The sequence below is a fragment of the Paraburkholderia sp. BCC1876 genome (assembly GCF_902833695.1).
Taxonomy (GTDB): Bacteria; Pseudomonadota; Gammaproteobacteria; order Burkholderiales; family Burkholderiaceae; genus Paraburkholderia.
In genome coordinates this window covers 1-54535 of record NZ_CADFGI010000005.1, presented here as the reverse complement: position 1 = coordinate 54535, position 54535 = coordinate 1, and the positions used below count along the sequence as shown (strand labels likewise).

Annotated in this window: 58 protein-coding genes (1 of these 58 cut by a window edge); 31 read left to right on the top strand and 27 right to left on the bottom strand. The window is 63.7% G+C overall.

Going from position 1 to position 54535, the window contains the following annotated elements; all coding sequences use genetic code 11:
- The 4 genes in view from HWY05_RS19220 to HWY05_RS19205 are tightly spaced (at most 13 nt apart) and all read right to left on the bottom strand, a layout consistent with a single transcriptional unit that may run on beyond the window.
- Positions 1 to 755, bottom strand: the start of a protein-coding gene (locus HWY05_RS19220) for an iron ABC transporter permease (RefSeq protein ID WP_176059243.1). 949 nt of this gene lie to the left of the window's left edge; only the first 755 of its 1704 coding nucleotides appear in the window; its start codon is at positions 753 to 755; its stop codon lies beyond the left edge, outside the window.
- Positions 755 to 1729 (bottom strand): ABC transporter substrate-binding protein, encoded by a 975-nt coding sequence (locus HWY05_RS19215; RefSeq protein WP_176059242.1) that lies wholly within the window; start codon positions 1727 to 1729, stop codon positions 755 to 757. Before HWY05_RS19215 ends, HWY05_RS19220 begins: the two co-directional genes overlap by 1 nt.
- A 13-nt stretch (positions 1730 to 1742) precedes the next feature.
- Entirely contained in the window at positions 1743 to 2423 is a 681-nt protein-coding gene (locus tag HWY05_RS19210; protein ID WP_176059241.1) for an ABC transporter ATP-binding protein, read from the bottom strand.
- Positions 2424 to 2433: 10 nt separating this feature from the next.
- Complete coding sequence (locus HWY05_RS19205; protein WP_035556305.1) at positions 2434 to 3579, bottom strand: porin; 1146 nt, start codon at positions 3577 to 3579, stop codon at positions 2434 to 2436.
- Positions 3580 to 3825: 246 nt separating this feature from the next.
- On the opposite strand from HWY05_RS19205, the gene HWY05_RS19200 reads away from it, so the two are divergent.
- Both HWY05_RS19200 and HWY05_RS19195 read left to right on the top strand, forming a co-directional pair.
- Positions 3826 to 4842, top strand: coding sequence for a beta-propeller fold lactonase family protein (locus HWY05_RS19200; RefSeq protein ID WP_035562989.1), 1017 nt, complete (start codon positions 3826 to 3828; stop codon positions 4840 to 4842).
- A 68-nt stretch (positions 4843 to 4910) separates the two neighbouring features.
- Positions 4911 to 5918, top strand: a complete 1008-nt coding sequence (locus HWY05_RS19195) for a sterol desaturase family protein (protein ID WP_176059240.1) — start codon at positions 4911 to 4913, stop codon at positions 5916 to 5918.
- A gap of 90 nt (positions 5919 to 6008) precedes the next feature.
- On the opposite strand, the gene HWY05_RS19190 is transcribed toward HWY05_RS19195, so the two are convergent.
- The gene (locus HWY05_RS19190) at positions 6009 to 6806 is read right to left on the bottom strand and encodes a helix-turn-helix transcriptional regulator (protein ID WP_176059239.1); all 798 of its coding nucleotides are present in this window, start codon (positions 6804 to 6806) and stop codon (positions 6009 to 6011) included.
- 97 nt (positions 6807 to 6903) lie between these two features.
- On the opposite strand from HWY05_RS19190, the gene HWY05_RS19185 reads away from it, so the two are divergent.
- From HWY05_RS19185 to HWY05_RS19165, 5 genes are all read left to right on the top strand, one after another.
- Positions 6904 to 7215, top strand: coding sequence for a hypothetical protein (locus HWY05_RS19185; RefSeq protein ID WP_244133358.1), 312 nt, complete (start codon positions 6904 to 6906; stop codon positions 7213 to 7215).
- Positions 7212 to 8165, top strand: coding sequence for a zinc-binding alcohol dehydrogenase family protein (locus tag HWY05_RS19180; RefSeq protein WP_176059238.1), 954 nt, complete (start codon positions 7212 to 7214; stop codon positions 8163 to 8165). The genes HWY05_RS19185 and HWY05_RS19180 overlap by 4 nt, the downstream gene beginning before the upstream one ends.
- 143 nt (positions 8166 to 8308) lie before the next feature.
- Positions 8309 to 8770: a VOC family protein gene (locus tag HWY05_RS19175; protein WP_035556315.1), complete on the top strand. Its 462-nt coding sequence runs from the start codon at positions 8309 to 8311 to the stop codon at positions 8768 to 8770.
- A 3-nt stretch (positions 8771 to 8773) separates the two neighbouring features.
- A complete protein-coding gene (locus HWY05_RS19170; protein WP_035556317.1) occupies positions 8774 to 9130 on the top strand; it encodes a metalloregulator ArsR/SmtB family transcription factor in 357 nt (118 codons plus the stop codon).
- Positions 9127 to 9633 (top strand): SRPBCC family protein, encoded by a 507-nt coding sequence (locus HWY05_RS19165; RefSeq protein ID WP_176059237.1) that lies wholly within the window; start codon positions 9127 to 9129, stop codon positions 9631 to 9633. The genes HWY05_RS19170 and HWY05_RS19165 overlap by 4 nt, the downstream gene beginning before the upstream one ends.
- Here the strand turns inward: HWY05_RS19165 and HWY05_RS19160 are convergent.
- Together HWY05_RS19160 and HWY05_RS19155 are read right to left on the bottom strand one after the other, a co-directional pair.
- Entirely contained in the window at positions 9616 to 9876 is a 261-nt protein-coding gene (locus HWY05_RS19160; protein ID WP_176059236.1) for a hypothetical protein, read from the bottom strand. The two genes, HWY05_RS19165 and HWY05_RS19160, sit on opposite strands and share 18 nt — an antisense overlap.
- Before the next feature lie 23 nt (positions 9877 to 9899).
- The gene (locus tag HWY05_RS19155) at positions 9900 to 10547 is read right to left on the bottom strand and encodes a VTT domain-containing protein (RefSeq protein WP_035556322.1); all 648 of its coding nucleotides are present in this window, start codon (positions 10545 to 10547) and stop codon (positions 9900 to 9902) included.
- Between the two features lie 138 nt (positions 10548 to 10685).
- Between HWY05_RS19155 and HWY05_RS19150 the strand changes: the two genes are divergently transcribed.
- Positions 10686 to 11213, top strand: a complete 528-nt coding sequence (locus HWY05_RS19150; protein ID WP_176059235.1) for a GNAT family N-acetyltransferase — start codon at positions 10686 to 10688, stop codon at positions 11211 to 11213.
- 168 nt (positions 11214 to 11381) lie between these two features.
- Here the strand turns inward: HWY05_RS19150 and HWY05_RS19145 are convergent, their stop codons facing one another.
- From HWY05_RS19145 to HWY05_RS19135, 3 genes are all read right to left on the bottom strand, one after another.
- Entirely contained in the window at positions 11382 to 12443 is a 1062-nt protein-coding gene (locus tag HWY05_RS19145; protein WP_035556325.1) for an alkene reductase, read from the bottom strand.
- A gap of 83 nt (positions 12444 to 12526) precedes the next feature.
- Positions 12527 to 12844 carry a helix-turn-helix transcriptional regulator gene (locus HWY05_RS19140; protein ID WP_035562994.1) on the bottom strand — a complete coding sequence of 106 codons (318 nt, stop codon included), beginning with the start codon at positions 12842 to 12844 and terminating at the stop codon, positions 12527 to 12529.
- A 168-nt stretch (positions 12845 to 13012) separates the two neighbouring features.
- Entirely contained in the window at positions 13013 to 13327 is a 315-nt protein-coding gene (locus HWY05_RS19135) for a DUF6566 family protein (RefSeq protein ID WP_176059234.1), read from the bottom strand.
- A gap of 178 nt (positions 13328 to 13505) precedes the next feature.
- Here HWY05_RS19135 and HWY05_RS19130 point away from each other — a divergent pair, with 178 nt between their 5' ends.
- Positions 13506 to 13886 carry a TraR/DksA family transcriptional regulator gene (locus tag HWY05_RS19130; protein ID WP_035556328.1) on the top strand — a complete coding sequence of 127 codons (381 nt, stop codon included), beginning with the start codon at positions 13506 to 13508 and terminating at the stop codon, positions 13884 to 13886.
- Positions 13887 to 13959: 73 nt separating this feature from the next.
- On the opposite strand, the gene HWY05_RS19125 is transcribed toward HWY05_RS19130, so the two are convergent.
- Entirely contained in the window at positions 13960 to 14634 is a 675-nt protein-coding gene (locus HWY05_RS19125; protein WP_035556331.1) for an HAD family hydrolase, read from the bottom strand.
- A 236-nt stretch (positions 14635 to 14870) separates the two neighbouring features.
- Here HWY05_RS19125 and HWY05_RS19120 point away from each other — a divergent pair, with 236 nt between their 5' ends.
- Positions 14871 to 16259 carry a cytochrome ubiquinol oxidase subunit I gene (locus HWY05_RS19120; RefSeq protein WP_035556334.1) on the top strand — a complete coding sequence of 463 codons (1389 nt, stop codon included), beginning with the start codon at positions 14871 to 14873 and terminating at the stop codon, positions 16257 to 16259.
- A 4-nt stretch (positions 16260 to 16263) separates the two neighbouring features.
- Positions 16264 to 17271: a cytochrome d ubiquinol oxidase subunit II gene (gene cydB, locus HWY05_RS19115; RefSeq protein WP_035556336.1), complete on the top strand. Its 1008-nt coding sequence runs from the start codon at positions 16264 to 16266 to the stop codon at positions 17269 to 17271.
- Positions 17272 to 17361: 90 nt separating this feature from the next.
- Here the strand turns inward: cydB and HWY05_RS19110 are convergent, their stop codons facing one another.
- Both HWY05_RS19110 and HWY05_RS19105 read right to left on the bottom strand, forming a co-directional pair.
- On the bottom strand, positions 17362 to 18165 hold the full coding sequence (locus tag HWY05_RS19110; protein ID WP_035556339.1) for a family 1 encapsulin nanocompartment shell protein: 804 nt from the start codon (positions 18163 to 18165) through the stop codon (positions 17362 to 17364).
- Complete coding sequence (locus tag HWY05_RS19105; protein ID WP_051980735.1) at positions 18162 to 19253, bottom strand: Dyp-type peroxidase; 1092 nt, start codon at positions 19251 to 19253, stop codon at positions 18162 to 18164. The genes HWY05_RS19110 and HWY05_RS19105 overlap by 4 nt, the downstream gene beginning before the upstream one ends.
- Positions 19254 to 19463: 210 nt before the next feature.
- Here HWY05_RS19105 and HWY05_RS19100 point away from each other — a divergent pair, with 210 nt between their 5' ends.
- Complete coding sequence (locus HWY05_RS19100) at positions 19464 to 19904, top strand: ester cyclase (protein ID WP_035556340.1); 441 nt, start codon at positions 19464 to 19466, stop codon at positions 19902 to 19904.
- Positions 19905 to 19993: 89 nt separating this feature from the next.
- On the opposite strand, the gene HWY05_RS19095 is transcribed toward HWY05_RS19100, so the two are convergent.
- The 4 genes from HWY05_RS19095 to HWY05_RS19080 form a co-directional block, all read right to left on the bottom strand.
- Complete coding sequence (locus HWY05_RS19095) at positions 19994 to 20152, bottom strand: hypothetical protein (protein ID WP_176059233.1); 159 nt, start codon at positions 20150 to 20152, stop codon at positions 19994 to 19996.
- 190 nt (positions 20153 to 20342) lie between these two features.
- The gene (locus HWY05_RS19090) at positions 20343 to 22349 is read right to left on the bottom strand and encodes a bifunctional DedA family/phosphatase PAP2 family protein (protein ID WP_176059232.1); all 2007 of its coding nucleotides are present in this window, start codon (positions 22347 to 22349) and stop codon (positions 20343 to 20345) included.
- Between the two features lie 124 nt (positions 22350 to 22473).
- Entirely contained in the window at positions 22474 to 23208 is a 735-nt protein-coding gene (locus HWY05_RS19085; protein WP_176059231.1) for a glycine zipper 2TM domain-containing protein, read from the bottom strand.
- A gap of 113 nt (positions 23209 to 23321) precedes the next feature.
- Entirely contained in the window at positions 23322 to 23966 is a 645-nt protein-coding gene (locus tag HWY05_RS19080) for an HD domain-containing protein (protein ID WP_035556347.1), read from the bottom strand.
- A 711-nt stretch (positions 23967 to 24677) separates the two neighbouring features.
- Between HWY05_RS19080 and HWY05_RS19075 the strand changes: the two genes are divergently transcribed.
- The gene (locus tag HWY05_RS19075) at positions 24678 to 25154 is read left to right on the top strand and encodes an OsmC family protein (RefSeq protein ID WP_176059230.1); all 477 of its coding nucleotides are present in this window, start codon (positions 24678 to 24680) and stop codon (positions 25152 to 25154) included.
- Between the two features lie 98 nt (positions 25155 to 25252).
- Here HWY05_RS19075 and HWY05_RS19070 read toward each other — a convergent pair whose 3' ends face one another.
- On the bottom strand, positions 25253 to 26911 hold the full coding sequence (locus HWY05_RS19070; protein ID WP_035556352.1) for an NRAMP family divalent metal transporter: 1659 nt from the start codon (positions 26909 to 26911) through the stop codon (positions 25253 to 25255).
- Between the two features lie 131 nt (positions 26912 to 27042).
- Positions 27043 to 27198: a hypothetical protein gene (locus HWY05_RS19065; protein ID WP_156126702.1), complete on the bottom strand. Its 156-nt coding sequence runs from the start codon at positions 27196 to 27198 to the stop codon at positions 27043 to 27045.
- 1140 nt (positions 27199 to 28338) lie between these two features.
- On the opposite strand from HWY05_RS19065, the gene HWY05_RS19060 reads away from it, so the two are divergent.
- Complete coding sequence (locus HWY05_RS19060) at positions 28339 to 29919, top strand: carbohydrate porin (protein ID WP_244146648.1); 1581 nt, start codon at positions 28339 to 28341, stop codon at positions 29917 to 29919.
- Positions 29920 to 29958: 39 nt separating this feature from the next.
- On the opposite strand, the gene HWY05_RS19055 is transcribed toward HWY05_RS19060, so the two are convergent.
- Both HWY05_RS19055 and HWY05_RS19050 read right to left on the bottom strand, forming a co-directional pair.
- Positions 29959 to 30192, bottom strand: coding sequence for a hypothetical protein (locus tag HWY05_RS19055; RefSeq protein ID WP_035556356.1), 234 nt, complete (start codon positions 30190 to 30192; stop codon positions 29959 to 29961).
- A gap of 73 nt (positions 30193 to 30265) precedes the next feature.
- Entirely contained in the window at positions 30266 to 30733 is a 468-nt protein-coding gene (locus HWY05_RS19050) for an Lrp/AsnC family transcriptional regulator (RefSeq protein ID WP_035556359.1), read from the bottom strand.
- Between the two features lie 154 nt (positions 30734 to 30887).
- Here HWY05_RS19050 and HWY05_RS19045 point away from each other — a divergent pair, with 154 nt between their 5' ends.
- A complete protein-coding gene (locus HWY05_RS19045) occupies positions 30888 to 31529 on the top strand; it encodes a LysE family translocator (RefSeq protein ID WP_176059229.1) in 642 nt (213 codons plus the stop codon).
- 98 nt (positions 31530 to 31627) lie between these two features.
- Here the strand turns inward: HWY05_RS19045 and HWY05_RS19040 are convergent, their stop codons facing one another.
- Together HWY05_RS19040 and HWY05_RS19035 are read right to left on the bottom strand one after the other, a co-directional pair.
- Positions 31628 to 31801, bottom strand: coding sequence for a DUF1289 domain-containing protein (locus HWY05_RS19040; protein ID WP_176059228.1), 174 nt, complete (start codon positions 31799 to 31801; stop codon positions 31628 to 31630).
- Between the two features lie 172 nt (positions 31802 to 31973).
- Positions 31974 to 32483 (bottom strand): DUF1993 domain-containing protein, encoded by a 510-nt coding sequence (locus HWY05_RS19035; RefSeq protein ID WP_176059227.1) that lies wholly within the window; start codon positions 32481 to 32483, stop codon positions 31974 to 31976.
- A gap of 314 nt (positions 32484 to 32797) precedes the next feature.
- On the opposite strand from HWY05_RS19035, the gene HWY05_RS19030 reads away from it, so the two are divergent.
- From HWY05_RS19030 to HWY05_RS19005, 6 genes are all read left to right on the top strand, one after another.
- The gene (locus tag HWY05_RS19030) at positions 32798 to 34357 is read left to right on the top strand and encodes a S53 family peptidase (protein ID WP_176059226.1); all 1560 of its coding nucleotides are present in this window, start codon (positions 32798 to 32800) and stop codon (positions 34355 to 34357) included.
- A 51-nt stretch (positions 34358 to 34408) separates the two neighbouring features.
- Complete coding sequence (locus tag HWY05_RS19025) at positions 34409 to 36064, top strand: peptidase S1 (protein ID WP_176059225.1); 1656 nt, start codon at positions 34409 to 34411, stop codon at positions 36062 to 36064.
- Between the two features lie 154 nt (positions 36065 to 36218).
- Complete coding sequence (locus tag HWY05_RS19020; protein WP_176059224.1) at positions 36219 to 36875, top strand: hypothetical protein; 657 nt, start codon at positions 36219 to 36221, stop codon at positions 36873 to 36875.
- 120 nt (positions 36876 to 36995) lie between these two features.
- The gene (locus tag HWY05_RS19015; protein WP_035556373.1) at positions 36996 to 37346 is read left to right on the top strand and encodes a hypothetical protein; all 351 of its coding nucleotides are present in this window, start codon (positions 36996 to 36998) and stop codon (positions 37344 to 37346) included.
- Between the two features lie 286 nt (positions 37347 to 37632).
- Positions 37633 to 37791, top strand: a complete 159-nt coding sequence (locus HWY05_RS19010; protein ID WP_176059223.1) for a hypothetical protein — start codon at positions 37633 to 37635, stop codon at positions 37789 to 37791.
- Positions 37792 to 37796: 5 nt separating this feature from the next.
- A complete protein-coding gene (locus HWY05_RS19005) occupies positions 37797 to 38063 on the top strand; it encodes an RNA-binding protein (RefSeq protein WP_035556375.1) in 267 nt (88 codons plus the stop codon).
- Between the two features lie 226 nt (positions 38064 to 38289).
- Here HWY05_RS19005 and nadE read toward each other — a convergent pair whose 3' ends face one another.
- Entirely contained in the window at positions 38290 to 39150 is an 861-nt protein-coding gene (gene nadE / locus HWY05_RS19000) for an ammonia-dependent NAD(+) synthetase (RefSeq protein WP_176059222.1), read from the bottom strand.
- Positions 39151 to 39340: 190 nt separating this feature from the next.
- Here nadE and HWY05_RS18995 point away from each other — a divergent pair, with 190 nt between their 5' ends.
- On the top strand, positions 39341 to 40483 hold the full coding sequence (locus HWY05_RS18995; RefSeq protein WP_244146647.1) for a L,D-transpeptidase: 1143 nt from the start codon (positions 39341 to 39343) through the stop codon (positions 40481 to 40483).
- Positions 40484 to 40610: 127 nt separating this feature from the next.
- Here the strand turns inward: HWY05_RS18995 and HWY05_RS18990 are convergent, their stop codons facing one another.
- Both HWY05_RS18990 and HWY05_RS18985 read right to left on the bottom strand, forming a co-directional pair.
- Positions 40611 to 41483 carry a DMT family transporter gene (locus HWY05_RS18990; protein ID WP_176059221.1) on the bottom strand — a complete coding sequence of 291 codons (873 nt, stop codon included), beginning with the start codon at positions 41481 to 41483 and terminating at the stop codon, positions 40611 to 40613.
- Positions 41484 to 41619: 136 nt separating this feature from the next.
- Positions 41620 to 43179, bottom strand: coding sequence for an AarF/UbiB family protein (locus HWY05_RS18985; protein WP_035556384.1), 1560 nt, complete (start codon positions 43177 to 43179; stop codon positions 41620 to 41622).
- Between the two features lie 175 nt (positions 43180 to 43354).
- On the opposite strand from HWY05_RS18985, the gene HWY05_RS18980 reads away from it, so the two are divergent.
- The gene (locus HWY05_RS18980) at positions 43355 to 44110 is read left to right on the top strand and encodes a DeoR/GlpR family DNA-binding transcription regulator (protein ID WP_176059220.1); all 756 of its coding nucleotides are present in this window, start codon (positions 43355 to 43357) and stop codon (positions 44108 to 44110) included.
- Between the two features lie 11 nt (positions 44111 to 44121).
- Here the strand turns inward: HWY05_RS18980 and HWY05_RS18975 are convergent, their stop codons facing one another.
- The gene (locus tag HWY05_RS18975; RefSeq protein ID WP_176059219.1) at positions 44122 to 45285 is read right to left on the bottom strand and encodes a 2-aminoethylphosphonate--pyruvate transaminase; all 1164 of its coding nucleotides are present in this window, start codon (positions 45283 to 45285) and stop codon (positions 44122 to 44124) included.
- 333 nt (positions 45286 to 45618) lie between these two features.
- On the opposite strand from HWY05_RS18975, the gene phnS reads away from it, so the two are divergent.
- From phnS to HWY05_RS18935, 8 genes are all read left to right on the top strand, one after another.
- On the top strand, positions 45619 to 46710 hold the full coding sequence (gene phnS / locus HWY05_RS18970; protein WP_035556390.1) for a 2-aminoethylphosphonate ABC transporter substrate-binding protein: 1092 nt from the start codon (positions 45619 to 45621) through the stop codon (positions 46708 to 46710).
- A 146-nt stretch (positions 46711 to 46856) separates the two neighbouring features.
- Complete coding sequence (gene phnT, locus HWY05_RS18965; protein WP_035563002.1) at positions 46857 to 47957, top strand: 2-aminoethylphosphonate ABC transport system ATP-binding subunit PhnT; 1101 nt, start codon at positions 46857 to 46859, stop codon at positions 47955 to 47957.
- Positions 47935 to 48891, top strand: a complete 957-nt coding sequence (phnU, locus tag HWY05_RS18960) for a 2-aminoethylphosphonate ABC transporter permease subunit (protein ID WP_035556392.1) — start codon at positions 47935 to 47937, stop codon at positions 48889 to 48891. Before phnT ends, phnU begins: the two co-directional genes overlap by 23 nt.
- Positions 48881 to 49744 carry a 2-aminoethylphosphonate ABC transport system, membrane component PhnV gene (phnV, locus tag HWY05_RS18955; protein WP_176059218.1) on the top strand — a complete coding sequence of 288 codons (864 nt, stop codon included), beginning with the start codon at positions 48881 to 48883 and terminating at the stop codon, positions 49742 to 49744. The genes phnU and phnV overlap by 11 nt, the downstream gene beginning before the upstream one ends.
- 76 nt (positions 49745 to 49820) lie before the next feature.
- Complete coding sequence (locus HWY05_RS18950) at positions 49821 to 50567, top strand: phosphonate utilization associated transcriptional regulator (protein WP_035556393.1); 747 nt, start codon at positions 49821 to 49823, stop codon at positions 50565 to 50567.
- A gap of 54 nt (positions 50568 to 50621) precedes the next feature.
- Complete coding sequence (phnA, locus tag HWY05_RS18945) at positions 50622 to 51923, top strand: phosphonoacetate hydrolase (protein WP_176059217.1); 1302 nt, start codon at positions 50622 to 50624, stop codon at positions 51921 to 51923.
- Complete coding sequence (gene phnY, locus HWY05_RS18940; RefSeq protein ID WP_176059216.1) at positions 51920 to 53371, top strand: phosphonoacetaldehyde dehydrogenase; 1452 nt, start codon at positions 51920 to 51922, stop codon at positions 53369 to 53371. The genes phnA and phnY overlap by 4 nt, the downstream gene beginning before the upstream one ends.
- A 4-nt stretch (positions 53372 to 53375) precedes the next feature.
- Complete coding sequence (locus HWY05_RS18935; RefSeq protein ID WP_176059215.1) at positions 53376 to 53936, top strand: phosphonate degradation HD-domain oxygenase; 561 nt, start codon at positions 53376 to 53378, stop codon at positions 53934 to 53936.
- Positions 53937 to 54535: the final 599 nt, after the last annotated feature.

The following is a 54535-nucleotide window of genomic DNA, read 5'->3' as shown; positions in this document are numbered from 1 at the left end:
TCGGAGAAGCGTTCTTCGATCGACGTCACCATCAAACTGAAACCGGCACGCGAACCGAGCGCGGACGGCACGCCGAATTCTTCGATCGCCATCGTGAAGGTCAGCAATGCGCTGGCGGCGATGGCGGGCAGCATCAACGGCAACGTGATGCGCGCGAAACTGCGCCACGGGTCCGCGCCGAACACGCGCGCCACGTCGGCGAGGCGTCCGCCCAACGCGGCCAGCGTGCGCGACACCGAAAAGTAGACGACCGGAAACACGCCGAGCGTCATGGCCGCGACCACGCCGTTGAATGAGAACAGAAAGCGGCCGAGATTCACGCCGGTCAACTGTTCGAGATAGCCGCTCGGTTGCAGCAGCAAAATCCAGCCGAACGCCGCGAGGTACGGTGGAATCAGAAACGGCGCGAGAAACAGCAGATCCCACAGACGCGCGCCCGGCAGCCGGAACAAACCACGCACGACGCCAAGCGGCAAACCGAGCGCCACGCTGGCGAATGCGACGCTCACGCCGAAGCGCACCGTATTGCCGAGCAAGGGGAGGGTATCGTCGCGCACCAGCGCCGCGCCGAATGCGCTAAACGGATGCGCGAACGAGCCGCGGTTGAGCAACGGAAAGATCGCCTGCAACACGACGAAGCCGATCGGCAACGCGATCAGCACGGCGAGCGCGGCGAGCAGCGGCGTCAGCAGCCAGGCCGAACCGCCGCGCGGCGCACCGCTGGGCGGCGCGGCGCGCAACATCACGCGGGCCATTAGTGATCGCCGAACAGCGCATTGAAACGCGCGAGCACTTCGGCACGCGTCTTGGTGTTCGAGCCGTCGTCCTGCGGCAGCAGCTTCAGATCTTTCAGCGGCGGACGGGTGCCGGCGATATCGTCGCGCGCCGGAATCAGCCATGCGTCGGCGACCAGCTTCTGACCTTCGTCGGACAACACGTAGTCGATGAACGCGCGTGCTTCGTTCTGCACGTGCGAGGTCTTGAGGATCATCATGGGGCGCGGCGCGATCACCGTGCCGCTGCTCGGAAAGATCACCTTGACCGATTCGCCGTTCGAGGCCGCGCCGTACGCCACGTAATCGACCGCGCCGAATACCGCCGACTTCGCGCCTTGCAACACGGGGTTGATGGCCTGCGCATTCGGACCGAGCACGACCATGCCGTTCTTGTGCAGGCTGTCGAAGAGTGACCACGCGGATTCACCCAGGCGATCCTGCAAGCCGAGCAGCAGATCGAGCGACGCACCCGAGAGCGCCGGATTCGGCGTGGTCACCTGATTGCGATAGGCGGGTGCCGCGAGATCGCGCCAGTCGTGCGGCTCCGGCTTGCCGGTGCGCGTATTCCACACGATACCAAGCGCGGAGATGCCTTGCGCGACATACGCGGGGCCTTTGAACATGGGCGATACGTGCGCGGCATTCGGGCTCTGATAGTCGAGCAGCCAGCCGCGTTTTTCCAGGTCCTGCGCGGTGTCCCACGAAGCGGAGATCAACACGTCCGCATGCGGATTGCTCGCCTCGGCTTCGAGACGCGCCATCACCTTGCCGGTGGTGGCCTGGAACAGATCGACCTTGACGCCCGTCTTGCGTTCGAAACCGAGCGCCAGTTTCTTGCTGAGGTTGCCAGGTCCAGCGGTATAGACGGTAATAGAAGCAGCTTCGGCTGAGGCAGTGCCCAGCCCGAGGGTCAACGACATGGTGAGAATAACGAAGAAAATTGACTTGAACATTGTAGCGATTCCTTTACCGGTGAAGGACGCTTTCCACGCGCCCGTGTGCGAGCGTGACGATCGTATGGGCGAGGGCTTCGGCTTCCTTGCGCTCGTGGGTCACGTACACCGCGGTGGTGCCGAGTTGCGCGAGCAGGCCGCCAATCTCGTCGCACAGATTCGCGCGCAACTGGCTGTCGAGATTCGACAGCGGCTCGTCGAACAGCAGGATGCGCGGCTCGGCGACGATCGCGCGGGCCAGCGCGATGCGCTGCTGCTGGCCGCCCGACAACGCCGACGGACGCCGCGCGCCCATCCCGTCGAGACCCACGCGCGCGAGCGCCGCGGCGACCCGCTCGCCGCGTTCGCGCCGGCCGACGCCGCGCATTTCCAGCGGAAACGACACGTTGCCGGCCACCGTCATATGCGGCCACAGCGCATAGTCCTGAAACACCATGCCAAGACCACGCGACTCGGGCGGCACACAGGTCGCCGCATCGGCGACGGTTTCGTCGCCGAACATCACGCGGCCCGCGTCCGGTTTCAGCAGCCCGGCCAGCAGCTTGAGCAGCGTGCTCTTGCCGCAGCCGGACGGTCCGAGCAGCGCGAGCGTGGTGCCCGCCGGCACGTCGAGATCGACGCCGTCGAGTACGGCCTGCGCGCCGAAAGTCTGACGAAGTCCGCGCACGCGGATCGATACGCTCGCGCTATCCATCCTGCCGTCCTCAGAACGTGTGGCGAATGCCGGCCATCAGGCCGACCTGGTTCTTGCCTGCCACCACGTCCGTGGCGAAACCGTTCAGGCCGAGATTCGAGCCGTTGCGGTTCAGCGCATACGCGAGGTTCAGGTACAGATCGGTGCGCTTGGACAGGAAGTAATCCGCGTCGACCTGGAACGACCACGGATCGCGCGACGTGCCATAGAAGTTCTGGTACATCGCCGTGCTCGACAGGTTCAGCGCGGCGCTCGCGTGGTAGGTCGCGCCGAGCCAGTAGAGGCTGGTCGCTTCGACCGGTCCGGTGGAGAGCGTGCTCAGGTGGATCGCTTTCGAATTCAGGTAGCGGTAGCCGCCGAACAGATCCGTGGAAGCCAGCGCATAGCGCACGCCGACGCCGATACGCCGGTCGACGTTGCCTTCGTAACCGCCTGCCTTGGTGGTGTGCGCTGCGGTCGGACTGGTGCTGCCGCCGTTTTTCTGGTCGTACGCGATGGCGGCGCTGAGCGGGCCGCTCTTGTAGCGCAGGCCGGCTTCGATCACGCGCGCGTTGCGTGTGTCGCCCGCCGGTTGCGCGCCGTACGTGACATTGTCGTAACCGAGGCTGTACTGGACGAGCGCGGTGACCGGGCCGAAATGATGTTCATAGCGGACCGTGTTGTCGAGCCGGTCGGAGAACGCCGGGTCCTGCATCTTGATCGCGTAGACCGCGTTGCCGAGCGGGTTGTAGAGGCTCATCCAGTCGAGGAACAGGCCGCCTTGACGACCCAGCGACAGCGAGCCGTAAGTGGTGTCCGACAGGCCCACGTACGCGAGCCGGCCGAATTCGCGGCCGCCTTGCAGCAGTGCGCCGCTGTCGACGTTGAAGCCGCTTTCCAGCCGGAAGAAGGTCTTCGCGCCGCCGCCGAGATCTTCGGTGCCGGTCAGGCCCCAGCGCGAGCCCGACAGATTGCCGGAGGTCAGGCGCGTGACGTCGTGCGTCTGGCCCTTGGTGGCCGAAGCATTGTTGAGAAATTCGACACCGGTGTCGATGATGCCGTACAGCGTGACGGAAGAAGAGGAAGAAGCTTCTGAGGCGGCGAAACTGGTGTTCGACTGACAGACGGAAACGGCCAGACAGCAGCCGACCGCCGCGATGCGGTAGGAGTGGTTCACGGATTGTGTCCTCTTTGGGATTAAGTTTGAGCCGTGAATGTAAGCTGGGCTTAAGTCAAATGAATGACAGCGTAACGTCCGGCATTTTTTCCGGTGTTTCCTGTGGCGAATGTCCGATTCGTGTCATCGGCGAGCCGGGTTGTCACGTTATGAAGGGGCAGCCGTGCTTGCCGTCGTTGTCACTCCGACGCTCGCCAGTCTGCCCCTCATTCCCATCGGTTCTTTTTCGCGCGCGAAATTCATCACATGTCATTTCCTCTTTCAACGATCACGACGATTTCCAAAGCAGGCGTGCGCGCCGCGCTGCTGTGCGGCCTGTTCGCGAGCGGGTTCGCGCAGGCCGCGGACAACGTCATCGTGCTCGATTCCGGCGAAGCGAAACTCTCGCTCGTCGACGAAGCCACCCACCAGGTGATCGGCACCGAGCCGACCGGCAAGGAGCCGCACCATCTGATGATCACGCCCGACGGCCGCTCGCTGATCGTGGCCGATTCGGTGTCCAACGACCTGATGTTTCTCGACCCGCACACGGGCAAAGTGCAGCGCCGCGTCGAAGATATCGAAGACCCGTATCAACTGGGCTTTTCGCCCGATCACAAGTGGTTTGTGACGGCCGGTTTGCGGCTGGATCGCGTTGATGTGTATCGCTACGACGGTCAGAACGTGTCGCTCGCGAAGCGCGTGCCGCTGTCGAAAACGCCGAGCCACATGACGTTTTCGTCGGATAGCCGCACGGTGTTCGTTACGCTGCAGGACACCGGCGAAGTCGCCGCGATCGATCTCGCGACGCAAACGGTGCTGTGGAAGCTGCATATCGGCAACACGCCGGCCGGTTTGTGGATGACGCCCGGCGATCGCTATCTTTTGATCGGTATGACGGGTGAAGACGACGTGGCCGTGGTCGACTGGCACAAGCAGCAGCTCGTGAAAAAGATCCCGACCGGCCGTGGCGCGCACAATTTCCGCAATCTCGACGACGGTCAGCACATCGCGGTGTCGAACCGCGTGGAGAGCACGATCAGCATTCTCGATTACAACACGCTGACGAAAGTGGGCGACATTACCGGTCTGATGCCCGGACCCGACGACATGGAGTTGTCCGCCGATCGCCGCTACCTGTGGGTGACGTTCCGTTTTGCGAAGCACGTGGGCATTATTGATCTGACGACGCGAAAACTTATCGACACGATTGCTGTCGGACGTTCGCCGCATGGCCTGTATTTCGCGAATCGCGCGCCGGTCACCGCGCCGAATCCGGATTGAGGCTGGAGGCCCACTGAGGCGTTAAGCTTCCGCTTTCATTACAGCACCTGTTTTCCAGAGGTTTTTCGATGATTCACGACATCCTCGCGCTGCTCGACAACGGCATCTCGGCGCTGCAAACGCTGCTGTATGTCGACGTCGTGCAGCCGTTCTTCTTCAAGTTCGGCTTGATGGGCTATGACGAAGACACGTACGACGCACTGTACTGGGTGATCATCGGCGTGCTCGAAATCGTCGTGACGTATGCCGCGTTGCGGCCGCTCGAAGCGTTGCGGCCGATCGAGACCTGGCAGGATCGCAAGGCGCTGCGCGCCGACGTGATCTACACGTGGATCGCCAAGCTCGGCATCATCAATATCGCGGTCTTTTTCATGCTCACGCCGGCGTTCAATCACTGGCAAAGCCTGATGGCGATCTACAACGTGCCGAATATCGACGTCGATAGTTTGTGGCCCGGCGTGACCGATCAGCCGGTGGTGTCGTTCCTGATCTATCTGATCGTGCTCGACTTCTTCGGCTACTGGTATCACCGCTGGCAGCACCGTTTCGGCGTGTGGTGGGAATTGCACGCGGTGCATCACAGCCAGCAGCAGATGTCGCTGTGGGCCGACGACCGCAACCACTTTCTCGACGACATCATCCAGGCCGCGTTTTTTGCGGCGATTTCGCTGTTTATCGGCGTGCAGCCGACGCAGTTCGTCGTGCTGGTCGCCGTCGGCAATTTCATGCAGAGCGTGCAGCACGTCAATGCGCGTTTGCCGTATGGATGGCTGCTGGAGCGCGTGATCGTCAGTCCGATTTTTCATCGCCGGCATCACGCGGTGGGGTATGGGCACGAAGGCACGCGTTATGGATGCAACTTCGGCGTGCTGTTTCCGTGGTGGGACATGATGTTCCGCACTGTCTCCTGGAATGCTACCGTCGAGCCGACCGGCATTCGCGATCAGTTGCCCGTGCCGCATGGCGCCGGCCGTTCGTATGGCACGGGGTTGATCGCGCAGCAGTGGTATGCGTTCGGCCGTATCGTGCAGCGTTTGCGCGGTCAGCGGAACTATGCTGGTGGGGCGGCTGAATAAGCTTGATAGGCGGATGAATGATTGACGGGGTAAGTCGCCGAATCCGCGTGGCTCACTCCCGCACTACCTCGCCGACACACCTGATGCTGATTAACCCGGCGACGACTCTCGCGCTTCGGCCGCCAGATAGCGCCCAGGTGTCGTGCCCATCGCGCGGCGAAACATGTCGATAAACGCGCTGACGTTGTCGTAGCCGAGTTCGAGCGCGATCGTCGTGACGGGCATGCCGTCCGCGACAAGTTCAAGCGCACGCAGCAGGCGCGCCTGCTGCCGCCACTGCGCGAACGTCATACCGGTCTCCGCCACGAAACGACGGCTCAGCGTGCGTGGCGCAAGACCCGCCCACACGGCCCATTCATCAAGCCGGCGATTGTCGGACAGATCGCCGACCAGCGTGTCCGTGAGACGCACGAGCCTGGCGTCGTCAGGCCGCGGCAAATCCAGCGATTCCTCTTTCGACGCCGCGAGTTCGTCGACGATGACCTCCGCGATGCGCGTTTGCGCGTCGTCGAGTTCGACGCCCGGCCAACTCGCCACGCGCCGGACGGCTTCGCGCAGCAACGGCGTGGTTTTGATCGCGCGCGGCTCGCGCGGCAGTTGCTCGCAGCGCTGCTCGGTAATGAACACGCTCCAGCCGGAAAACGGTCCATAGGAGCGCACCGAGTGCTCGTAATGCGGCGGAATCCAGATGGCGTGGATCGCGGGCACGACCCATTGCTGTCGGTCGAGGCCCACCGAGACGAGCCCGCTCAACGCCCCCATCAGTTGCCCACGCGCATGACTATGCGAGGACGTCGAACGCGCCTCGGTTTGCGTCAGTTCGGCCGCGGCGAGGAAAGGACCGGCCGGCGAGGTGACGAGATCCGGGCGAATCAAAGGTTGGATCATGGCCTGAATACCGTATTGATTGGCCTTTATACCGGAGACTGGCCGCTTTTGCACGCCTACACTGGATTCCATTGTGACCAGCAAGGAGTGCAGTGCGATGCGAGCTGAACAGGTTCTTCCCGATTCAATCAATCAGACCGAGATGGGCGGTACGACGATCCGCAAGGGCACCGTCGCGGCTTTTCTCGCCAATGCGCGTGTGTGGACCGATCCCAACGCGAGCGAAGCGGCGTACGCCGAGGCCGAAACCGATATGGTCGATGCGCTGCCTGCGTTGCACCTTCTCGGTTTGTTCAACGTGTTCGAGATTCGCGATCACGCGTTGCGCGAGTGGGTTCAGGTGCGGCAGCGCGCGCTTCAATCCCAAGCTTCAGCACACTCCCAGGCTAACAGCAAGGAAGCATCATGAAAGCAGCCATTGTCAAAGCGGCGGGCGAGGCGCCCGTCTACGCGGATTTCGCTCGACCCGAAGCGTCGAGCGGATTGAGTGTCGTCGATGTGACGGCGTCCGCGCTCAGTCACGTCACCCGTTCCAGGGCGGCGGGCTCGCATTATTCGTCGACGGGCGGCTTTCCGTTCGTTGCCGGCGTGGACGGCACCGGTCGACTGAGCGACGGACGGCGCGTCTATTTCTTCAAGCCGCAGGCGCCGTTCGGTGCGATGGCGGAACACAGCCTCGTCGCGGACACGCATTGCATTATGTTGCCCGATACGCTCGACGACGTCACGGCCGCGGCAATCGCGATTCCGGGCATGTCGTCGTGGGCGGCGCTCGTCGAGCGGGCGGGTTTCGTGGCGGGCGAAACCGTGTTGATCAACGGTGCAACGGGCACCTCGGGACGGTTGGCCGTGCAGATCGCGAAGCACCTTGGCGCGGCGCGAATCATCGCGACGGGGCGTAATGCTGCTTCGCTGGAAGCGCTCAAGCTCATCGGCGCCGATGACACGATTTCGCTCGATCAGGACGAAGCCAGCCTGAGCCGCGCGTTCGAAGCGGTGTTTCGCGACAGCGTGGACGTGGTGCTGGATTATCTGTGGGGCGCGAGTGCGCGGTCGTTGTTGATCGCGGCGGCGAAAGCATCGGAGGACGATCACCCGGTGCGCTTCGTTCAGATCGGCGCGATTAGCGGCGCGGAGATCGCGTTGCCGGCGGCCGTGCTGCGTTCGGCGGATATCAGGTTGGTAGGCAGCGGGATTGGCAGCGTTCCTTTGGCGCATTTGTTCGGGGCGCTGAAAGCGGTGTTCGCGGCAGTGGGGCCTGCCGGCTTGCAGGTGACGACTCAAACGGTGCCGCTGGCGGAGTTGGGCGCGCATTGGGGGCATCCGGATAGTGCTTGCCGGACGGTATTTGTGCCGTAGGAGGAGGGGGTACAACGCCTCGCTGCACGTTCACCTTTGTCTTTGTCATGACCGAACGCGATCGCTCATGTCGTCCTTGCCTTGTCGGTTTATTTAACTATAGTGTGAAATATTAACCGTAGGGTTTATCAAAGGAGGCAATCATGAGCGAATCGTTTGAACGTCCTTCGTTGGGGGCGTCGGTGTACTACCAGGACGCGTTTGCCGCGCTCGACTGGCTCGAAAAAGCCTTTGGCTTCGAGCGGCAGATGGTCATTACGGACAACGATGGCCAGTTGGCCCACTCGGAAATGCGTTTCGGCGACAGCTACGTGATGATCTGCCGCGAATGGTCGGAAGATGCGGCGAGCCCGGCGTCGATCGGCGGCAAGAATACGCAGTCGGTGCATGTGCAATTACGTGACGGTATCGACGAGCACTGTGCTCGCTCGCGCGCTGCGGGGGCGGTGATTACGCGTGAGTTGGCCGATCAGTTTTACGGCGACCGCGTGTATGCGGCTCGCGATCCGGAGGGGCATATCTGGAGCTTTGGGCAGACCGTGCACGAGGTGTCGCGTGAAGAAGCCGAGCGTGTCAGCGGGTTGAAAATCGAAGGCTGGGTGTAACGCATGGGACTGCCCGCGAGTGTCTCGCTCGATCGCACGCTGGCCGCGCTGGCCGATCCGAACCGTCGTCACGTGGTCGATCTGTTGAGCCGGCAACCCATGCGCGCCGGCGAACTCGCGCAGGCCACCGGCCTCTCGCCGCAAGCGATGAGCCGGCACTTGCGCGTACTGCGTTCGAGTGAGTTGATAGAAGAATCGCGCGGCGGCGACAGCGTCGACGCGCGCGTGCGGCTTTATGTATTGCGATCGACGCCGATGAACGAATTGAAAACGTGGCTCGAGCAGACCGAGGCATTGTGGTCGGAGCAACTGTTGTCGTTCAAGGCGCACGTTGAGGCGCACGTTGAGGCGCAGGGATGAGTTCGCGCGTGCAGGTGTCGCTGCGCGTTGCCGCTGCGCCGTCGCGTGCGTTCGAGGTATTCACGCGCGATATCGGCCGATGGTGGCGGCCTAACGGGCTGTTTCAATTCACGCCGCAAGGGGCGGGGGTGTTGTCGTTCGAACCGGCTGAGGAGGGTGGCGGCGACCATGGACGTCTGGTCGAAACACAGCCGGACGGCAGCGTGTTCGAGGTAGGCCGCATCACTGTGTGGGAGCCGGGCGAACGTTTGGCATTCGGCTGGCGGCAGGCGAGTTTTTCCGCTGCGCAGCACACGCATGTCGAGGTGCGTTTCGAAGCGGTGGGCGACGAGACACGGGTGACGGTCGAGCATCGTGGCTGGGATACGGTGCCGCAGGACCATGTGGCGCGCCATCATTTTCCCGAGCGGGTGTTTCTATTGCGGCACGGGGAGTGGTGGCAGGTTTTGTTAGGCGCGTTGCGTGCGGAAGTGGGGGATGGGGTGCTACCGCCGGCGCTTTAGGAGAGCGGAGCCGAGCCACACGATGAGCGCTGAAAGGGCGAAGCTTAGAGCGAGCAGCAGGCCTGCTATCACGCTTTCATGGCCTTCTACGCCGACTGTGCCAAACAGATGGAACAGAGGGGCAAGCGCCTGATACCCGCTCTCGCTGTATAGCCACGCGAGCAGGGCATTGATTTGCGTGATGCCGAGGAAAACGGGTACGGTCAAAGCGATTGCCGACAGGCAGCGGGCTAGAGGTTTCATCGTACGTCCACAGTGCCCAAAAACTAGCGGGCGCGCCAGCGCCGATTAACGAACCGCCACACCGCACTCACCAGCAACGACCCGACGCCAAGCCCCACACCCAGCAACACGATCGAACTCATATGATCGCGCACCAGCGGCACATTGCCGAACAGATAACCGGCGGCCACCAGCGACACGATCCACAGCGCCGCGCCCGCGCTGACGAACGACAGAAAACGCGCGAACGTCATGCGCGAAACGCCCGCGACGAACGGCGCGAAGGTGCGCACCACCGCAATGAACGGCGACAGCAGAAACGTCAGCCCGCCACGCGCTTCGTAAAACACATGCGCCTTGCGCAACGCGTTCTTGTCGAGCCAGCGATAGTCGGCGGTATAAACCTTTTCACCGATCGCGCGGCCAATCGCATAGTCGACGACGCTGCCGGCCACCGTGGCCGCGAACAGCACGGGGATCACGAGCCAGACGTTCAGCGCGCCGGTCGCCGCGAGTCCGCCGCAAATGAAAATCAGCGGATCGCCGGGTAAAAAGAACAGCGGCAGAAAACCGATCTCGACGAATATCACCAGAAACAGCATCGCGTAAACGGCGGTGCCGTATTGCACGATCAGACCGCTCAGGTGCTGGTCGAAGTGCAGGGCGACCTGCAACACATGCATCAGATCCATCTCGGGGCGCGGGGAAATTGGGATGTTCGGGAGTGTAGCCCGGTGGCGGCGCGGATACCTGTCTATTTCCTTGGAGAGATGTCAATATCGCTCAGTGTCATGCGCAAATAAAACCTGAAACAAACCTGCGAAACCTTTATGCCACAAGCTTCCGCCGTTACCTTTCGTTTTGCCGCGCCGCCCGATGCGAACGCGATTCGAGCCATCGAATTCGAAGCGGGCCAGCGTTTCGCCAGCGTCGGCTTGACGGGCATTGCCGATGCCCCGCCGATGGATATCGAGCGTGTCGAGAGCAAGATCGCCGCGCGCGAGATCATCGTCGCCGTGGATGCCGATGCGACACGCGTCGGATTCGTCATGTTCGAGCCGCAAGCCACACGCATCTATATTCAGGAGCTCGATGTGCTCACGTCGCATGCGGGGCAGCGTATCGGCGCGGCGTTGATCGAGCAGGTCGCGCAACACGCATTGGACCGGCAACTCACGCAATTGATTCTGTCCACGTATCGCGAGGTGCCGTGGAACGCGCCGTACTATCGACGGCTCGGGTTTCGCGATATCGAAGCAGCGGAACTCGATGCCCATCTGATCGAGCGGCGCGACGCGCATATCGCGCGTGGGCTCGACGAATCGAAGCGCGTGTTCATGCGGCGCGATCTGGCGTGAGTCGGTGCGAATCCGGCATGCGGCCGGCCGGCGCAAAGAAAAACGCGGCGGATGTGACCGTTACTTTCCGGTCCCATCCGCCGCGTTGTTTTACCGCTTGCTACAGCGAGCGCGCTGCCATGCAGCAGGCGCTCATTTCCCCACTTTTTTCAACGCTTTTTCCAACGCTCATTCCACCGTTTCCAGCGCCGGATAATCCACATACCCGGTTTCACCGCGCGCATAGTACGTCGACGGATTCGGCTGGTTCAGCGGCGCATCCGTTTCGAAGCGGCGCACCAGATCCGGATTCGCGATGAACAGTTGGCCCCAGGCCACCGCGTCTGCTTCACCCGCGTCGAGCACGTGTTGCGCGCTTTCCTTGGTGAACTTTTCGTTCGCGATGTATGGGCCGCCGAATGCCTGCTTCAGTTGCGGGCCGAGGCGGTCGTCGCCGAGCGCTTCACGAGCGGCGATGAACGCGATCTTGCGCTTGCCGAGTTCGCGAGCCACATAACCGAACGTAGCGGCCGGATCGGAGTCGCCCATGTCGTGCGCGTCGCGGCGCGGCGCAAGGTGCACGCCCACGCGATTCGCGCCCCACACGTCGATGCACGCATCGGTGACTTCGAGCAGCAGACGCGCGCGGTTTTCGATCGGGCCACCGTAGGCGTCGGTGCGCTGGTTCGTGCTGTCCTGCAGGAACTGATCGAGCAGATAGCCGTTCGCGCCGTGCACTTCAACGCCGTCGAAACCGGCCGTCTTCGCGTTCTCGGCGCCCTTGCGGTACGCATCGACCAGACCGGCGATTTCGTCGAGCTCCAGCGCGCGGGGCGTCACGAACGGACGTTCCGGACGCACCAGGCTCACATGCCCTTGCGCAGCGATCGCGCTCGGCGCAACCGGCAATTCGCCGTTCAGGAACACCGGGTCCGAAATACGGCCAACGTGCCACAGTTGCAAAAAGATCTTGCCGCCGGCGGCATGCACGGCATTCGTGACGAGCTTCCAGCCTTCAACCTGTTCCTGCGACCAGATGCCCGGCGTGTCGGCGTAACCCACGCCTTGCGGAGTGACCGAGGTGGCTTCGCTGATGATCAGGCCGGCGCTCGCGCGCTCGGCGTAATAACGCGCCATCAACGCGTTCGGCACGCGGATTTCTTCAGCGCGCTGACGCGTCAGCGGCGCCATGATGATGCGGTTCGACAGCGTGATATCGCCAATATGCAGCGGATCGAAAAGAGTCGGCATAACAGTTCACCTTCGGCAACGAGCTTGTGGCCCCGCCTTAAAAAATACGTGATGAAAAAAGCGTGCTGACGCGAATGAAGCCCTCAAAGCTGCTCGTTCATATGCTCGAGAAAGGCCTGAATGACGGGCTCATTGCGTTTGAAAAACACCCACTGACCAACCCGCTTCGACGTGACGAGCCCCGCGCGCTGTAAGGCCGCGAGGTGCGCCGACACGGTGGACTGCGACAGACCGCAGCGGGCGTCGATCTTGCCGGCGCATACGCCGTGGTCGAGCGGCAACTCCTGATCGGCGAAATGCGCGTACGGTTCCCGCAGCCAGCCGAGAATCTCCCGGCGTAACGGGTTGGCCAGCGCTTTGTGAATCGCGTCGATGTCGGGTGTCGTTCGGGTCGGTTTCATGGTTGTCAACAACACGCAGGCGTGGAACGCCGGTTGGCGCCCATGCATCTGCATCGCTACAAGACGAATCATATATCGTATTTTGACGATATGCTTGAAGACACTACTCTCTATGTGGGCGATAGGTGCGGGCAGGGCTTCAACGGCGCGCAAGCGCCGACGCAACTACTACGCAATGAACTTGCCGCTACGCGCTTCTTCGGCGTCGCGGAACCAGGTTTCCGCGTGAGAGCGATCGGACACCCACGAACGCGCTTGCGGCGTATTGAACTCGCGATCGATGAACCGGCGTCCCCATTCGATCCCATCTCTCGCCGCTTCTTCTTCGGTGAGCCATTGGGGTTGAATCGTCGCCGGACGAATATCGACGACGGTTCGCGCGCCGTGACTCACGCTCACACTCGTGACCCACGCGCCGAGCCTGTTTGTCTCGGGGTGGACGATGATTTTGAACTCGCCGTAAGAAACAGCGCTTGCCGGCATTGCGTTCTCCTTTAGCCGCTCTCTGCTTATAGATTAGTTGAAACGGTACGCCGCGCGAAGGGTCAAAAAGGCAGGAGGCCGGTTTCTACATTAATCTGAAGAAGCCGACACGCGTGCAACGCCAACGCGGGCAACGCGGACAAAGCCGGACAACGCAATCAAGCCAAGGGAGCGAATTATGGCCGACCAACAGAGCGACTTGAGTGAAGAGTTCATCGCGCAGCAGCGCACGCGCCTTATGGCGCTACGCCGGCAACTACTAGGCGGTGAAGAGAACACCACTGCGGACGAGCGCACGGCTCACGAGGAGCACGGCGACGAAGCCGAAGAATACGAAGACGACGCGCAGGACATGGCGCAGAACGAGATCACCCAGTCGCTGCACGATGTGAACGACCACCGCGTCGCCGATATAGAACGCGCGCTGCAGAAGATCGACGAAGGCACCTACGGTCTGTCCGACGACAGCGGCGAGCCGATCCCGAAGGCCCGGCTCGAAGTCATGCCCGAAGCGATCCTGACCGTGGCGGAGCAGAGTCGCCGCGAAGCGGGCCAGTGAGCGCGTTTCAACGCGACTCACCGTGGTTTTTGCTGCGTCCAGAAGCAAATTGCCGCGGGCCAATCAGGGCCTGTCAGGGTCTCGCGGCAACCTCATCCAGATGTTCCAGCAGATCGGCAGGATCGTCGTAAACGCGCAACGCGCCGGCACGTTCCAGTTCCTCCGTGCCATATCCTCCCGACAACACACCCACGCCGAGTGCGCGGCAGCGCTTGGCGGCCAGCATGTCCCAGATACTGTCGCCGACCACCACGCTTTGCTCGACCGGCACGCCGAGCCGGATCGCCGCGGCAATGAACAGATCCGGGTCAGGCTTCGCGTATTTGACGTCGTCGCGTGTGACGACCACGGCTTTGGCCGGGTCGACGCCGAGCGCCTCCAGATTGACCGCCGCGGTTTCCATCCGGCCGCTGGTTGCCACTGCCCAAGGCGTACCGGCTTTCGTCAGCGCGGCGAGCAACTCGCGTGCCCCCGGCAGCGGACAGACCTGATCGCGTAAGCGCCGATACGAAGCGGCGTGCGCCTGGCGCAGCCGTTCCTGGAGTTCCGGACTGATCTCCTTGTGCGTTTCGCGCAGCAACTGATTGGTGAACAGGCCGCCGCTCATGCCGATCTTGCGGTGAATTCGCCAGACCGACAGCGGAATGCCTTCGCTATCGAGCGCTTCTTTCCACGCCAGCACATGCTGATAAACGCTATCGACGAGCGTGCCGTCGAGATCGAACAGGAATGAGGTTTGAATTCGCATCGTGAGCTCCCAGGGCAATTCGGTGCGGAGATCATAGCAAGCCGGTGTGATGTCATGCGCTCGCGGATGCAACAGGCGGGCAGGTCGCCGGGCTAAAAAAATGCCCCTGAAAAGGCCCGGGCCGCCGCGTTCCGTCGCCAATGGCAGCCTACGCGCCACGCAATAGAACATCAGGTGATAATCAGGGCTCCCGTCGTTACGCAAAAGCCGTTGCCACCCGGAGCCGCCGATCCATCATGGAACTCTTCGATGCTTTCCATCTCGCCAGGCTGCAGTTTGCGTTCACCGTATCGTTTCATATTATCTTTCCCGCGATCAGCATCGGCATGGCGAGCTTTCTCGCGGTGCTGGAGGGGCGCTGGCTGCTGACCGGCGACGTCGTTTATAAAGACATGTTCCTGTTCTGGTCGAAGATCTTCGCGGTCGGCTTCGGCATGGGCGTCGTGTCCGGCGTGGTGATGGCTTACGAGTTCGGTACCAACTGGAGCGGGTTCTCTTCGTTCGCCGGCAACATCACGGGGCCGCTGCTGACCTACGAAGTGCTGACGGCGTTCTTTCTCGAAGCCGGCTTTCTCGGCGTCATGCTGTTCGGCTGGCAGCGCGTCGGTCCGCGCGGGCACTTCTTTGCCACGCTGATGGTCGCGCTCGGCACGCTCATTTCGACCTTCTGGATTCTCGCGTCGAACAGCTTCATGCAGACGCCGCAAGGCTTCGCCATCGAGAACGGCCGGATCGTGCCGGTCGACTGGTTCAAGGTGATTTTCAACCCGTCGTTTCCGTATCGTCTCGCGCATATGACGATCGCCGCGTTTATCGTCGCGGCCTTTATCGTCGCGGCTTGCGGCGCGTGGCATCTGCTGCGTGGCCGGCGCGACGGCCCGATCACGCGCAGTTTTTCGATGGCGCTGTGGATTCTGCTTCTGCTCGCGCCGGTGCAGATTTTCGTCGGCGACGCGCACGGCCTCAACACGCGCCAATATCAGCCGGCCAAGATCGCGGCGATCGAAGGGCTGTGGCAAACCGAGAAGGGCGGCACCGCGCTCAATCTGGTCGGCCTGCCCGACATGGACGCGGAAGTCACGCGCTACACGCTGCAAATACCGCACCTGGGCAGCCTGATTCTGACCCATAGCTGGGACGGCGAAATTCGCGGACTGAAGGAGTTTCCCGCTAAAGACCGCCCGTATTCGCCGATCATTTTCTGGACCTTCCGGATCATGGCGGGTCTCGGCATGCTGATGCTGCTGACCGCGCTGCTGGGGCTGTTTCTGCGGGTGCGCGGCCAGTTGTATGAGACCCGCTGGTTTCAGGTGCTGGTGCTGTGCATGGGACCGTCGGGCCTCGTCGCGCTGCTGGCCGGATGGATCACGACCGAAGTCGGCCGCCAGCCCTGGACGGTCTACGGCGTGTTCCGCACCGAAGACTCGCTGTCGCCGATCAGCGCGCAGCAGGCCGGCGTGTCGTTGCTGATCTTCGTGCTGGTGTACTTCCTCGTGTTCGGCATGGGCGTCTACTACATGCTGAAGATGATGGCCCGCGGACCGGAGGCGCAGGTCGACAGTCCGCCGTCCGTCAAGCATCCGGTATTGCGGAATCGTCCGCTCGACGCGCTGAAAGGAGAGTGACGCCATGCAAATCGATCTTCCCGTCGTGTGGGCTGCGATCATCGGCTTCGGCGTGTTTCTCTACGTGATGCTGGACGGTTTCGATCTCGGCATCGGCCTGCTGTTTCCGTTCTTCGAACAGAAAGCCGACCGGCAAGTGATGCTCAATACCATCGCGCCGGTCTGGGACGGCAACGAGACCTTTCTCGTACTCGGCGGCGCCGGACTCTACGGTGCGTTCCCGGTGGTCTATTCGACGCTGTTGCCGGCGAACTATCTGCCGCTGATCCTGATGGTGGTGGGCCTGATCTTTCGCGGCGCGGCCTTTGAACTGCGCGCGCGCGCCACGCGCACGCAGCATGCGTGGGATCTGGCGTTCATGGCCGGTTCGGCGTTGGCGGGTTTTTGCCAGGGCATCGTGCTGGGATCGCTGCTGCAAGGGATCAAGATCGTCGACGGCCGGTTTGCCGGCGATCCGTTCGACTGGTTGTCGCCGTTCAGCCTGTTGTGCGGCATCGGTGTGCTGACCACTTATGCGACGCTCGGCTGCGGCTGGCTGATCCTGAAGACCGACGGCGACCTGCAGCGCCGCATGCGCGAAGTGATGCGGCCGCTCGTGAGCGTGCTGCTGGGGGCCATGGCGGTAGTCAGTCTGTGGACCGTGATCGGTTTGCCGGCGGTCGCGCACCGCTGGTTCGGCAGCGGCAAGCTCGGCTGGTTTCTGCCGGTGCCGATCCTGGTGGTGGCCTGCGTCTGGGGGATTTTTCGCACGCTGCGGCTACGGCATGAAGCGACGCCGTTCCTGCTCACGCTCGCGCTGTGTTTTCTCGGCTACAGCGGCTTGCTGATCAGTATCTGGCCGAACATCGTGCCGCCTTCGCTGACCATCTGGGAAGCCTCGTCGAGCCATTCGAGCCAGTTGTTTACGCTGGTCGGCACGGTGATCGTGCTGCCGGTCATTCTCGTCTACAACCTGATGCAGTACCGCGTATTCCGCGGCAAGGTGCGCGAGGGTGATGCCGGTTATCACTGAGTGGTTTGACACCTGACGCCATCGCCGCGTGTGCGGAACACGCGGCGATGGACCAGGCGACTGACTACAGTCGCGGTTTATTTAGCCTGACTACTCAGCCTGACTCAACGTCACCGACGCTTCGCTCGTCAGCATCAGGAAGGTCAGCGTTTCGCGCAGATAGAGGCGCACCGTCGTATCGGTATGGCTCACATAACCGATCGACACATCTTCGCCGAGATGCAGTTCGAAGTCGCCGCCGCGCATGGACAGCACGCTGCCGCCCGCGAGTGCCGGCGCCCAGATGATCTCGCCGTTCACGATCCGCTTGATGTGTTCGAGGATTGGATAGCCCTGGTCGCGTGCTTCGCCGAGCGCCGTGTAGGCATCGGCGCCGAGCAGCACGGAATAGGGACCGTCCACGCCGGCCAGCCGCAGCTGTTCGAGCGCTTCGCCGATCGCGTTCGGATAATCGCTGATGTCGGCCGGTAGCGCGAGCAGCGGATTCGACGAGCCTTCGCGCAGTCCGCCGATACCCGCCGCCTGATAGCCGTCGAAGATCGCCCGGTCTTCGGCATAGGCGAGCTGCCTGGCCGCTTCTTTCGCGGGTTGCCAGTCGGCGTCTTTCGCGCCGCGCAGCACGCTGTCGATCGCTTCGCGCTGCAGTTCGAACGGCACGGTCAGTTCGACCAGACTTTTGACTTCGGCCAGTTTCGCCACCACGCCGTCCTGCGGCGCGCCGATCGTGGTCTGATGCCCGGTGCCGACGCCGGACAGTTCCGTGCCGCCCGGACCCTTGACGTCGACCACCCGGCGGCCGGCTACGCTGCGTTTGAAGGTGCGCGCCACTTCCTCTTCGAGTTGCGACCAGGCGGCGCGGGAGATGGGGGCCAGCTCGCGATGCAGATTGTTCATGTTGGGCGATTCCCTTGAGTGATTCCCTTGAGTGAGCCAATATTCAGCGAGCCTTCGTGATGCGGCTCGGTGGATGAAGACGTGTCCGGCGGCGTGTCGACCGCCGCGGCGGCTTGCGGCTCGCGGTCCGCGAGTTCGTCGAGCATGGTGGCCGACGGAACGAAGTACAGGCTGCCGGTCGTCGCGCGGCTGTAGTCGAGCAGCCGGTCGTAATTGCCCGGCGGACGGCCGACGAACATGTTCTCCAGCATCTGCTCGATCGGCGCGGGCGAACGCGCATAGCCGATGAAATACGTGCCGAATTCGCCCGAACCAGGGCGGCCGAACGACATGTTGTCGCGCAGGATTTTCACTTCCTTGCCGTTCTCGGTCAGCGTGGTCAGCGAGCTGTGCGAGCGGGACGGTTTCACCGAATCGTCGAGCTCGATATCCGACAGTTTCTTGCGGCCGATGATCAGTTCCTGAGTCTCGACGGGCAGCGCGTTCCAGCCCGCCATGTCGTGCAGGTACTTCTGCACCAGCACATAGCTGCCGCTCTCGAAGTCCGGGTCTTCGTCGCCGATGAGGGTGAACTGCACCGCCTCGCGGCCCGCCGGATTTTCCGTGCCGTCCACAAAGCCCACCAGATCGCGCATATCGAAGTAGCGGAAGCCGTGTACTTCGTCGACCACGGTTACGGCGTCGCCGAGCGGCGCCAGCAACTGGGTGGCGAGCTCGAAACACAGGTCCATGTGTTCGGCGCGAATGTGCAGCAGGATGTCGCCCGGCGTCGCGATGGCCCGGCGCTCGCCCGTGCCGAATTCGCGGAACGGATGCAGGCGGGCGGGGCGCGGCTCGCCGAATAGCATGTCCCATGCGTCGGAGCCGAAGCCGCACACGCACGAGAGGTCGCCGGACGGCACGCGCTTGCCGACGGCGCGCACCAGCGCGGCGACGTCGCCGGTCCACGCGCGCACTTTTTCCACGGCGTCGCTGTCGCTGGAAAGAGTGGCGACCAGGAAGATCGCGCTACGGGTGAGGTCTTTACAGATGCCTTGCGGCTCCGGGGGATCGGCGCGCTCTGGAGTGTCGAGGGGTTCTTTAGTCATCGGATTGAATGTGGGTAGGTCGTGACGAATTCCGATCGCAATGGAACGACTGTCGCCAACGGATGTTATACCGACCGCGTATTTCATGACCGCTACGCTGCCTATGTTCGAACGTCGCGCACCTTGCGCGCAGGCATCCCGGATGCGGGCTTATGATGAGGGCGGCGAGCGGATTGGGTTCGCCGCGACCTTTCCCCGGAGCCACCGATCATGACGCCGCCCGCCAGCGAAGATCTGATTCATCACGCCATCGACACGTTCTATCGCGCCTTCGAGCAGAAGAGCGTCACCCTGTTGCGAACCGTCGTCACGTCCGACTGGGAGTATGTTCCGGAGCCTGCCGGCGTGGCGCCGGGACCGGACCAGATGATTCCGATCTTCGAGGACATCGCCACGGCGCTGCCCGATATGCACGTTACCCTTCTCGACGTGCTGATTCACGGCGAGCGGGTCGGTGTACGCGCGGAGATCAGCGGCACGCAAACCGGGAAACTGCTCGGCATTGCGGCAAGTTCCAAACCGATCAAATTCGCGATTCACTCGTTCCATGAGATGCGCGGAGATCTGATTGCGAAAACCTGGCACCTCGAAGACTGGCTCGCGGTGTTCCGGCAACTGGGGCAGTTGCCGGCGTCGATCGAGCGGCCTTGAAGCCGAGGCGAGGCGCTTAACTTCGCGATTGGCGATTTGCCTGGCGCTTCGGTTGGCGTCCGAACGACGAACGACATCGGGCGGCAAGCCTAATGATGCATTGCCGCGGCGATCATAAGATGAAACGGCAGCACCAGCAGTGCCGTGCCGGCGACGCCGAGCAGCCATAAGGCCACGAACCACAGGAAGCGGTGACGCGGCGCCGGCTTGGCGGCGTCGCGGGGTGTGGGTGGTGCTGGGGGTGACATCGCATCTCTCCTGGCGGTCTTGCCTTCGCGCATCTTATCCACAGAAAATGTTCATATCCTTGTGGACAAGTCCTGGCCAACCGCGCCAACTACTTGAACACAGAGCGTTTTCCCGGCGGGAGCAGCGAACGCGCGATCGCTTGCTTCATGTGGATAGCCAGGCATCCCACGCCTTTGTCAAACCGGCGTTTTATTCTACCGGCGAAGCCAGCAGCGCCACCTGCACGCCGTCGCAAATCACCTTGGCCACCACCGACGCACCGAGCGCCGCCCCGGCGCGCGCATGAGAATCGAGCGTGCTTTCCGAGCGGTCGACCCGCAAGATGTTGATCGGCCACGAGTCCCGCGACAGCCGCTCATGCGCGAACGAGCCGACCCACAGCGGCGTTGCCGAAATGCCATTCTCGACCGCGTAACCGCTCGGCCAGAAGCGCAGCACGTCGCGTTCGTCGCGGGTGTCGCCGGCGCGCATGAAGACCAGCGACGACGGCACGCCGTTGTTGAGCTTCGGCAAGACCGGTAGCGACACCGCCGCGACGTTGGGCGACGCGAGCGAGAGCAGGCTGTGCGCGGACAGGTCCGTGCCTTCGATCCACCCTTGAGCGCGCAGTTGCCCGCGAATCGAATCGGCGTTCGACAGCCACTGCAGCGTGAGCGGCTCCTTGTGATCGCCGCCCATGTCCGAGCGATAGCAGGGCAGGCGCTTCCAGGCCGAGAGCGTCCATTGCGACTGCGTGACCAGCACGGGCGGGCGCCGCAACGTGGTGTCGGGCCGCGGCGCGGGCATCGCCACACCCAGTTGCACGCCGACGCTGACCAGCACGACCGCCAGCACCACGACCGGCATCAGCGTACGGGCCGGCGGCGCCTCCGGATGCCGCCACATCGCGGTCAGCGCGACGATCGCGACCCACACATACGCGAGCGCCGCGCCGCCGATCGCGTCGGACACCCAGTAGCGCCCGAAGTACAGTCCCGCGAGCGCGACCACGATCACCACGACCGTGCTCACGGTCGCGACGAACACGCCCTCCAGCTTGCCGACCCGCCGCGCCAGCAGGAAGGCCAGGAAGCCGTAGACGATCACCGTCGCCGCTACGTGATTGCTTGGAAACGCGTACGCGTTGGACATCAATTCGTTGGGCGGCGCGCGGCGCATCGCGAACTGCAACGCGTAGATCAGCAATTGGGAAAAGACGACCGCCGCGAGCCAGTAGCCGATGGTGCGCCAGCGCCGCTCCAGCAGCATCCACACGACAACGGTGACGACCAGCGCCGCCAGCGTGAGCCCGCTGCCGAGCATCGCGAGACTCGCGAGCACGGTGTCGCCCCACGGCGTGCGAACCGACTGCAGAAAGTGATAGACCGACAGATCGACCTGCGTCAGCGGGTCGCCGCTGATCACGTCGTCGAGTACGCCGAAGAACAGCGCGCCCGACACCAGCACGATCAGCGAGGTGAGCAAAATGCTGCTGGCGTCCGGCGTCTCGGGGTCGAGCATTTTGCGCGCGAAGCGGCCGATCGGCCCTGGGTGCCGGCACGCCCAACTGCCGATATAGCGGCCGCCGGCGCTCGACCAGGCATTCGCATGCGAGAGCAGAAAGCCGGCCACGCGAAAGCTCAGCCAGACGATAGCCACCAGCAGCGCGAGAATCACGACGAGCCGGAACGACACCGCGCCCGCCAGCAGCACCGACGCGCCGAACACCACGCCCGGCAGGATATGGGCGGGCGCCCACAGCAGCGCGGACAGCACGTTCATGGCGTAGAAGCGCAGCGGCGGCATGCCCAGCATGCCGGCCACGACCGGCACGATGGCCCGCAAAGGTCCGATGAAGCGGGCCAGCACGACGCTCTTCGCGCCATGCTTGCGAAAGAAGCGGTGGCCCGCTTCGAGGACTTCGGGATGTTTGCAGAACGGCCACAACTGGACGATGCGGTCCTTGTAGCGGCCGCCGAGCCAGAAGCTCATGCCGTCGCCGGCAACCGCGCCCGCGATCGCCCAGACGAAGACCCAGACGAGACTGAGCGAGCCGGTGCCGGTCAGCGCGCCGGCGAGAAACATCGCGGTGCTGCCCGGAATGAAGGTGCCGATGACGGCGACGGCCTCCAGAAAGGCCGCGAGAAAGACGACCGCGAGCATCCATTGCGGATGCCCGGCGAGCGAATGCAGGAAGTGAAGGTAGGCGTGCTCCATCGTGCGCGATCGGGCGTCCTTGGGTAACGCTTGATCATAACGCGCACGGGAGCGTTCTTATTCCCTCGCTGACAAGTGCCGGCCGGCCAGACTGGCCGGACCTGGCTAAACGTTCACGAAGCGTTCACGAAGCGCTCAACGAATCGCCCGAGACGCGCACGCGTTCGCCGATCTGAACGGGCGGTTGCGTTTCATAGTTGAAGTTGCGGTAGCTGCCGTCCTGCATGCGCACCTGGACCTGGTAGGAGGTCTGCTTGCGCACCGCATGCTCGATGCCGTTACCCGCCAGGCCGCCGCCGACCACGCCGGCAATGGTCGTGAAAATCTTGCCGCGTCCACCGCCGATCTGATTGCCGACAAGACCGCCCGCCACCGCGCCGCCCAGCGCGCCGAGGCCGGTGGTCGGCTCGGGCGATTGCACCGTGTTGATGGCGACGACTTCACCCGCGTACGGATCGGCGACCGGCCGCTGCGCCGAGGAGGGATACGGAGCCTGGTATTCCTGATTGTTCGCGTACGTCGGCGCGCTCACGGGAGGGCGCGGGCGCGTGTGATGCACCGGCGGGCGGACCGGTGCGGCTTGTTGCACGGGTTGCTGGGCGATTTGTTGCGTGGGTTGTTGAACCTGGGCCGGCTGGGGCGCGGCGATCTGCGCGGTCGCGGTCGGTGCAGGTTGCGCGGAGATCGCGCCGATTGTAGCCGGCGTCGCCGGTTCCGTGACGGCGTGCGAGGTCGGCAGCAGACCGGTCATCGCGGCGATGCCGGTGGCGCTCGCGAGAATCACGGCGACCGCGGCCCCCGCGACCAACGGATGAATACGGCTGCGCTGCGGCTGGGTGGAAGTAAGGTTGTTGTTCATGGCGGACTCCGCGTGTAGGTGCCTGCAATAACGCGGCAGCGAGGCGAGCGGTGTACGCAAACAGCAAGCGGCTTTGTAAGGATTTGTACAGCTTTGTCCGCGTTGTTACAGATTCAGATTTCGTCGCTGAATTCGTCGAGAAAACGCTGCAAACGGGCGTGCCGAATACCGGCTAACCGGGTGCCGGTCGCGGTCTGAAAACCGGAGGCCAGTTTCAGCAGCTTGGTGTGGAAATGGTCGAGCGTGTAGCGCGTATCGTCCAACGGCCGGTGTGCCGCGTGCGGGTCCGCCGGATCGTATAACGCGCGGCCCATCCGTCCGGCGACGTAGAAGCAGCGCGCCACGCCCAGCATGCCGAGCGCGTCGAGGCGGTCGGCGTCCTGTAGCGTTTTCGCTTCGAGCGTGACCGGGGTCACGCCGGCTGAAAAACTGTGCGCCTCGATCGCGTGCGCGGTGGCCTGGATGGCCGCGTCCGTCCAGCCGAGCGACGTCAGCACGCGCGTCGCTTTCTCGGCCGACAGGCGCGAGGCCTGCGCACGCAGCGGCGAGTTCTTCTCGACGGCGACGCAGTCGTGCAGCAGCGTCGCCGCGAACAGCACTTGCGCGTCGCCGCCTTCTTCCGCGTGGATGGCCGCGGCGTTTTTCCATACGCGCTGCAGATGCGAGGTGTCGTGCGAGCCGTCGCCGTTGTCGTCGTAGGCTTGCGGCAACAGGGTCTGCGCGAGGTCCTGGAAGGGGGCGAAGGCGGTGGCGGTCATCGGTGCGGTCCGTGAGGAAAGCCGCCGATTATCGCGCATCGTCTGGTGATTGCGGATTGCTGATCCGGCGACGCTGAACAAAGCGGGTTCTGCGTCGTCATACTCTTTGAGCGGTTGCGTTAGGCGCGCCGCAGCGGGTGAGAGCAGTTCGACGATGTATTGGAGTGAGCTATGAAGATCGTAACGGGCAGGTTTGCCGTGTCGGTGTTGATGTCGGCACTCGCCTTGGGTGCCGCCAGCGCGGCGTACGCGCAGTCGGGCGGCAATAGTAGTGGCGCCGGCATGAGGGGCGCGCAGTCCGGGGCCGGGAATAATGCAGGCGTCCCGGGACTTGGCGTGACGCCGGGGGCCGGTCCGAGCGCCAGTCCCAGTCCCAGTCCCAGTCCGATGCCGGGCTTGGGCACAGCACCCGCCGCGCCTGTGATGGGTGCAACAGGCGGCGCGGGCTCCAATCCCAGCACCGCACGCGCCAACGGCACGAGCCTGTACGCGAATCCGGACCCGCGTGCGCCGGGGCTTGCGGGCCGAGTTGCGCCGCCACGTTAGTGAGCAACGCTGCCCGAACTCTGCGCGCTACGCGACTGCGTAACACCGGCCGACTAACTCCACCACGCTAGCGCTTAACGCCGGCCGTCACGCCAATCCCCAATAGTCCCCGATAGAATGCACGTCCCGACAACCGAATCCGGTTGAACCAGCAAGGAGAAGGGTATGGCGCACGGCGAGCACAAATACGACGTATCGGTACAGTGGACAGGTAACCGCGGCAGCGGCACCTCGGGATATCGCGCTTACGGCCGCGATCATGTGATCACGTCAGGCGGCAAGCCGGCGATTCCCGGCTCGGCGGACCCGGCTTTTCTCGGCGACGCCGAGCGCTGGAATCCGGAGGACCTGCTGGTCGCCTCCGCCAGCGCATGCCACAAGCTCTGGTATCTGCACCTGTGCTCGGACGCCGGCATTATCGTGCTCGACTATCGCGACGATGCCGAAGGCACCATGCTCGACGATCCGCAGCAGGGCCGTTTCTCACAGATCGTGTTGCGCCCACACGTAGTGATCCGGGCGGGCGGCGATGTCGAACTGGCCGCGCATCTGCATCACACGGCTCACGAAAAATGCTACATCGCGAATTCGGTCAACTTTCCGATTCTCTGCGAGCCGTCCATTTCGACCGACGCGCCTTAACAGGCATAGAACCCGCATTAACGCGGCGTAGCCGCAAACAATACCGTTGCCGCGCCCGCACTGAACAATCGCGAGCGCGGCAACCGGCGAAACTTCCGTCAGTGCAGCAACGTCATCTGCACGACCTTCACGATCACCAGCGCGACCGCCACGATCAGATAGCCGCGCAGCACCCCCATCCACACGCGTTTTGACATCGTCAATTGCGGCGCCGGCAGATCTTCCAGCGGCGGCATGCGCCATGTGTCGCGAGCCCCCTTCGCATAGACCGGCTCCGTTTCGCGTGCCATGCCGTTAGCGGAGTCGAGCCGGCGCTTGCGGACCACCAGCGTCGCCACATAACCTGCCACCGCCATCAGCGTGCCGCCTGCGAGTACTTCGATGATCGTTTCGCCGGTAATGTCCGGGTACATGACCGATGCCGTCAGAATGATGGAAAGCATGACGAGTACCCACACCACCGCGCCGGTGAAGAAGTTGAGTTTCTTCGAGTTCACCCACGGACCGAGGACCGCGCGGTCGTTGCACAACAGCAGCAGGAACACGGTCGCGCTCGGCAGCAGCACGCCTGCGAGCGTTTGCACCGCTTCCGTCAGCAGGCCGAGCGGGCTGCCGGGAATCAGCACCAGCGTCGCGGCCGCGGCAATGATGCCGAAGTAGACCAGGTAGAAGCCCTTCGCGTCCGACACGCCGCGATGCAGCGAGTGACGAATCTTGAACACGTCGCCGATCGCGTAAGCGGTCGACAACGATACCGCCGCCGCGCCGATGATGCAGGCGTCGAGCAACGCGATCGCGAACAGCACGGCGGGGGTGCGCCCGGCGTATTTCTCGAGGCCGGCTAGCACGCCGCCCGCGTCCGTGAAATTGCCGAACTCCGGCTTGCCGGCGTACAGCGCCGCGCAGAACGAAATCATCGCCACCGCGCCGATCATCACGAAGACGATACCGATCCACAGGTCCGCTTTTTCATACTTCATGAAGCGCGGCGTGATGCGCTTGTCGACAATGTAGCTCTGCTGGAAGAACAACTGCCACGGCGCGACGGTGGTGCCGACAATGCCGATCACCAGCAGCATCACGTCGCTGAGTTTCGAATGAGCGGGCCAGTTCGGAATGAAGAAGTCGTGCGCCATCTGGCTGACCGGCGGATGAATCGACACCAGCACCGGCACCAGCAACAGGCTCAGCAGACACAGCACCACGGCGAAGCGTTCGAAGCGCCGGAAGTTGCCGGTACTGACCGCGGCCATCGTTACCGCCGCGGCGATACACACGCCGGCCACCTTCGGAATACCGAAAAAATCCAGCACGAAAGTAATGCCGATGAACTCCGTCACGATCGTCAGCGCGTTCAGAATGAACAGATCGACCACACTGAACGCGCCCCAGAACTTGCCGAAGCGCTCGAAGATCAGCCGCGCATGGCCGACGCCGGTCACGGCGCCCAGACGCAGCACCATTTCCTGATTGACGAACAGCACGGGCACGAGCAGCAGCATGGTCCACAGCAAGGTGGTGCCGTAGTTCTGGCCCGCTTGCGTATAGGTGCCGAAGGCGCCGGCGTCGTTATCGCCGACCATCACGATGAGACCGGGGCCGAGAATCGCGAGCAGCGTGCGGAAACGCGCCCACCAGGTGTTGCGCGGCGCGGTGTCGTGATGGGCGATGGTGCCCAGCGCACCTTTGATATCGCCGATGTGCGCCTCGTCGAGAACCGCGCTGCGTGGCGGTGAGACGTTGATGGGAGTGGACATGGTGTGCCGCCTGATTGGATTGACTGGTTGAACGGATGCGGCGCGCCTTCAGGATCTGCTGGGCGTCAGTCGTCGAACGACGGCCGATCATGCGGATCGCGAAGGCGTGCTGCGGATAGGGGGTGAGTCGATTACGACAGCGAGAACGTCGCGGCGTGGGCAGCCAGTGCCTTGACGCGATGCCAGAACACGACGAGCCAGTGCGGCTTGATGCTGTGCAGCGCGAGGGCTGCGTCGCTGTGAATGTGGGTTTGTTGCAGTGTCGGAACGAGGATAGCGATGTACATGTTTTTTCTCCGTGCGTAATGTCTTACGTGGCATTGACGCGGGCTATACGCGGTGTGCGGAAAGCCGGCAGACACGGAGCGGCGGCGCTAGGCGCGCGGCGGCATACGTCTACCTGCTTTCCTTAGGCAAAACGAAACCTGAATGGCGATGGGTCGGCATCTGGGATAACTGTCACTGTCCGGCATGGCGGCTCCTTATTTGCGCTGTGTACCGGCGCGGGCCTCGAATCGCGGACGACTGGATGCCTGCTGCGCTCGGTACCCACGTGTTTAACCACGCCGGACCACGCCGCGATTCGAACGAAACGAACGATTCGAACCGGCGTGAGCCAGCGAGGCCGCGAGCCAGGGCTCGCGACGCGGTGCCAGACGGAATGCGGAGGTGCGAAAGCACGCCGCGCTCGAATGGCGCTAGTTAATAAGGTGCACGGAGAGGGTTACTACGGCGCGCACCGTCTGCCTGCTGGCAAGACGGCGGCTGAGAAAAGAAAGCGCGGGCGTCGTGCCGGTCAGGCAGTGAAACTGTTCGAAGATCGACTACTGCTTGAGTCCAAGGCATTGGCCCCGTTTGTGAAGACGGGCGAATTTTATGCACTCCCGCAAGCAGAAGTCAACATGCTTCGTTAAGCGAAGCAAATATTCTTTGGCTGTCTCGCGAATCACGCGCGACGCGTTGCAAAAAGGCCATGAAGTCTTTCAGAAGCGACAGGAAGGGCTGGCCGATGAATGTATCCGGGGTCGTGTTCAATGCGCTCAGGTCCGTGCTATCGCGCGTTCGTTACGAGGATTCGGAGTGCGATATCTTTTACGCGGCCTTTACGCGGTTTTTACTTGCGATTCTCCAGACGTGCCGAATACAATCCGCCCGTCTCGTCAAATGGAGTCCCTCGTGGACACATGCTCTAGTAGTGGAAGTCCGACGCCGGTTTGCGCCGGCGCAGTATCCGCGGGTTAGCAGCAGGATCGTTCCTTCGCCGCTAACTCGCTCCGTTCGGGTTAGCGCGCTTCTTCAGTGACCGGTTCTCGCCGGTCAGTCAGCAGCACGCTCCCTCTTTTTGATCGCTATCGCAACGTCGCTTGCGAGGGACGGTCACGTCTTTACATCGCCCGGTTCAAGCCAGGCTCGATGGGAGTGAGCTTATGTTCGAAAAAATGTCGTCGGCGGGTGAGGTGGCGCGCTGTGCGCGCAATGTGCGGTTTGGTGGGGCGGAACTCGACCCCGCCAGGATCGTTAAAGCAGGGCGATGGAAGGTTGGGCTTCCGGTTGGACTCACGTTGCTGTTGTCGGTTGGGAGCGTGTCTTCGGTGTTGGCGCAGACAGCGGAGCCTGCGGTCGTGCCGATGCCCGTGTCTTCACCGGAGCTGACGCCTGGCACATCGGAGCCGACATCCTCCGCATCGGAGCCGACGCCTGCCGCACCGGCCGGTTTCTGGGAGCGCGCCACGCTGCTCGGCGACATGGGCGGCTTGCGCCCCTGGCTCGGCCATTACGGCGTGACCTTCAGCCTGCAGGAAACCAGCGAGTATCTGAACAACCTGAGCGGCGGCACGAAACGCGGCGGCGCCTACGACGGCTTGACCCAGTTCGGCCTCGTCGTCGATACGGACAAAGCGCTCGGCCTGCCCGGCGGCACCTTCAACGTGTCGGGCTTGCAGATACACGGCAGCAATCTCAGCACGCGCAATCTGCAGACGTTGCAAAGCGCGAGCGGCATCGAAGCGGATAGCACCACGCGACTGTGGGAGCTCTGGTATCAGCAATCGCTGATCGGCGGCAAGGTCGACGTGAAGGTCGGGCAGCAAAGTCTCGACCAGGAATTCATGGTGAGCCAGTTCGCCACGCCCTTCCTCAACGCAACGTTCGGCTGGCCGGTGTTGCCGTCGATCGATCTGCCGGCGGGTGGGCCGGCTTATCCGCTGGCGTCGCTCGGGCTGCGCGTGCGTGCCAAACCATCGGATGCATGGACCGTGCTGGCCGGCGTGTTCAACGGCAATCCGGCCGGTAGCGACGTGGGCGATCCGCAGCAGCAGAACCGTCACGGCACGAATTTCACTCTGCGCGGCGGCGCGTTGTTCATCGGCGAAGTGCAGTACGCAATCAATCCGCCGCCGGCGAGCGGCTTGGGCGTAACGTCGAGCGGCTTGCCGGGGACCTACAAGCTCGGCTTCTGGTACAACACGCAGCATTTCGCCGACCAGCGTTTCGACAATACCGGGCTCTCGCTTGCGAATCGGGCGAGCAGCGGTGTGGCGGCGAACCATCGGGGCGATTACAGCTTCTATGCGGTCGCCGATCAGACCGTCTGGCAGCGCGGCGACGATAGCCCGCAATCGGTCGGCGTGTTCGCGCGAATCATGGGCGCGCCGGGCGATCGCAATCTGGTGGACCTCGGCGTGAACGCCGGCGTGACGCTCAAGGCACCGTTCAAGGGACGTGACAACGACGTCGCCGGATTGGCGGTGGGCTACGCGAAGATCGGCTCGCATGCACAGGGTCTGGCGAGCGATAGCGCGGCGCTGGGCGCGCCGGGTTATCCGTCGCGAAGTGCGGAGACCGTGGTTGAGGCCACGTATCAGTATCAGGTCGCGCCGTGGTGGCAGCTGCAGGCGGACGTTCAGTACGTGTTCCGGCCGGCGGGCGGCGTGCCGGATCCGCTGAATCCGGCGCAGCGCGTGGGCAATGAGGCGGTCGTGGGGCTGCGGACCACTATTGTTTTTTGAGGAGGCGGTTCGAACCCGGCCGGCTCGAACCCACTCACCTCAACGATTGCCGTCGAGCAGGTCGCCCAGCAGTTCGTCGAACGCGGCCTGGGCGTCTTCGAGTTCCTGCAGCGCGGCGTCGAACGTGGTCAGCGCGAATTGCGACGGCTGGCCGCTACCTGCCGGCGGAAATTGCGATTGCAGCGACGTGAACGCCGTCTTGACCCGCTGGGTCGCGGTCAATACGCGTTCCATCGCGGCTGCTTCTTCGGCTCGCGCCTTGTCGTGTTCCATGAAAACTCCGTGCTCGTTCGGGCGGCTCGCGCCGCATCAAAGGCGTGACTATGCCACGATCCGCGGTTCGCGTTCAGAACAGCGGCAAGCCGCCGTTGGCCTTCACTTCGCGCAACGACAAGGCCGATTCCACCGACGTTACGCCCGGCAAACTGCGCATCTCGTCGCGCATGAAGGTGCCGTAATCGTCGAGATCGCGCGCTACCACCTGCAGGATGTAGTCGGCGCTGCCCGACACGTTGTGACACGACAGGATGCGGGGAATCGCCTGCACCTCGCGCTCGAAGCGGGTCGCGAGCGCGCGGTCGTGCACCGCGAAGCGCACATGGACGAACGCCACCACGCCCAGGCCGAGCGCGGAACGCGACAGCACCGCGCGGTATTCGTCGATATAGCCGTCGTGTTCGAGGCGCTTCAACCGACGCGCGCAAGGCGTCTCGCTCAACCCCACCAGATCGGCCAGGCGCGCATTCGACATGCGGCCGTCTTTCTGCAGCGCGGCCAGGATCGCGCGGTCGGTTTTATCGAGGTCGGTTGTCATGATTTCGGGCGCTTGCGAAGGGCTTAGGGCGAATCGTGCCGGGGAGGCGATATTTTAGCGTATTCCTCCAATTTTTACGCGGTCGGCCCGGCAATTCGCCAGCAAACCCTCCATCGACAGCGGCAAGATAGAGCCCTTAAAACAAGAGGCTTCTATGATTTCCGCACACCTGTTGGTCGTCTATATCGCTGCGCTGTTCGTCGTCTACGCCGTGCCCGGGCCGGACATGGCGCTGGTCCTGCAAACCAGTATCGGACGCGGCGTACGCAGCGGTTTCGCGGCCGCCGGCGGCCTGGGTCTGGCGCGCGCGACGCACGTCACGCTATCGGCCTGCGGGGTGGCCGCGCTGTTGCGCAACGCGCCCTGGTTGTACGACGTGGTGCGTTATGGCGGCGCGGTGTATCTGGCATGGGTCGGGATTCAGATTTTCCGTTCGCCGGTGTTTGCGCTGCCCGACGCGGGCGCTGCGGCAGCCGTTGCGAGCGTGGAGCCGCAGCCGTTGCGGGCGTCGTTCGTGAAGGGCTTGCTGACCAATCTGCTGAATCCGAAAGCGCTGTTGTTCTGTTCCGTGCTGTTGCCGCAATTCGTGCGCCCGGAGGCGGGGCCGGTGGCGTTGCAGATGGTCGAACTGGGGCTGGTGCTGCTAGCCGTCGGCGCGTGCTTCGACCTGTCGTTCGCGGTCGGCGCGGCGCGCATTGCCGGCTGGATGCGGGCGCATCCGCTCGCACAGACTTTGCAGCGCTGGACGTTTTCGGCGGCGCTGATTGGTTTCGCGCTGCGGCTTTCGCTGGATTGAGCGGCTTGACCTGACTCGATGAGTCAAGGCGGCGCGGCAGTGGCCTGATGGGCCGCCGCTGCGCCGGGTTTCCAAGGTGGCGCGCCTGGCCGTCGCGTCTATTTGCTCAGCTTATGCTCGCGGCGCGAACGGTCCTCGATGATTTTCCTGCGATGCTTGTCTTTCATCTTCTTCCAGCTTTTGCACTCGTCGCGCGTACGCAAACAGCCAATGCATAAACCGGTTTTGCTGTCGAACTTGCAGATGTCGATACAGGGAGACTCGGTGCTCATGGTGGGTAGCGATCGGTAAAGGACAGCAGGACTCTCGCATGCACCGTGCCTGCACGCCAACTGATTGTGTTAATACAGCCGATAGAGAACCGCGCACGGGGATGCGGTTCACGCACGCTGGCCGGCATGGCCGTCATCGCCTTCCAGCCGCGTGTTTAAGCGTCACTAAGCGTTACTTGATCCCGCCCAGATAATCGAGCTTGCCGAGTTCGACGCCGTTGTGACGCAAGATGTCGTAGGCCGTCGTGATGTGGAAAAAGAAATTCGGCAGCACGAACCCCAGCAGATAAGACAGGCCCGTGAACTCGATCGGGCCGGTGCGCATTTTCAGTGTGATCTCACGCGCTTCCGAACCGTCGATCTGTTCTGCATTGAATTCCTTCAGATAATCAATCGTCTTTTGAAGGCGGGCATGCAGGTCGTCGAAACTCAGTTCGACGTCTTCATATTTCGGCGCTTCGACGCCGGCCAGACGCGCGGCGCAGCCCTTCGCCGTGTCGCTCGCGATATACACCTGGCGCACCAGCGGCAGCATGTCCGGCGCGAGTCGCGCGTTCGTGAACACCGACGGCTCGATCTGTTTTTCCGCCGCGTGCGCCTGAGCCTTGCCCAGGATGACTTGCAGGTTCGTCAGGCCGCGAATCAGTACGGGCAGGGATGCTTGATACATCGAAATTGACATGGGGTTCCTCTGATTCTTTGATCGTGCGCGCGGGTGGCGCGCGAGGCAATGTAACGGCTGGATTGCCGCTGCAGCATCATAGCGCGGGCGGTCGGTCATGCGCATTGATGCAGCGCGACGTTAGCCGTTCGGCTAACTGCCGCGTGCGCCGGAACTGTGGTCGAATGCATTGGTCGGACGGTTTGGCGAAGTCCTTGAATCAGCACGGTGCCGCGCGAGTCCGTCTCGTCCGGCAATGAGCTTGTAGCGACGCGTGCGGTGCGTCAGGTCCGCTTTGCGGTCTGCGCCGTCACGCCAACAGGAGAGTCGACACCATGGTCAATAAGCACCCGCTGCCAGGCAGCGAGCGAAAGGCAGAGGAAGGTTCGAAAGTCGTGGGGCAATGCGATCCGTCGGAGCGGATCGAAGTGTTCGTGATGGTGCGCCGTCAGCAGCAGGCGCAGTTCAATGCGTTGATGAGCCGTATCGAAGCGGGCGACCCGGGCGTCAAGCCGTTGTCGCGCGAAGCCTTCGCCAAAGACTACGGCGCCGCGCCGGAGGACCTCGCGAAGGTCAAGACATTCGCCGCCGCGCACGGTTTGACGGTGGTGCGTGAAGATCCGGCAGCGCGCTCGGTCCTGTTGAGCGGCACGATCGCGCAGTTCCAGACCGCATTCGGGGTCAAGCTGGAGCACTACGAACATCACACCACCGGCCAGTTCCGCGGCCGCACCGGCACGATCAGCGTGCCGGACGACCTGCACGGCGTGGTCGAAGCCGTGCTCGGGCTCGACAACCGGCCGCCGGCGCGGCCGCACTTCCGGATCCGGCCGCCGTTCCAGCCGGCAAAGGGGCATCAGGTTTCATTCACGCCGCCGCAGATCGCGGCGCTCTATCAGTATCCGCAGGGCGACGGCAGCGGGCAGTGCGTCGGCATCGTCGAACTCGGCGGCGGCTACAACACGTCCGACCTCAAATCGTATTTCGCGAGTCTCGGCGTCGGGTCGCCCACGGTGAAATCGGTCGGCGTCGACCAGGGCAGCAATCAGCCGAGCGGCGATCCGTCCGGTCCGGACGGCGAAGTCACGCTCGACGTCGAGATCGTCGGCTCGATCGCGCCGGGCGCGACGGTCGCGGTGTATTTCACGCAGAACAGCGACGCCGGTTTCATCGACGCGGTGAGCCGCGCGATCCACGACACGACCAACAAGCCATCGGTGATTTCGATCAGTTGGGGCGGCCCGGAATCGAACTGGACCAGCCAGTCGTTGCAGGCCTTCAACAGCGCACTGCAGTCGGCCGCCGCGCTCGGCGTGACAGTTTGCGTGGCCTCGGGCGACAGCGGGTCGAGCGACGGCGTGAGCAGCGGCAACGAGGTCGACTTTCCGTCTTCAAGTCCGTATGTGCTGGCCTGCGGCGGCACGAATCTGACCGCGTCGGGCACGTCGATCACCCACGAGGTGGTGTGGAACGACGGCTCGCAAGGCGGCGCGACCGGCGGCGGCGTGAGCCGGGCGTTCCCGGTGCCGGTGTGGCAGCAGGGTTTGTCGTCCACCTCGGCCAAGGGCGTCAAGACGCCGCTCAGCGGGCGCGGCGTGCCGGACGTGGCGGGCGACGCCTCGCCGGTGACCGGCTACAGCGTGCTGATCGACGGCACGCAGACGGTGGTCGGCGGCACCAGCGCGGTTGCGCCGCTGTGGGGCGCGCTGATCGCGCGGATCAATGCGGCGAAAGGCCAGCCGGTCGGCTTTATCAATCCCAAGCTGTACAAGGCGGCCGGCGTGTGCAACGACATCACGCAAGGCAATAACGGGAGTTACGAGGCGTCCGTGGGCTGGGACGCCTGCACGGGACTCGGCAGTCCCAATGGTCAGACGGTAGCCGCCGCACTATAGTCTGGTTGGCAGATACGGCCAACCAGACGTGAACGTACCCATGGAGCGATCATGACGAACACCGAGTCAGCTTCCGCTAGTCCGCAGTCGTCGCACAATGCGCATGCTTCGGCCGCAGCCGGGGCCGCTGGCGCAGCGCACAAGGGCGGCGATCAGCCGTTCTTCGATCCGGTTGCCTACGGCAATGGGCCGGACGATTCCATTACCAACACCGCCGAGACCGCCGCGGTCACCCATCACTCGATCTCGATCGGCGGGCACAAGATCGATTACACGGCGACTGCGGGCCACCTTGTCATCGTCGACCCGAGCAGTTCGCTGCCCGAGGCCAGTCTGTTCTACGTGGCTTTCACGCAAGACAACCAGAAGGAAGAAACGCGCCCGGTCACGTTCTTCTATAACGGTGGTCCGGGGTCGTCTTCGGTGTTCGTGCTGCTGGGCTCGTTCGCGCCGCGCCGCATCAAGACCGCGATGCCGAGCTTCACGCCGCCCGCGCCGTACGCAATGGAAGACAACCCGGACAGTCTGCTCGACAAGAGCGACCTCGTCTTCATCAATCCGGTCGGCACCGGCTACTCGGCGGCCATTGCACCGAAGACCAATCGCGCCTTCTGGGGTGTCGATCAGGACGCGGATTCGCTCAAGCAGTTCATCAAGCGTTTTCTGACCAAGAACAACCGCTGGAATTCGCCGAAGTATCTGTACGGCGAGTCGTACGGCACGGCGCGCAGTTGCGTGCTGGCCTACCGGCTGCATGAAGACGGCGTCGATCTGAACGGCATTACGCTGCAATCGTCGATTCTCGATTACACGCAGTCCGGCAATCCGGTCGGCGCGCTGCCCACCGCGGCGGCGGACGCGTGGTATCACAAGAAACTCGGCATCGCGCCACGGCCCACGGATCTCGGCACGTTCGCGGAAGAGGTGGCGCAATTCGCGCGCACCGACTATCTGGCCGCGCTGCGCAAATTTCCGACTACCGATTCCGCGACGGTCGAGAAACTGAGCGAATACACCGGCATCGACAAGGCGACCCTGCAAGCGTGGAGCCTGGATATCGCGTCGTACGACAGTCGCGGCAATTCGCTTTTCCTGACCACCTTGCTGAAATCGCAGGGGCTCGCGCTCGGCGAGTATGACGGCCGCGTGACGGCGATCGAAACGGGCATTGCCGGCAAGATCGACCCGAACTCGGGCGGCAACGATCCGACCATGACGGCGGTTACCGGCGTCTATACGACGATGTGGAACGTGTATCTGAACGAGCAGTTGAAGTACACGTCGAATTCGTCGTTCACCGATCTGAACGATCAGGCGTTCCAGTACTGGGATTTCAGCCATATCGATCCGACCGGCGCGCAGAAGGGCAAAGACGCGAAGGGCAACGTCATTCTCTACACCGCCGGCGATCTCGCCGCCGTGATGGCGCTCAATCCCGATCTCAAGGTGCTGTCGGCGAACGGCTTCTACGATTTCGTCACGCCGTTCTATCAGACCGTGCTCGATCTGCAGCAAATGCCGTTGCTCAGCGCGCAGGTCCGGCAGAACCTGTCGGCGCGCTTCTATCCGTCCGGGCACATGGTGTATCTCGACGGCGCGTCGCGCACGGCGCTGAAGGCCGATCTCGCGAAGATGTACGACACAACGGTGTCGAACACGCAGGCGCTCACCCGGATTCGCGCGTTGCAGGCTCGCGTGGCGAAGTAAGCGGCGTTGTTAGCCGTGTGCTGACGCGAGGGAACGAACCCTCACGCTTGTCCACGGACAAGCGTGAGGCACGGAGTTTTACGTAAGCATTTTGAATGTGTTCTAATTGGTCCGCGAATTGAACTATTGCGTGCCGCTACCGGCGCGCCGACCGATGAACGCAGGCATTGCAAACGGGCGTCGCTCTTACCATTCCAGCGACCCGACCAGCGGTACTTACGAAGAGGCAGTTGCGCCGGTGCTGACACGCCGTTGCGGCTTGGCGCGTTCGCGCGACAGGGCGCGCGTCGTGTTGCTGCTCGGCTTCGCCGTGGCACTCGCGGTGCGTATGGGCGGGGCCCGCGCGCAAGAGGCCGGCATGCTCGACGAACGCGTCACGCAGCAATCCGTCGGCGAGACGATTTGCCGGACCGGTTACGCGGACACCGTAGCGCCGCCGTTCGGCGAACTGATGGCGCACAAGAATCGCTTGCTTGCCGAACGCGGCATCGAGTCCGATAACGGCGCGGCGTTCGCCATCGACCGGCGCGTGCCGGTCGTGTTGGGCGGTTCGCCGAACGCGCCCGCCAATCTCGATCTTCTGCCGTGGGCAGGCCAGCAGGGCGAGCGCCGCAAGGCGCGCGCGGCGGTCATGCTCAAGCGTTGCGTATGCGAGGGCAAATTGAGCCTCGCCGAGGCGCAGGCGGCGATCGTCGGTAATTGGTCGGTGGTGTATTCGGGCTTCAGTCAAACCTCTTGCGACATCAGCCGGCTCGACGTCGCGACCGGCGAAAGCGCTGAGCGCGGCGCCGGGCACGATAGTCCGCCATGACACCGTGCGACCGTGCGCCTCCGCGCGCGGCATCGGTTTCGTTCATCCACCCGTATTGAATCGCGCCGCTTTGTTTGTCGAGGGCGGCGCGCTGCCCCACATTTTTTCCGGAGAATCACCATGAACCATTCACGTCTTGCCGCCGCGGCGCTTGCTTCTAGCTGTCTGTTCGGCAGCGCCGCCGCATTGGCCGCCGAGCCCGTGCTGTGCGGTAAAGCCGACGCGTTGCGGATTCGCGGCGACGTGCCCGCCGCCATCAGCTTCGACGTGTACAAGCAACTGCGACCGTTGAACGCGCAACGGGTCGCGCTGTTCCAGGAGGCCGGCGAGGTCAGGCATCTGCCCGACGGTCTCGCGGTGTGCGAAGTCGCGGACGACGGCGTCGACGATCCTTCGGCGGTGCTGGTTCAGCAGCCGCACGGCAAGAATGCGTGGTGGGTGAGCGCCGCCAACGTGCAAGCAGCGGACTGATCGGCTCTCCGCGATCAGCCCGCGCGTTGCGCACGTCCCCCGGCAGGATGCTGCGGCACTGCATATCGAGGCCCGTTTTTTGCAACCGACGTGTCACGTTGGTCGCATGACCGGGCCTGGATCGTTAAATGAACAGCTGTTTTGCTATTTTTGACCGACGTTATTCAGGTACAGTGCATTCAGGCAGGTCTTTAAAAGCTCATCTTTGACGACACTGTGTCGCATCGCTTTTGTGGTCGATTGTGACTATGCTGAAAATAGGACGAATTTCGCTGGGGAGATTTAAATGATTGCCTTCTATTTGTCATTGGCTGCATTGGGCGCTGCCGGCGCCGCGTTGATCTGCGAACTCGCGGCCGCGCAGGCGAAGCAACGCGCGGCACTGCGCCCCGTGCGCGTGCAGAGCGCGGACCGTAATTCCGGTCGCGGCGCGCGCCGAGGGTAGGCCGCATGAACCTGATCGTGCGCAACATTGCGGAATCCTGTAGCGCCGAAGAGGTGCGGGAATTTCTCAAACGCGAGCTCGGGCATTACGCGAAGCATATCGAGGTGGTCGACGCCGGCAAGCCCAGTGCGTACGCCACGGTCGAACTGAATGCGGAAGTGCCGTATGTGGGCGACGTGATTGCGCGCGAGATTCACGGCAAGCAGTTGCACGGCCAGACACTCGAGGCGAGCGCCGATCTGTTTGGCGATGAACCGCCGGCTGCTCGCTGATCTGCTTTACTGCTTTACGCGGTTTTGTCGACAGACATCGCCGGTATGACGTAGGTTTGTCCACGTACGCCCGCGTGCGTAGCGTCGTAGAGGTTCGCTTTCGCCTTGGCCTGTTTTTGCGGCCGGTGGTGAGACGGGGGCGCGCGCTTTTTTCCATGCTCCGCGCTTTGCACTCCACCGTCTGCCGTCCACCTTCCTTCGTCTTTCGTTGGCTAACTTCCTGGTGTCATTCCCCGCTTGCCGGCGCCGGCCAGTCGAACGGCGTGTACGGCAACGCCCGCTTGTGCCGGGTGGCCCCGTAGAAACGCAAGATGACGTGACGCGCCGCATCGCTCACAGGCTTGCCTTCCAGAAAGTCGTCAATGTCGTCGTACGGGATGCCGTAAGCGTCCTCGTCGGGTCGTTGCGGACGCAACATTTCGAGGTCGGCGGTCGGCACTTTGTGCGCTAACGCCTCGGGCGCGCCCAGCGCTTTGGCCACCGCGCGCACGCGGCGCTTGTTCAGGCCGGCGAGCGGCAGCACGTCGGCGCCGCCGTCGCCGAACTTGGTGAAGAAGCCCATTAGCGATTCGGCCGCGTGGTCCGTGCCGATCACCACGCCCGTGCGGGCGCTGGCCACCGCGTATTGGGCGATCATGCGCTGCCGTGCCTTGATATTGCCGTGCACGAAGTCCTGTTGCGAATCGTCCGAGAACGGCACGCCGCTGTGATGTAGCGCGGCTAGCATGGCGTCGGCGGCGGGCTTGATGTCGATGGCGAGATTTTCATCCGCGCGGATGAAACGCAACGCTTGCTGTGCATCGGCTTCGTCTTTCTGCTCGCCGTAGGGCAGGCGAACCGCGACGAAGCGCGCGTCGTAATGGTCGGCGCGCAGCCGCTCGACGGCGAGTTGCGCAAGCCGTCCCGCCGTGGTCGAGTCGACGCCGCCGCTGATCCCGAGCACGTAGGTCTTCAGTCCGCTGCTGCGCAGATAGTTCGCCAGAAAAGCGACCCGGCGCTCGATCTCCTGCGCGGCGTCGAACTCGGCACCCATGTGCATTTCCGCGGCGATGCCGGCTTGACGTGCGACTGGATCCTGTTGCGTCATGATGCTTTGCTGCTCCCTCGCGCGATCGCGCAATGTTGAAGCTTTGGCGCTGGTGCGCCGGAGAAAGTGGATTGCACGTCGGCTCGCGAGACATGATCGACAGATCGCAATGCGCTAAGTAACATTCTCGTTCCGAGCGCCGCATGAGCCGGCGAGCTGTCAATAATAATCAGGTTTGCTCAAACACGCGATGAACTACTCCAATCGGCCTGGCCAGCCTGTTTCCGATCGCTCGACCTCTGTGTCAATGGAGCGTCGGCACGAAGTAATTGAAGTAATTGAAGTAATGGGTATGTCGGTTTTCTTTTCTGCTTCGCGCGCGAGTTGCGCGGGTCGTTCTTTTCATCGTCTGACGGGCGCGTTGGGCGCTGTGTTGTGTGCGCTGTCGTGTAGCGTGGCGTTGGCGGCGGGGCCTGTGGCGGCTTCTGCTTCTGCGGCGGTGTCTGCGTCTGCTTCTGCTTCTGCGTCTGCGGCGGTGTCTGTGGCGCCGTCGGAATCGGATGGGCCTTCCGCCTCGGCGGTGGCATCCCTCGTCGCTGCGCCCGACGCGGCCGGTGTCGTCGACCCGCATCGCGCATTATTGCTGCGTGACATGTTCACGAAAGACGTCACGCGCCGGTTAAAAGTACCGGCCACGGAGCAGCGCGCCTACGCCGAGCGCCTGCAAACGGCGCTCGTCGAACACGCGCTGGGCAATCTGTCGGGCCAATATGTCGTGATGGTCGATCGCAACGCCAACGTGCAGGCGCTGTTCATCTACTTCCGCGGCGCGCCGGCCGACGCCTGGCAGATGATCGGCGCGTCGCCGGTTTCCACCGGCCGGCCGGGCGAGTACGACCACTTCATCACGCCGCTCGGCGTGTTCGAACATACGCCGGCCAATATGGATTTCCGTTCCGAGGGCACGCAGAACGAAAACCATATTCGCGGCTACGGCAAGCGCGACATGCGCATCTTCGACCTCGGCTGGGCACAAGGCGAACGAGGCTGGGGCAACGGCGGCATCTCGCAGATGCGCTTCCAGATGCATGCCACCGATCCCGACCGTCTCGAGCAGGTGCTCGGCATTCGTCACTCTAAGGGCTGCGTGCGGATTCCCGCGTCGTTGAATACCTTTCTCGATCACTACGGCATTCTGGACGCCGGCTATGTCGCGTTGGTCGAATCGGGCAAATCGCTATGGGTGTTGAAGAGCGATCGTCAGGTCACACCGTGGGCGGGCCGCTATATCGTCGTGGTGGACTCCGAGCGCAAGAGCCGCCCGGCGTGGTCGCCGCTGCCGGGCGGCAAGGCGCGCGCGAAAGTGCCGGCCGCGGCGGACACGGCGGATTGATTCGCTGCCGTCGCCGTCGCCGTGGCTGATGGTTGTGCCGGTAACTTGCCTGCCGGCGCATTGATTCGCTGCGCTTTGCCGGCCATGATCGCCGCACCGCACCGCACCGCACCGCACCGCGCCACACTCACGAGCGCGCCAGCAACACCCCCACCAACGCCACGCCGAACCCCGCGATCTGCACCGGCAGCAACGTTTCGCCGAAGCCGATATACCCTTCGAGCGCGGCGAGCGGCGGGGCGAGGAACATCAGCGCGGTGGCGCGCGCCGCGTCGCCGCGCCTGACCATCCACACCAGCAACGTGACGCCGATACCGGACAGCATCACGATGCCCCACGCCAACGACGCCCACAACGTACCCGAAGCGATCCAGCGATGCTCGCCCAGCGCGAGCGCAAGCAGACCCGCGACGAGCGCCGCGCCGAAATTCTGCACCGCGCTTGCGCTGCGGATATCGGCCTTGGCCAGCGATGTTTTCTGAAACAACGTACCCGCTGTAATCGCGCCGACCGCGACCACTGAAATCAGCACGACCAGCCACGATGGCGCGTTGCCGTGCGACGCAGGCACAGCGGCGGATGCCAGCTTCGGTTCGAGCACCAGCGCGACGCCGGCCAGACCGAGCGCCATGCCGGCCCAGCCACGCCGCGACAAACGTTCGCCGAACAGCGGTGCCGCGACGGCGGCGGTCACGAGCGGCTGCAGCGCGCCGAGCAACGCCATTACGCCGGCGCTGAGTCCTTGCGCCACGGCCCAATAGCCGGCGCCAAGATAGACGCCCTGCAGCAGCGCGCCCGCCAGTAGGTGCTTGCCGAGGTCGCGCCCGCTCGGCCATGCGGCGCGAGCGCCGAGCGCGACGAGCGCGAAGATCGTTGCCGTGCCGCCGAAGCGCGCGAGCAAAAAGAGATTGGGATCGGCGTAGGGCGTGATCGCGCGGGCGACCACGAAACCGGTCGACCACAACACGACAAACAGCGCGGCGATTGACGAAGCGAGCATCGGAAGAGGTGGTGTGGAAAAACCGCCATCTTGTCGAGGTACACGAAGCGTGTCTTGTTCGAAGCTGCAATGGGCGTAGGGCTAGTGGGCCGCATCTGCGTCGCACAGACATCAGCACCTCACACGCCCACCCACCTCACCACATCAACAAAACCGTCCCCGCCCCCAGCACCCCGCCGCACACCGCGCACGCCCACAGCAAAACCCGCGTGCGCCGGTATTCACGACCGATATCCGCCATCAGTTCGGCACTCTGCCGCGGCGTCCGCGCGCGGTCGTGTTCATGCTGCAGGTAACGCACCGCCAGTTGCGGCACGCGCGGCAGCATATGCGCGAGATGCGGCAACTCGCGCGACAGACGCTTGATCCAGCCGCGATGATCGAGATCGCGCCGCGCGATACCCGCCAGCACGCCTCGCGTGATATTCCACGTATCGACGCCCGGATGCAGCGCGCGCGCCAGCATTTCCGCCTGCTGGAACGAGCGTTGCGCACTGGCGAGCCGCCCCGGCACCGCGCCGTCGAACGGATGCACTGCATGCAGCAGATGATGAAACAGCGACCCCGCCGAGCGGTCTTCCGGCGCCGCCGCGAAATGCGCTTCGGCGCGCGTGCGCAATTCGGCTTCGAGCATTTCCGCGCGCGTGTCGTGCGGCACGTGCCCGGCCGCGCGATGCATCTCGGCAAGGCGTCCGTAATCCTGGTCGAACAATGCACTCGCGCCGTGCACGAAGAACTCGCGTTCGCCGGTCGACAGACTCGACATGATCGAAAACTCCGCCAGCACGAGACGCCCCAGCGTGTCCGGCTCGATGCTCACGCGCACGCGCCGGGAGTCGAGCGTGGCGTGGAAAAAGCCGTGCTCGAACGCCTGCTCGGTCACCACCTCGACGATATGCGCGGCGAGCGGCGCGAGCTTGACGTGATGCGCGTGCAGCCCCGGCAGATCGCTCGCCGGCAAGGTGCTGATGCGCTGCATGGTCAGCGTGTGGTTCGTGCACAGGTCCCAGATCACGTCCGGCACGACGATGCGTTTGTCGCCGTCGAAATGATGGCCGGTCTGGCTCAGATTGGCGGCCTCGGCGCGCAGATCGAAGCGGCGCTGAATGTCGTCGGTAAAACTCTGCGCGAGTGTGCGCAATTGCAGGCGGCGCGCGCGGCGGGAAAGCTTTTCCATCCAGCGCGCGACCCAGCGCAGCAGCGCGAGTTCGTCGCCGATCTGCTGCAACTGATCGGCGCGCACCAGTTTGATCGCCACTTCGCTATGACCGTTGACCGGCACGAGCAGGCGCGCCAGATGCGTTTGTTCGGCGAAGCCGCCGCGTACCGGCGTCAGATCGACGGCGCTAAACAGGGTGGCGAGCGGCCGGCCGAACGCGCGCGCGAGCGCTGCTTCGGATTCCGCGGGCGGCAGCGGGGCTTCCATGTGATCGATCGCGTCGATCGCGTCGTGCAACGTGCCCGTGGCGAGTTCGGGGCGTTCGGCGAGCGTCTGCGCAAAGCGGCTGGCGAGCGGCCCGAGCGCCGGCAGCACGCCGTGCAGACTCGCGCCGCTGCGGCCGGACGCGCGCGCCCGGTCGAGCAACTGGATCATCCAGTGCAGTTTGTGGTCGGGGGGCGCGGCCAGCCAGATCAGACGCGCGCCGTAGCGCAGCGCGTGGAACAGCAGCAGTAAGCGGCGAAGCAGTGGCGGCATCGGCAGTTCAGTGGAGGGACGAGGCGGGTTCGGCAATCGTCGGCGCGCGGCCAGGGTGATCAGGTTAGCAGGTCGGCGCGTCAATTGGCGCATCGCCGCGTCACGCGTAATACAATACGCCGGCCTTCTCCAACCGTGGCGAAACCCAAGTGTGCCGGCTCCCGGCCATCACCCGATGCTCGCAGAACAACGTCATCAATACATCCTGGCGCAAGTCGCCAAAACCGGCGCGCTTTCGGTGGCCGAGCTGGTGCGCGAACTGAACGTGTCGCGCGAGACCATTCGTCGCGATCTGAATGCGCTGGCCGGGCGCGGTCTGCTGGTCACCACCCACGGCGGCGCGCTCTCGAGCGACCGGCGCGAGCCCGATCTCGATACGCGCGAAGCCGCGAATGCCGGCGCGAAGCGCGCCATCGGCGAACGCGCGGCGGAGTTCGTGCCGGACGGCGCGTCGCTGATCGTCGATTCGGGCAGCACCACGCAGGCGGTGGCGCGGGCGCTGCTGGACCGCCATCGGCTCACGGTCTACACGAACGACTGGCGCATCGCGCTGCTGCTCGGCCGGCGCAACGACAATCGCGTCACGCTGCTGGGCGGCGAGCTGTCGGATATCGAAGACGCTACTTTCGGCCTCGACACCGTTCATCAGCTCACGCAGTACCACGCGGATTTCGCGTTCATCGGCGCGGGCGGCATTTCGCCGGACGGCTATCTGAGCGACTACAGCCGCATGGCCGCCGAGGTGCGCAGCCGCATGATCGCCGCTGCCGACATGGTGGTGATCGTCGCCGACCATTCGAAGTTCGGCCGCGTGACGCCGGTGCGTATCAACGGGATCGAGTCGGCGCGCTATCTGGTGACCGAGCTGGCGCCCGAGCGCTCGCTCGGCAAGGCGATCGCGGCGCACGGGCCGGAAATTCTGATCGCCTGAGGCCACGCGGCTTAACGCACCTGGATTCCCAGCCGCACGAGCGTGCGATCGATCGCGGCCACCGCATTGCGCAGATCGTCCGCATCGATCGCGCCGATGCAACCCACGCGAAAGGTCTCCACCTGCGTCAGCTTGCCGGGATACAGCACATAGCCTTCGTCCCGCACCGCCGCATAGAAATGCGCGAAGTTATAAGCCGGATCGCGCGGCGCGTGGAACGTGACGATCACCGGCGCCTGCACCTCGGCCTGTAGAAACGGCTCGAAGCCGAGCGCTTTCATGCCGCTAACCAGCGTCGCGCAGTTCCGCGCGTAACGCGCGCCGCGCGCCGGCTGACCGCCTTCGGCAATAAACTGGTCGAGCGCCTCGCGCAACGCGGCGACCACGTGAGTGGGCGGCGTGAAGCGCCACTGCGTCGTCTTCTGCAGATAGGCATATTGATCGTACAGATCCAGCGCGAGCGACGGCGAACGTCCTTCACTCCGTTCGAGCTCGCTGCGGCGCACAATCACAAAGCACATCCCCGGCACGCCTTCGAGGCATTTGCCACTCGCCGAGATCAATGCGTCGATGCCGCCGCGCCGCAGATCGATCGGCAATGCGCCGAACGAACTCATCGCGTCGACGATCAGGCGCCTGCCGTGCCGCTGACATACCGCGGCGATATCGTCGAGCGGATTGAGCAGGCCGGCGCTCGTTTCCAGGTGAACCAGCGCGACGTGGCTGATGCGAGAATCGCGATTGAAAGCGTCTTCCACGGCGGCGGCGCTGACCGGTTGGTCCTCGCGCAGCGCCAGTTCGACGTAAGCGAGCCCCATACGCTGCAATATCCGGATCAGACGGGCACAATACGCGCCGTTGTTCGGCACCAGCGCGCAGCCTTGACGCGGCACCAGCGTACCGATGGCCGCTTCGACCGCGAATGTCCCGCTGCCTTGCAGCGGCACGCACACGTAGTCGCTTTCGCCATGCACGATATTCACCAGCTCGGCGCACACGCTGTGCGTCATGCGATTGAAAGCGGCGTCCCACGAACCCCAGTCGCGCAGCATCGCCTCGCGGGTTCGCAATGAAGTGGTGAGCGGCCCAGGAGTCAGCAGGATCGGGTCGTTGGCAGAGTTCACGCAAGCCTCCGTCGGCAGGGGAAAATTGACGGTTGAAGGATCGCCGTCCATTCGGGTCGACGAAACGACGATTTGGATATTATTGGCGAATTGTGTCATTTTTTGGAATTTGCCAGAATCGTCATGGCGTTGTCACGGAAACCTGTGATCCTTGCTATGCCCGTTCAGGCATGGCAGCGCAGCGCGAGTGTCGTAGGTGAGCTGTAAGTCAGGCTGAAGAGGAAGCAGCAAAGTTGTCGGCAATCTGCAATCTGTAATGTGCGGATCCGGGCACGACAGCTGGTTGCGGGCAACACGCATGCGGCGCGGCGCTACCGCCGTTCAATCACAACAGGTATCGGGACATCCCGACCGTCTGGTTTTTTGCCTTTCGGAGAGAGCGACATGACAAAGACGAATTCCCTTCACGCCACCGCCGGTCTCGCACGCAAGCTGTTGCCGGCGCTGGTCGCCGCGGCAGCGTTCGGCGGCACGGCCATCCAGGCTCACGCGGCTGACGCCGTGGTCCTGTACACCGCCGACGGCCTCGAAAACCTTTACAAGGATGTGCTGCCGGCCTTCGAAAAGAAGGAAGGCGTGAAGGTCAACATCGTCACGGCAGGCAGCGGTGAAGTAGTGAACCGCGCCACCATCGAAAAAGATCAGCCGAAGGCCGACGTGATCGTCACGCTGCCGCCCTTCATCCAGCAAGCCGATCAGAGCGGCCTGCTGCAGGCTTATCAGAGCGCCAACTACAAGAACGTGCCGGCTATCGCCAAGGCGCCGAACGGCGCGTGGGCGACTTTCGTGAACAACTATTTCTCGTTCGCGATCAACCCGGAAGTCACGAAGACCCAGCCGAAGACGTTCGCCGATCTGCTGCACCCGGACTTCACGGGCAAGATCGCTTACTCGAACCCGGCCACGGCCGGCGACGGCATGGCGGTGATCATCCTGACGTCGTCGCTGATGGGTGAAGACAAGGCGTTCGACTATCTGAAGAAGCTCGAAAACAGCGCCAAGTTCCACACCAAGGGCACGGGCTACCTCGACGTGCTGCTGTCGCGCAACGAAATCGCGGTCGCCAACGGCGATCTGCAAATGGATCTAGACGACGCTGCCAACGGTGGCCTGTCGCTCAAGCCGGTGTTCCTCGCGGCCACGGCCGGCGGCCAGCCGACCACGTTCCAGTTGCCGTACGCGATCGGCTTGATCAAGAACGGTCCGAACCAGGCGGAAGGCAAGAAGCTGATCGACTACCTGATGTCGACGGACGTGCAGTCGAAGGTGCCGGACATCTTCGGTATTCCGGGCCGCACCGACGTGCCGCTCGCCGGCAAGAACGGCGAAGCCGTCAAGCAGGCAATCGCCGGCGTGAAGCTGATTCCGGTGGACTGGAACCAGGTGATGGCGAAGAAGGCCGATTGGACCGCACGCTGGAAGAACGACGTGATCGGTTCGTCGGGCAAGCAGCTCGACGTGGTCAAGCCGAAGTAAGCCGTAATTCGCAGCGCGGCTGAACCGCGCTGTTGAAGCAGCAACGCCGCTGACGTAACCACGCGGTTGAAGCAATAGAGTCAGGCGGCGCCTCCGGGTCTCCCGGGGCGCCGCGTCAGCATTAATCTTGTTGGAGGATGAACCCGGTGAATACGGCCAGTCTTGCTCACCCAGGCGCGCTCGGCGCCTCACCGGACGCGCTCGACGCCGCGCGTTCGACTACGCCGGGCGGCGTGCAGATCGACCATCTGACGGTGCGCTTCGGTTCGCGCACGGTGCTCGACGATCTGTCGTTGACCATTCAGCGCGGCGAACTGCTCACCGTGCTAGGCCGCAGCGGTTGTGGCAAGACCACGTTGTTGCGTTTCATCGCCGGGTTTATCGAGGCGGACGGCTTGTCCGGCACGCTGACCGTGGCCGGTCACGACCTCACGCACGTGCCGCCGCACAAGCGCAATCTGGGTCTGCTGTTCCAGAGCTATGCGCTGTTTCCGCATCTGTCGGTGTTCGATAACGTCGCGTTCGGTTTGCGCGCGCGACGCACGCCGTCCAAAGACGTCGCACGGCGCGTGGCCGATGCCTTGAAGCTGGTGCAGCTCGGCGACGCCGGTCACGTGATGCCCGCGCAACTGTCGGGCGGCATGCAGCAGCGCGTGGCCCTGGCCCGCGCGCTGGTGATCGAGCCCGACGTGCTGCTGCTCGACGAACCCCTTTCCGCACTCGACGCCAATCTGCGCGCGTCGGTGCGTTCAGAACTGAAGGCGCTGCACGAGCGGCTGCCGAATCTGACGATCGTCTGCGTGACGCACGATCAGGACGACGCGCTGGTGCTGTCCGACCGCACGCTGCTGATGCGCGAAGGCCGCATCGCCCAACTCGGCACGCCGCAGCAGTTGTACGACACGCCGAACGACGGCTTCGTCGCACGCTATCTGGGCGCGGCCAATCTGCTGCCGCCGCAGGTCGCCTTCGGCATGGGCGACGTGCGTTACAACGAACGCGACCGGGTTGCCTGTCTGCGTCCGGAAGCATTGCGTATCGTGCCGCTCGGCGAAGGTCAATTGCACGGCGCGATTACCTCGGTCGAATGGTATGGCGCGGTGTTGTCGGTATCGGTCGTGCTGGACGCCATGCCCAACGAACCCGTGCTGGTCCAGATGCAGCGCGGCCACGGCATGATGCCGGAGAAGGGCGCGCGTGTTTCCCTGCATTACGAGGCTGACGATGTCGTCCTTATCAACCCCTGATACGTCCGATTCGCTCGGCGCAGCGGCCGCCGCCGATGCCGCCGCGGCCCGCCGCCGCGCCAGCGCGGCTTCGCACACGGCGGCGGTGAAGCGGCGCGAGCGCAGGGCGCAATGGCACCTGCTGTTCATCGCGGTGGTGGTGCTCGGCCCGCTGGTGATCTATCCGCTGATCCGCCTCGTGCTGCTGAGTCTGACCGGCGCGCACGGCTTGAGCGTGCAGGCGTATGTGCAGTTCTTCGGCAATCCGGAAACGCGCGGCGTGATCGGCACGACGCTGTGGATTCTGTTCGCGAGCGCCGGGCTGGCTTCGCTGCTCGGCGTGGCGCTGGCTTCGCTGCTGTTTTTCAAGCCGTTTCCGGGCGCGCGCATGGTCACGCGCTTTCTCGAACTGTTCGTGGCGTTCCCGTCGTTTCTGGTCGCGTTCACGCTGATCTTTCTGTACGGCTCGCAAGGCTCGGTCAGCATCGGCTTGCAGCGGCTGTTTCATCTGCAGGCGCCGCCGCTCGATTTCCTGTTCGGTGTGGGCGGCGTGATTCTCGCGGAAGTGGTGTTCTACGCACCGTTCGTCGTGCGTCCCACGCTGGCCTCGTTCGCCACGCTCGACATGCGTCTGATCGAAGCCGCGCGCAGCCTCGGCGCGAGCACCTTTATGGTCGCGTTCAAGGTGATCCTGCCGCTCGCGTGGCCGGGCATCGCGGCCGGCACGATTCTGTGTTTTCTGCTCACGCTGAACGAGTTCGGCATTCTGCTCGTGCTCGGCAGCGCGCATCTGATCACGCTGCCGGTGGCGATCTATAGCTCCGCCACGGTCGATCTCGATCTGCCGACCGCCGCCGCCGGCGCGGTCGTCATGCTGATCATGTCTTTGTCGCTGTACGCGTTGTACCGCCAGGTCAACCGTCGCAAGGTGAAAGGAGCGGGCCATGGCCGTTGAACTCGACCCGACCGTTTTGCCGGTCATGCACAAGAAAGCGCGGCCGGTGCGCCGCAGTCTGCTGACACGCCTGCTGAGCGGGCTGTTTCTCGGCTTCGCCGCGCTGCTGTGTTTCTGGTTGTTCGTGTTGCCGGTGCTGGTCGTCGCGTTGTCGAGCGTGGCCGCGCACTGGTCCGGCACGATCCTGCCGGACGGCTTCAGCATGCGCTGGTTCGAGCGCCTCGGTTCGAGCGACTTCGACGCGCTCACCACCAGCCTCGAAATCGGCATGGGCGTCGCGGTGCTCGGCACGATTGTCGGCCTGTGGCTCGCGCTGGCGCTCGAAGGGCGCGACCGCCGCGGCCTCGGCGCCGTGGTCGACACCATCGCGATGATGCCCAACGGGGTGCCGAGCGTGGTGCTCGGGCTCGCCGTGCTGATCGCGTACCACAAGCGGCCGCTCGATCTGTCGAGCTCCGCGGCGATCGTCGTGTTCGTGCAGCTCGCGCTGGTGCTGCCGTTCTGCTACCGCTGCGCGGCCGCCGCGCTGCGCCCCGAGCTGACGATTCTGCGCGAAGCGGCCGCGAGCCTTGGTGCGCCGCCGTCGATGGTGCTGCGCCGCGTCGTGTTGCCGCAACTGGTGCCGGCCATCCGCGCCAGCCTCGCGCTCGGCTTCGCGTTGTCGCTCGGCGAACTCGGCGCCACGCTCACCGTGTATCCGCCGGGCTTCGCGACGGTGCCGATCGTCGTGGTCGGTCAGGTGGAGCGCGGCTACTACCTGCCGGCCTCCGCGCTGTCGCTGATTCTGCTGATGGTCTCGCTCGCCGCGTTGCTGTTGATCGCCGCGCGCGTGCCGCGTCGCCGGGCAGACTGACGAACCTCTTTCGGGAAGCGTGCGGGCGTGCCGCCGTCGCACATCCGCACATTTCGATGTGGCAAAATTTGTCAAAATGACCGAATATATGCAAACGTCTTCAGTCGATCCGATCGACGTGGTGCGCAGGCATTCGTTGACCACGCTGGTCCGCGACGAAATCGAACGGCACATCGTCGAAGGCGCGCTGACACCCGGCGACAAACTCAATGAAGCCGACTGGGCCGCGCGTTTGCAGGTGTCGCGCGGACCGGTGCGCGAGGCGTTTCGTGCGTTGGAGCAGGCCGGTCTCGTGCGCACCGAGAAGAATCGCGGGGTGTTCGTGCGGACGGTGTCGCTGGCTGAAGCGGATGAGATTTACGCGGTGCGCGCGGTGCTCGAAGAGGCGGCGTGCCGGATGCTGGCGGCGCATATCGACGCCCGCAAGCTCGCGGTCCTGCGCGATTGGCTCGACGCGATGCGCGCGGCGCTCGACACCCAGGATCACGACGCCTACGCGCGCGCCAACGTGGGGTTTCACGATGGGCTGGTGGCGGCGTCGGGCAATCTGAAGCTGTATGAGACGTATCGCAGGCTGGTCAGCGAATTGAGTCTGTTCCGGCGTGCCGCGCTGGAGGTGCATGCGAGCGCGATGGAGCGCTCGCTGGCCGAACACCGCGCGATTCTCACGGCGCTCGCGTCGCGCGACGCAGAGCAGGCCGCGGCGCTGATGCGCGCGCATGTAACTGGCGGCCAGCAGCGCGCGCATGCGGCGTGCGAAGCGGTCTGCGAAGTGACGGGGACGTCGGGCGCGGCGCGGATGTCGTCGGCGTCGAACGAGTGAGAGTCGTGGCAACCTGAATACAACGCGCGTGGCGCGCACGCATGGAAGGCAACGATGGCAGACGCAAACCTGAACGCAAGCCCGAACGCAAACCTCGACGCAAGCGAACGTACGATCGACGTCAACGGCCGCCGTTACCGGCTACCCACGCAGCCGACGGTGGTGGTGTGCGTCGACGGCTGCGAATTCGACTACCTCGAAGCCGCGGTTGCGGCCGGCGTCGCGCCGTTCATCGGCACGATGCTCAAAGGCGGCGCCGCGTTCAAGGGCGACTGCGTGATCCCGTCGTTCACCAACCCGAACAACCTGTCGATCGTCTGCGGCGTGCCGCCGTCGGTGCATGGCATTTGCGGCAATTACTTCTGGGACCCGGACGCGAATGGCGGCGAGGGCGCGGAAGTGATGATGAACGACCCCGCCTATCTGCGCGCCGGCACCTTGCTGGCCGCCGCCGCTGAAGCGGGCGCGGCCGTCGCTGTAGTCACCGCGAAAGACAAACTGCGCCGTCTGCTCGGCTGGCAATTGAAGGGCATCTGCTTCTCGGCGGAGAAAGCCGACAAGGTCTCGCTCGAAGAAAACGGTATCGCCGACGTGCTCGATCTGGTCGGCTTGCCGGTGCCGGACGTGTACAGCGCCGGGCTCTCCGAATTCGTGTTCGCGGCCGGCGTGCGGCTCGCGCAAACGCGCAAGCTCGACCTGATGTATCTGTCGACCACCGACTACATCCAGCACAAATGGGCGCCGGGCACCGAAGGCGCGAACGCGTTCTACGCGATGATGGACGGCTACCTCGCGAAGCTCGACGCGCTCGGCTGGGTGATCGGCCTGACCGCCGACCACGGCATGAACGCCAAGCACGATCCGCAAACCGGCGAGCCGAACGTGATCTATCTGCAGGACGTGCTGGACGACTGGTTCGGCGACAGGACCACACGCGTGATCCTGCCGATCACCGATCCGTACGTGGTGCATCACGGCGCGCTCGGCTCGTTCGCGACGATCTATCTGCCGCGCGAGGTCGACGCCGCGCAGGTGATCGAACGGATCGGCCGCTTGCAGGGCATCGAAGCCGTGCTCGATAACCGCACCGCGTGCGAGCGTTTCGAGCTGCCGAACGACCGCGTCGGCGATATCGTCGTGGTCAGCACGAAGCATGTCGTGCTCGGCACGCGACGCGCCGACCATGATCTGTCCGGGCTCACGGTGCCGTTGCGTTCGCATGGCGGTATCTCCGAGCAGGAGGTGCCGTTGCTGTTCAACCGGCGTGTCGAAGGATTACCGTCAGGCAGCGGTGGCAAACGCCTGCGCAACTTCGATATCTTCGACATCGCCTTGAATCGCGTGTCGTCATCATGAACGCGACGCTGCGGGACCATCCGGCTTTTCGGGCGGAAGCGCTGCGGCTCAAAGGTGAGCGTGCCCTGCGCTCGCGCACGCTCGACGTGTTCGATCCGTATACCGGCACGCGCGTGGGCACGGTTCCGCTGGCCAGCGTCGACGACGTGCGCGCCGCGTTCGAATACGCCGCCGCGTATGACGCGAAACTCACGCGCTACGAGCGCTCGCAGATTCTCGAACGCGCGGCCGCGTTGTTGCGTGGGCGAACCGAGCAGGCGTCGGATCTGATTTCACTCGAGTCCGGTTTGTCGAAGCAGGATTCGCGCTACGAGATTGGCCGTGTCGCCGACGTGCTCAAGTTCGCGTCGATCGAAGCGTTGCGCGACGACGGCCAAAGTTTTTCCTGCGATCTGACGCCGCATGGCAAGCAGCGTCGTGTGTTTTCGCAGCGTGAGCCGTTGGCGGGCGTGATCGTCGCGATTACGCCGTTCAATCATCCGATGAACCAGGTCGCGCACAAAATCGCGCCGGCGATCGCGACCAACAATCGGGTGCTGTTGAAGCCGTCGGAAAAGGTGCCGTTGTCGGCGTTCTATCTCGCCGACGTGCTGTACGAAGCCGGCTTGCCCACGCCGATGCTGCAGGTGCTGACCGGCGATCCGCGCGAAATCGCCGACGAACTGATCACGCATCCGCTGGCGGAACTCGTTACGTTCACGGGCGGCGTGGCGATCGGTAAATACATTGCGGCGAAGGCGGCGTACCGGCGCGTGGTTTTGGAATTGGGCGGCAACGATCCGCTGATCGTGCTCGAAGACGCCGATCTCGAACGCGCCGCGACGCTCGCGGTGCAGGGCTCGTATAAGAACTCCGGGCAGCGCTGCACGGCAGTCAAGCGGATGCTGGTGCAGAAGAGCATCGCGGCGGATTTCACCGATCTGGTGGTCGAGAAAACGCGGGCGTGGTCGTTCGGCGATCCGTTCGACGCGGCGAATCAGATGGGCACCGTGATCGACGTGGCCGCCGCGCAGCTTTTCGAAACGCGCGTGAACGAGGCTGTCGCGGCCGGTGCGCGGCTGCGGCTCGGCAACCAGCGCAACGGCGCGCTGTATTCGCCGACGGTGCTCGACGGCATCGATCCGTCGATGGCGGTGGTGCGTGAGGAAACCTTTGGGCCCGTGTCGCCCATCATCACCTTCGACACGCTCGACGACGCCATTCGCATCAGCAATGGGACGGCGTTCGGGTTGTCGTCGGGCGTGTGCACGAACCGGCAGGACGCGATCACGCGCTTCATCAACGAATTGCGCGTGGGCACCGTCAACGTGTGGGAAGTGCCCGGTTACCGGATCGAGTTGACACCGTTCGGCGGCATTAAAGATTCCGGGCTTGGCTATAAGGAAGGCGTTCAGGAAGCCATGAAGAGCTTCACCAATCTGAAGACCTTCTCATTACCGTGGGAGTAAGACCGTGGCATTGAGTTTGAACGACATCCGCTCGCTGTTCGAGCAGTACGGCAAGATCGCCTACAGCGGCGAGCCGGTGACGCAACTGGAGCATGCGCTGCAGAGCGGGGCGTTGGCGGAACAGGCGGGCGCCGGCGAAGAGCTGGTCGCCGCGGCGTTCCTGCACGACCTGGGGCATCTGCTCAATCTGCAAGGCGAAACGCCGACGGAGCGGGGCATCGACGATCTGCATCAGTATTTCGCGCTGCCGTTTTTGCGGCCGGTGTTGTCGGACGCGGTGCTGGAACCGATCCGCTTGCACGTCGACGCCAAGCGCTGCCTGTGCGCAATCGACGACACGTACTTCGGGCAACTGTCCGCCGACTCCGTGCGGAGTCTGGAACTGCAGGGCGGCATTTTCAGCAGCGAGGAGGCGAGCGCGTTCCTGCAGAAGCCCTACGCGGAAGATGCACTGCGTCTGCGCAGATGGGACGATCTTGCCAAGGAAGAACATCGCGCGACGCCGGACCTCGATCACTATATGAACCTAGTCGAGCGAGTGATGAGCCGGCGTTTGGTTGCTTGAATGTGAGTGTTGTCTCTGCGCCCCGGCCGGTGCCGGGACGTGTCTTTTGCGCCAATTCTGGCGCGATCAATGCAGATCAAAATAACGCTTGCAAGGCCCTGCGTGGGTCGCTAGAATCTCGCTCTTTCGTGCTTCGGACACCGAGGCACGGGAGGCGGGAGAGCCAGCAATGGCAAGGGTTTCAGCGAAGTGAACGGGTTGAAAAAGTTATAAAAACCTGTTGACGACGTAGCGAAAGTTCTCCATAATCTCGTTTCTCTGCTGCAGATGCAGCGACGCAGAACGAAGCGGTGCCGGGTGGTTGTGAGGTTGACGACACGTGGTGCTGGTCCGGTAGTGAATGCGTAATCGATCTTTAAAAATTAACAGCCGATAAGTGTGGGCGCTTGATGCGAGACGCGAGGCGGATCTTTCGGGATCTGCCGCAAAGCGAAAGTATCAAGTCTCACACAGTAATGAAAGGAAGGTTTGGCCGTCGAAAGACGATCGAACAATTCGTCAGTACGTTGAGTGAGCGACCGGTTCTTAACGGAACCGAAAAACAGTAACAGGTTTGAACTGAAGAGTTTGATCCTGGCTCAGATTGAACGCTGGCGGCA

Coding starts and splice junctions, on each gene's coding strand:
- HWY05_RS18980 (WP_176059220.1), top strand. CDS start 43,355: ATGCTCGCAGAACAACGTCATCAATACATCCTGGCGCAAGTCGCCAAA.
- HWY05_RS19040 (WP_176059228.1), bottom strand. CDS start 31,801: ATGAGCACCGAGTCTCCCTGTATCGACATCTGCAAGTTCGACAGCAAA.
- HWY05_RS19170 (WP_035556317.1), top strand. CDS start 8,774: ATGGGACTGCCCGCGAGTGTCTCGCTCGATCGCACGCTGGCCGCGCTG.
- HWY05_RS19145 (WP_035556325.1), bottom strand. CDS start 12,443: ATGCCGACTCTTTTCGATCCGCTGCATATTGGCGATATCACGCTGTCG.
- HWY05_RS19020 (WP_176059224.1), top strand. CDS start 36,219: ATGAACGCAGGCATTGCAAACGGGCGTCGCTCTTACCATTCCAGCGAC.
- HWY05_RS19180 (WP_176059238.1), top strand. CDS start 7,212: ATGAAAGCAGCCATTGTCAAAGCGGCGGGCGAGGCGCCCGTCTACGCG.
- HWY05_RS19150 (WP_176059235.1), top strand. CDS start 10,686: ATGCCACAAGCTTCCGCCGTTACCTTTCGTTTTGCCGCGCCGCCCGAT.
- HWY05_RS19185 (WP_244133358.1), top strand. CDS start 6,904: ATGCGAGCTGAACAGGTTCTTCCCGATTCAATCAATCAGACCGAGATG.
- HWY05_RS19120 (WP_035556334.1), top strand. CDS start 14,871: ATGGAACTCTTCGATGCTTTCCATCTCGCCAGGCTGCAGTTTGCGTTC.
- HWY05_RS19175 (WP_035556315.1), top strand. CDS start 8,309: ATGAGCGAATCGTTTGAACGTCCTTCGTTGGGGGCGTCGGTGTACTAC.
- HWY05_RS19060 (WP_244146648.1), top strand. CDS start 28,339: ATGTTCGAAAAAATGTCGTCGGCGGGTGAGGTGGCGCGCTGTGCGCGC.
- HWY05_RS19095 (WP_176059233.1), bottom strand. CDS start 20,152: ATGTCACCCCCAGCACCACCCACACCCCGCGACGCCGCCAAGCCGGCG.
- HWY05_RS19025 (WP_176059225.1), top strand. CDS start 34,409: ATGACGAACACCGAGTCAGCTTCCGCTAGTCCGCAGTCGTCGCACAAT.
- HWY05_RS18950 (WP_035556393.1), top strand. CDS start 49,821: ATGACCGAATATATGCAAACGTCTTCAGTCGATCCGATCGACGTGGTG.
- HWY05_RS18995 (WP_244146647.1), top strand. CDS start 39,341: ATGAACTACTCCAATCGGCCTGGCCAGCCTGTTTCCGATCGCTCGACC.
- HWY05_RS19130 (WP_035556328.1), top strand. CDS start 13,506: ATGGCCGACCAACAGAGCGACTTGAGTGAAGAGTTCATCGCGCAGCAG.
- HWY05_RS19050 (WP_035556359.1), bottom strand. CDS start 30,733: ATGACAACCGACCTCGATAAAACCGACCGCGCGATCCTGGCCGCGCTG.
- HWY05_RS18985 (WP_035556384.1), bottom strand. CDS start 43,179: ATGCCGCCACTGCTTCGCCGCTTACTGCTGCTGTTCCACGCGCTGCGC.
- HWY05_RS19195 (WP_176059240.1), top strand. CDS start 4,911: ATGATTCACGACATCCTCGCGCTGCTCGACAACGGCATCTCGGCGCTG.
- HWY05_RS18975 (WP_176059219.1), bottom strand. CDS start 45,285: ATGGACGGCGATCCTTCAACCGTCAATTTTCCCCTGCCGACGGAGGCT.
- HWY05_RS19070 (WP_035556352.1), bottom strand. CDS start 26,911: ATGTCCACTCCCATCAACGTCTCACCGCCACGCAGCGCGGTTCTCGAC.
- HWY05_RS19140 (WP_035562994.1), bottom strand. CDS start 12,844: ATGAAACCGACCCGAACGACACCCGACATCGACGCGATTCACAAAGCG.
- HWY05_RS19085 (WP_176059231.1), bottom strand. CDS start 23,208: ATGAACAACAACCTTACTTCCACCCAGCCGCAGCGCAGCCGTATTCAT.
- HWY05_RS19160 (WP_176059236.1), bottom strand. CDS start 9,876: ATGAAACCTCTAGCCCGCTGCCTGTCGGCAATCGCTTTGACCGTACCC.
- HWY05_RS19015 (WP_035556373.1), top strand. CDS start 36,996: ATGAACCATTCACGTCTTGCCGCCGCGGCGCTTGCTTCTAGCTGTCTG.
- phnS (WP_035556390.1), top strand. CDS start 45,619: ATGACAAAGACGAATTCCCTTCACGCCACCGCCGGTCTCGCACGCAAG.
- cydB (WP_035556336.1), top strand. CDS start 16,264: ATGCAAATCGATCTTCCCGTCGTGTGGGCTGCGATCATCGGCTTCGGC.
- HWY05_RS19155 (WP_035556322.1), bottom strand. CDS start 10,547: ATGGATCTGATGCATGTGTTGCAGGTCGCCCTGCACTTCGACCAGCAC.
- HWY05_RS19165 (WP_176059237.1), top strand. CDS start 9,127: ATGAGTTCGCGCGTGCAGGTGTCGCTGCGCGTTGCCGCTGCGCCGTCG.
- HWY05_RS19125 (WP_035556331.1), bottom strand. CDS start 14,634: ATGCGAATTCAAACCTCATTCCTGTTCGATCTCGACGGCACGCTCGTC.
- HWY05_RS19035 (WP_176059227.1), bottom strand. CDS start 32,483: ATGTCAATTTCGATGTATCAAGCATCCCTGCCCGTACTGATTCGCGGC.
- HWY05_RS19055 (WP_035556356.1), bottom strand. CDS start 30,192: ATGGAACACGACAAGGCGCGAGCCGAAGAAGCAGCCGCGATGGAACGC.
- HWY05_RS19065 (WP_156126702.1), bottom strand. CDS start 27,198: ATGTACATCGCTATCCTCGTTCCGACACTGCAACAAACCCACATTCAC.
- HWY05_RS19190 (WP_176059239.1), bottom strand. CDS start 6,806: ATGATCCAACCTTTGATTCGCCCGGATCTCGTCACCTCGCCGGCCGGT.
- HWY05_RS19200 (WP_035562989.1), top strand. CDS start 3,826: ATGTCATTTCCTCTTTCAACGATCACGACGATTTCCAAAGCAGGCGTG.
- HWY05_RS19105 (WP_051980735.1), bottom strand. CDS start 19,253: ATGACTAAAGAACCCCTCGACACTCCAGAGCGCGCCGATCCCCCGGAG.
- phnA (WP_176059217.1), top strand. CDS start 50,622: ATGGCAGACGCAAACCTGAACGCAAGCCCGAACGCAAACCTCGACGCA.
- HWY05_RS18990 (WP_176059221.1), bottom strand. CDS start 41,483: ATGCTCGCTTCGTCAATCGCCGCGCTGTTTGTCGTGTTGTGGTCGACC.
- HWY05_RS19005 (WP_035556375.1), top strand. CDS start 37,797: ATGAACCTGATCGTGCGCAACATTGCGGAATCCTGTAGCGCCGAAGAG.
- phnU (WP_035556392.1), top strand. CDS start 47,935: ATGTCGTCCTTATCAACCCCTGATACGTCCGATTCGCTCGGCGCAGCG.
- HWY05_RS19030 (WP_176059226.1), top strand. CDS start 32,798: ATGGTCAATAAGCACCCGCTGCCAGGCAGCGAGCGAAAGGCAGAGGAA.
- HWY05_RS19075 (WP_176059230.1), top strand. CDS start 24,678: ATGGCGCACGGCGAGCACAAATACGACGTATCGGTACAGTGGACAGGT.
- HWY05_RS19100 (WP_035556340.1), top strand. CDS start 19,464: ATGACGCCGCCCGCCAGCGAAGATCTGATTCATCACGCCATCGACACG.
- HWY05_RS19210 (WP_176059241.1), bottom strand. CDS start 2,423: ATGGATAGCGCGAGCGTATCGATCCGCGTGCGCGGACTTCGTCAGACT.
- HWY05_RS19110 (WP_035556339.1), bottom strand. CDS start 18,165: ATGAACAATCTGCATCGCGAGCTGGCCCCCATCTCCCGCGCCGCCTGG.
- HWY05_RS19010 (WP_176059223.1), top strand. CDS start 37,633: ATGATTGCCTTCTATTTGTCATTGGCTGCATTGGGCGCTGCCGGCGCC.
- HWY05_RS19080 (WP_035556347.1), bottom strand. CDS start 23,966: ATGACCGCCACCGCCTTCGCCCCCTTCCAGGACCTCGCGCAGACCCTG.
- HWY05_RS19045 (WP_176059229.1), top strand. CDS start 30,888: ATGATTTCCGCACACCTGTTGGTCGTCTATATCGCTGCGCTGTTCGTC.
- phnY (WP_176059216.1), top strand. CDS start 51,920: ATGAACGCGACGCTGCGGGACCATCCGGCTTTTCGGGCGGAAGCGCTG.
- HWY05_RS19215 (WP_176059242.1), bottom strand. CDS start 1,729: ATGTTCAAGTCAATTTTCTTCGTTATTCTCACCATGTCGTTGACCCTC.
- nadE (WP_176059222.1), bottom strand. CDS start 39,150: ATGACGCAACAGGATCCAGTCGCACGTCAAGCCGGCATCGCCGCGGAA.
- HWY05_RS19090 (WP_176059232.1), bottom strand. CDS start 22,349: ATGGAGCACGCCTACCTTCACTTCCTGCATTCGCTCGCCGGGCATCCG.
- HWY05_RS19135 (WP_176059234.1), bottom strand. CDS start 13,327: ATGCCGGCAAGCGCTGTTTCTTACGGCGAGTTCAAAATCATCGTCCAC.
- phnV (WP_176059218.1), top strand. CDS start 48,881: ATGGCCGTTGAACTCGACCCGACCGTTTTGCCGGTCATGCACAAGAAA.